The 56,066-nt window shown below is 73.2% G+C and carries 53 protein-coding genes and 1 riboswitch (1 of these 54 running past the window's edge); of the genes, 29 read left to right on the forward strand and 24 right to left on the reverse strand.

The window, feature by feature from the left end; all coding sequences use genetic code 11:
* The 3 genes from O4U47_RS18730 to O4U47_RS18740 all read right to left on the reverse strand — a co-directional run.
* Positions 1-191 (reverse strand): DUF397 domain-containing protein (locus O4U47_RS18730; RefSeq protein ID WP_270679191.1); only part of this gene is annotated, 191 nt, incomplete at its 3' end.
* A 30-nt stretch (positions 192-221) separates the two neighbouring features.
* Entirely contained in the window at positions 222-416 is a 195-nt protein-coding gene (locus tag O4U47_RS18735) for a DUF397 domain-containing protein (protein ID WP_270679192.1), read from the reverse strand.
* Complete coding sequence (locus O4U47_RS18740) at positions 413-1,222, reverse strand: helix-turn-helix domain-containing protein (protein WP_270679193.1); 810 nt, start codon at positions 1,220-1,222, stop codon at positions 413-415. The genes O4U47_RS18735 and O4U47_RS18740 overlap by 4 nt, the downstream gene beginning before the upstream one ends.
* A gap of 222 nt (positions 1,223-1,444) precedes the next feature.
* Between O4U47_RS18740 and O4U47_RS18745 the strand changes: the two genes are divergently transcribed.
* The 4 genes from O4U47_RS18745 (at position 1,445) to O4U47_RS18760 (ending at position 4,510) form a co-directional block, all read left to right on the forward strand.
* Positions 1,445-1,888, forward strand: coding sequence for an ATP-binding protein (locus O4U47_RS18745; protein WP_270679194.1), 444 nt, complete (start codon positions 1,445-1,447; stop codon positions 1,886-1,888).
* Positions 1,885-2,112: a hypothetical protein gene (locus tag O4U47_RS18750; protein WP_270679195.1), complete on the forward strand. Its 228-nt coding sequence runs from the start codon at positions 1,885-1,887 to the stop codon at positions 2,110-2,112. Before O4U47_RS18745 ends, O4U47_RS18750 begins: the two co-directional genes overlap by 4 nt.
* Positions 2,113-2,305: 193 nt before the next feature.
* Positions 2,306-3,577, forward strand: a complete 1,272-nt coding sequence (locus O4U47_RS18755) for a DUF418 domain-containing protein (RefSeq protein WP_270679196.1) — start codon at positions 2,306-2,308, stop codon at positions 3,575-3,577.
* A 45-nt stretch (positions 3,578-3,622) separates the two neighbouring features.
* Positions 3,623-4,510, forward strand: a complete 888-nt coding sequence (locus O4U47_RS18760) for an SDR family oxidoreductase (protein WP_270679197.1) — start codon at positions 3,623-3,625, stop codon at positions 4,508-4,510.
* A gap of 274 nt (positions 4,511-4,784) precedes the next feature.
* On the opposite strand, the gene O4U47_RS18765 is transcribed toward O4U47_RS18760, so the two are convergent.
* Positions 4,785-6,419 carry a long-chain fatty acid--CoA ligase gene (locus O4U47_RS18765; protein ID WP_270679198.1) on the reverse strand — a complete coding sequence of 545 codons (1,635 nt, stop codon included), beginning with the start codon at positions 6,417-6,419 and terminating at the stop codon, positions 4,785-4,787.
* Positions 6,420-6,762: 343 nt separating this feature from the next.
* Here O4U47_RS18765 and O4U47_RS18770 point away from each other — a divergent pair, with 343 nt between their 5' ends.
* Together O4U47_RS18770 and O4U47_RS18775 are read left to right on the forward strand one after the other, a co-directional pair.
* Entirely contained in the window at positions 6,763-7,569 is an 807-nt protein-coding gene (locus tag O4U47_RS18770) for a HEAT repeat domain-containing protein (protein WP_270679199.1), read from the forward strand.
* Complete coding sequence (locus O4U47_RS18775; protein WP_270679200.1) at positions 7,563-8,576, forward strand: MerR family transcriptional regulator; 1,014 nt, start codon at positions 7,563-7,565, stop codon at positions 8,574-8,576. The genes O4U47_RS18770 and O4U47_RS18775 overlap by 7 nt, the downstream gene beginning before the upstream one ends.
* Before the next feature lie 519 nt (positions 8,577-9,095).
* Here the strand turns inward: O4U47_RS18775 and thiE are convergent.
* Both thiE and O4U47_RS18785 read right to left on the reverse strand, forming a co-directional pair.
* Positions 9,096-9,752 carry a thiamine phosphate synthase gene (gene thiE, locus O4U47_RS18780; RefSeq protein WP_270679201.1) on the reverse strand — a complete coding sequence of 219 codons (657 nt, stop codon included), beginning with the start codon at positions 9,750-9,752 and terminating at the stop codon, positions 9,096-9,098.
* Positions 9,753-10,104: 352 nt separating this feature from the next.
* A complete protein-coding gene (locus tag O4U47_RS18785) occupies positions 10,105-10,467 on the reverse strand; it encodes an Rv2175c family DNA-binding protein (protein WP_270679202.1) in 363 nt (120 codons plus the stop codon).
* Between the two features lie 103 nt (positions 10,468-10,570).
* Positions 10,571-10,681, forward strand: a riboswitch (TPP riboswitch).
* Here O4U47_RS18785 and thiO point away from each other — a divergent pair.
* The 6 genes from thiO to O4U47_RS18815 all read left to right on the forward strand — a co-directional run bounded on the left by thiO (position 10,680) and on the right by O4U47_RS18815 (position 16,576).
* On the forward strand, positions 10,680-11,915 hold the full coding sequence (gene thiO / locus O4U47_RS18790) for a glycine oxidase ThiO (RefSeq protein ID WP_270679203.1): 1,236 nt from the start codon (positions 10,680-10,682) through the stop codon (positions 11,913-11,915). (Overlaps the previous riboswitch by 2 nt.)
* A 3-nt stretch (positions 11,916-11,918) precedes the next feature.
* Entirely contained in the window at positions 11,919-12,119 is a 201-nt protein-coding gene (gene thiS, locus O4U47_RS18795) for a sulfur carrier protein ThiS (protein ID WP_270679204.1), read from the forward strand.
* A 7-nt stretch (positions 12,120-12,126) separates the two neighbouring features.
* Positions 12,127-12,969: a thiazole synthase gene (locus O4U47_RS18800; RefSeq protein WP_270679205.1), complete on the forward strand. Its 843-nt coding sequence runs from the start codon at positions 12,127-12,129 to the stop codon at positions 12,967-12,969.
* Between the two features lie 11 nt (positions 12,970-12,980).
* Positions 12,981-14,993 (forward strand): Stk1 family PASTA domain-containing Ser/Thr kinase, encoded by a 2,013-nt coding sequence (pknB, locus tag O4U47_RS18805; protein ID WP_270679206.1) that lies wholly within the window; start codon positions 12,981-12,983, stop codon positions 14,991-14,993.
* Between the two features lie 207 nt (positions 14,994-15,200).
* A complete protein-coding gene (locus tag O4U47_RS18810) occupies positions 15,201-15,911 on the forward strand; it encodes a response regulator (RefSeq protein ID WP_408638993.1) in 711 nt (236 codons plus the stop codon).
* A 74-nt stretch (positions 15,912-15,985) separates the two neighbouring features.
* Positions 15,986-16,576 carry a Uma2 family endonuclease gene (locus O4U47_RS18815; protein WP_270679207.1) on the forward strand — a complete coding sequence of 197 codons (591 nt, stop codon included), beginning with the start codon at positions 15,986-15,988 and terminating at the stop codon, positions 16,574-16,576.
* A 54-nt stretch (positions 16,577-16,630) separates the two neighbouring features.
* Here O4U47_RS18815 and glpK read toward each other — a convergent pair whose 3' ends face one another.
* Positions 16,631-18,109 (reverse strand): glycerol kinase GlpK, encoded by a 1,479-nt coding sequence (gene glpK, locus O4U47_RS18820; RefSeq protein WP_270679208.1) that lies wholly within the window; start codon positions 18,107-18,109, stop codon positions 16,631-16,633.
* 211 nt (positions 18,110-18,320) lie between these two features.
* Between glpK and O4U47_RS18825 the strand changes: the two genes are divergently transcribed.
* Both O4U47_RS18825 and thiI read left to right on the forward strand, forming a co-directional pair.
* Positions 18,321-19,346: a 6-phosphofructokinase gene (locus O4U47_RS18825; RefSeq protein WP_270679209.1), complete on the forward strand. Its 1,026-nt coding sequence runs from the start codon at positions 18,321-18,323 to the stop codon at positions 19,344-19,346.
* Positions 19,347-19,705: 359 nt separating this feature from the next.
* Positions 19,706-20,983, forward strand: a complete 1,278-nt coding sequence (thiI, locus tag O4U47_RS18830) for a tRNA uracil 4-sulfurtransferase ThiI (RefSeq protein WP_270679210.1) — start codon at positions 19,706-19,708, stop codon at positions 20,981-20,983.
* 99 nt (positions 20,984-21,082) lie between these two features.
* Here the strand turns inward: thiI and aroF are convergent, their stop codons facing one another.
* Entirely contained in the window at positions 21,083-22,123 is a 1,041-nt protein-coding gene (gene aroF / locus O4U47_RS18835; RefSeq protein WP_270679211.1) for a 3-deoxy-7-phosphoheptulonate synthase, read from the reverse strand.
* Positions 22,124-22,427: 304 nt separating this feature from the next.
* On the opposite strand from aroF, the gene O4U47_RS18840 reads away from it, so the two are divergent.
* From O4U47_RS18840 to O4U47_RS18850, 3 genes are all read left to right on the forward strand, one after another.
* Positions 22,428-23,030, forward strand: coding sequence for a molybdopterin-dependent oxidoreductase (locus tag O4U47_RS18840; protein ID WP_270679212.1), 603 nt, complete (start codon positions 22,428-22,430; stop codon positions 23,028-23,030).
* A 244-nt stretch (positions 23,031-23,274) separates the two neighbouring features.
* Positions 23,275-23,658, forward strand: coding sequence for a hypothetical protein (locus O4U47_RS18845; RefSeq protein WP_270679213.1), 384 nt, complete (start codon positions 23,275-23,277; stop codon positions 23,656-23,658).
* Between the two features lie 62 nt (positions 23,659-23,720).
* Positions 23,721-24,449, forward strand: coding sequence for an endonuclease/exonuclease/phosphatase family protein (locus O4U47_RS18850; protein ID WP_270679214.1), 729 nt, complete (start codon positions 23,721-23,723; stop codon positions 24,447-24,449).
* Positions 24,450-24,495: 46 nt separating this feature from the next.
* Here the strand turns inward: O4U47_RS18850 and O4U47_RS18855 are convergent, their stop codons facing one another.
* The gene (locus O4U47_RS18855) at positions 24,496-25,338 is read right to left on the reverse strand and encodes a lysophospholipid acyltransferase family protein (RefSeq protein ID WP_270679215.1); all 843 of its coding nucleotides are present in this window, start codon (positions 25,336-25,338) and stop codon (positions 24,496-24,498) included.
* Between the two features lie 218 nt (positions 25,339-25,556).
* Here O4U47_RS18855 and O4U47_RS18860 point away from each other — a divergent pair, with 218 nt between their 5' ends.
* From O4U47_RS18860 to macS, 3 genes are read left to right on the forward strand one after another with little or no spacing between them, the layout of a single operon-like run.
* Positions 25,557-26,324, forward strand: coding sequence for an alpha/beta hydrolase (locus tag O4U47_RS18860; protein ID WP_270679216.1), 768 nt, complete (start codon positions 25,557-25,559; stop codon positions 26,322-26,324).
* The gene (locus tag O4U47_RS18865; protein ID WP_270679217.1) at positions 26,321-27,145 is read left to right on the forward strand and encodes a hypothetical protein; all 825 of its coding nucleotides are present in this window, start codon (positions 26,321-26,323) and stop codon (positions 27,143-27,145) included. The genes O4U47_RS18860 and O4U47_RS18865 overlap by 4 nt, the downstream gene beginning before the upstream one ends.
* A 20-nt stretch (positions 27,146-27,165) precedes the next feature.
* Entirely contained in the window at positions 27,166-28,395 is a 1,230-nt protein-coding gene (macS, locus tag O4U47_RS18870) for a MacS family sensor histidine kinase (protein ID WP_270679218.1), read from the forward strand.
* A 234-nt stretch (positions 28,396-28,629) separates the two neighbouring features.
* Here macS and O4U47_RS18875 read toward each other — a convergent pair whose 3' ends face one another.
* Positions 28,630-29,580, reverse strand: a complete 951-nt coding sequence (locus tag O4U47_RS18875) for an ROK family glucokinase (protein WP_270679219.1) — start codon at positions 29,578-29,580, stop codon at positions 28,630-28,632.
* Between the two features lie 163 nt (positions 29,581-29,743).
* Positions 29,744-30,322 (reverse strand): hypothetical protein, encoded by a 579-nt coding sequence (locus tag O4U47_RS18880; protein ID WP_270679220.1) that lies wholly within the window; start codon positions 30,320-30,322, stop codon positions 29,744-29,746.
* A 274-nt stretch (positions 30,323-30,596) separates the two neighbouring features.
* Here O4U47_RS18880 and O4U47_RS18885 point away from each other — a divergent pair, with 274 nt between their 5' ends.
* Positions 30,597-32,396 (forward strand): AMP-dependent synthetase/ligase, encoded by a 1,800-nt coding sequence (locus O4U47_RS18885; RefSeq protein WP_270679221.1) that lies wholly within the window; start codon positions 30,597-30,599, stop codon positions 32,394-32,396.
* Positions 32,397-32,833: 437 nt separating this feature from the next.
* Here O4U47_RS18885 and O4U47_RS18890 read toward each other — a convergent pair whose 3' ends face one another.
* From O4U47_RS18890 to O4U47_RS18905, 4 genes are all read right to left on the reverse strand, one after another.
* Positions 32,834-33,862 carry a C40 family peptidase gene (locus tag O4U47_RS18890; RefSeq protein ID WP_270679222.1) on the reverse strand — a complete coding sequence of 343 codons (1,029 nt, stop codon included), beginning with the start codon at positions 33,860-33,862 and terminating at the stop codon, positions 32,834-32,836.
* Positions 33,863-34,400: 538 nt separating this feature from the next.
* Positions 34,401-35,405 (reverse strand): C40 family peptidase, encoded by a 1,005-nt coding sequence (locus O4U47_RS18895; RefSeq protein ID WP_270679223.1) that lies wholly within the window; start codon positions 35,403-35,405, stop codon positions 34,401-34,403.
* Positions 35,406-36,259: 854 nt separating this feature from the next.
* On the reverse strand, positions 36,260-37,714 hold the full coding sequence (locus O4U47_RS18900; RefSeq protein WP_270679224.1) for an NYN domain-containing protein: 1,455 nt from the start codon (positions 37,712-37,714) through the stop codon (positions 36,260-36,262).
* Positions 37,714-37,974: a hypothetical protein gene (locus O4U47_RS18905; protein ID WP_270679225.1), complete on the reverse strand. Its 261-nt coding sequence runs from the start codon at positions 37,972-37,974 to the stop codon at positions 37,714-37,716. The genes O4U47_RS18900 and O4U47_RS18905 overlap by 1 nt, the downstream gene beginning before the upstream one ends.
* An 87-nt stretch (positions 37,975-38,061) precedes the next feature.
* Between O4U47_RS18905 and O4U47_RS18910 the strand changes: the two genes are divergently transcribed.
* From O4U47_RS18910 to O4U47_RS18920, 3 genes are read left to right on the forward strand one after another with little or no spacing between them, the layout of a single operon-like run.
* On the forward strand, positions 38,062-39,813 hold the full coding sequence (locus tag O4U47_RS18910; RefSeq protein WP_270679226.1) for a DEDD exonuclease domain-containing protein: 1,752 nt from the start codon (positions 38,062-38,064) through the stop codon (positions 39,811-39,813).
* A 32-nt stretch (positions 39,814-39,845) separates the two neighbouring features.
* The gene (locus tag O4U47_RS18915; protein ID WP_270679227.1) at positions 39,846-40,610 is read left to right on the forward strand and encodes a rhomboid family intramembrane serine protease; all 765 of its coding nucleotides are present in this window, start codon (positions 39,846-39,848) and stop codon (positions 40,608-40,610) included.
* Positions 40,611-40,637: 27 nt separating this feature from the next.
* Positions 40,638-40,913, forward strand: a complete 276-nt coding sequence (locus O4U47_RS18920) for an Lrp/AsnC family transcriptional regulator (protein WP_017557762.1) — start codon at positions 40,638-40,640, stop codon at positions 40,911-40,913.
* Positions 40,914-41,005: 92 nt separating this feature from the next.
* Here O4U47_RS18920 and trpD read toward each other — a convergent pair whose 3' ends face one another.
* The gene (gene trpD / locus O4U47_RS18925; RefSeq protein ID WP_270679228.1) at positions 41,006-42,115 is read right to left on the reverse strand and encodes an anthranilate phosphoribosyltransferase; all 1,110 of its coding nucleotides are present in this window, start codon (positions 42,113-42,115) and stop codon (positions 41,006-41,008) included.
* Between the two features lie 216 nt (positions 42,116-42,331).
* On the reverse strand, positions 42,332-42,754 hold the full coding sequence (locus O4U47_RS18930; RefSeq protein WP_270679229.1) for a hypothetical protein: 423 nt from the start codon (positions 42,752-42,754) through the stop codon (positions 42,332-42,334).
* A 349-nt stretch (positions 42,755-43,103) separates the two neighbouring features.
* On the opposite strand from O4U47_RS18930, the gene ctaE reads away from it, so the two are divergent.
* Genes ctaE through qcrB form a run of 4 tightly spaced genes read left to right on the forward strand, consistent with a single transcriptional unit; the run spans position 43,104 to position 47,474 of the window.
* A complete protein-coding gene (gene ctaE / locus O4U47_RS18935; protein WP_456299838.1) occupies positions 43,104-43,730 on the forward strand; it encodes an aa3-type cytochrome oxidase subunit III in 627 nt (208 codons plus the stop codon).
* Between the two features lie 17 nt (positions 43,731-43,747).
* Positions 43,748-44,677, forward strand: a complete 930-nt coding sequence (qcrC, locus tag O4U47_RS18940; protein ID WP_270679230.1) for a cytochrome bc1 complex diheme cytochrome c subunit — start codon at positions 43,748-43,750, stop codon at positions 44,675-44,677.
* Positions 44,670-45,800, forward strand: a complete 1,131-nt coding sequence (gene qcrA, locus O4U47_RS18945) for a cytochrome bc1 complex Rieske iron-sulfur subunit (RefSeq protein ID WP_270679231.1) — start codon at positions 44,670-44,672, stop codon at positions 45,798-45,800. The genes qcrC and qcrA overlap by 8 nt, the downstream gene beginning before the upstream one ends.
* A 3-nt stretch (positions 45,801-45,803) precedes the next feature.
* Positions 45,804-47,474, forward strand: coding sequence for a cytochrome bc1 complex cytochrome b subunit (gene qcrB, locus O4U47_RS18950; RefSeq protein ID WP_270679232.1), 1,671 nt, complete (start codon positions 45,804-45,806; stop codon positions 47,472-47,474).
* A 399-nt stretch (positions 47,475-47,873) separates the two neighbouring features.
* On the opposite strand, the gene O4U47_RS18955 is transcribed toward qcrB, so the two are convergent.
* From O4U47_RS18955 to ctaC, 5 genes are all read right to left on the reverse strand, one after another.
* Positions 47,874-49,124 (reverse strand): IS30 family transposase, encoded by a 1,251-nt coding sequence (locus O4U47_RS18955; protein ID WP_270679233.1) that lies wholly within the window; start codon positions 49,122-49,124, stop codon positions 47,874-47,876.
* Between the two features lie 109 nt (positions 49,125-49,233).
* Positions 49,234-50,565, reverse strand: coding sequence for a L,D-transpeptidase (locus O4U47_RS18960; RefSeq protein ID WP_270679234.1), 1,332 nt, complete (start codon positions 50,563-50,565; stop codon positions 49,234-49,236).
* Between the two features lie 235 nt (positions 50,566-50,800).
* The gene (locus tag O4U47_RS18965) at positions 50,801-51,226 is read right to left on the reverse strand and encodes a cytochrome c oxidase subunit 4 (protein WP_270679235.1); all 426 of its coding nucleotides are present in this window, start codon (positions 51,224-51,226) and stop codon (positions 50,801-50,803) included.
* A 12-nt stretch (positions 51,227-51,238) separates the two neighbouring features.
* Positions 51,239-52,918 carry an aa3-type cytochrome oxidase subunit I gene (ctaD, locus tag O4U47_RS18970; protein WP_270679236.1) on the reverse strand — a complete coding sequence of 560 codons (1,680 nt, stop codon included), beginning with the start codon at positions 52,916-52,918 and terminating at the stop codon, positions 51,239-51,241.
* Positions 52,918-53,967 (reverse strand): aa3-type cytochrome oxidase subunit II, encoded by a 1,050-nt coding sequence (gene ctaC, locus O4U47_RS18975; RefSeq protein ID WP_456299839.1) that lies wholly within the window; start codon positions 53,965-53,967, stop codon positions 52,918-52,920. Before ctaC ends, ctaD begins: the two co-directional genes overlap by 1 nt.
* A gap of 332 nt (positions 53,968-54,299) precedes the next feature.
* On the opposite strand from ctaC, the gene O4U47_RS18980 reads away from it, so the two are divergent.
* Positions 54,300-54,551 (forward strand): sulfurtransferase TusA family protein, encoded by a 252-nt coding sequence (locus tag O4U47_RS18980; RefSeq protein ID WP_270679238.1) that lies wholly within the window; start codon positions 54,300-54,302, stop codon positions 54,549-54,551.
* 167 nt (positions 54,552-54,718) lie between these two features.
* Here the strand turns inward: O4U47_RS18980 and rpsD are convergent, their stop codons facing one another.
* Both rpsD and O4U47_RS18990 read right to left on the reverse strand, forming a co-directional pair.
* On the reverse strand, positions 54,719-55,330 hold the full coding sequence (gene rpsD, locus O4U47_RS18985; RefSeq protein ID WP_270679239.1) for a 30S ribosomal protein S4: 612 nt from the start codon (positions 55,328-55,330) through the stop codon (positions 54,719-54,721).
* Positions 55,331-55,700: 370 nt separating this feature from the next.
* A protein-coding gene (locus tag O4U47_RS18990; RefSeq protein WP_270679240.1) for a carbohydrate kinase family protein crosses the window boundary here: on the reverse strand, positions 55,701-56,066 show its final stretch. 606 nt of this gene lie beyond the right edge of the window; only the last 366 of its 972 coding nucleotides appear in the window; its start codon lies off the right edge, out of view; it ends in the stop codon at positions 55,701-55,703.

A 56,066-nucleotide genomic window follows, 5' to 3' on the forward strand; every position in this document is an offset into this window, starting at 1 on the left:
CGGTCGGAGGCCACCTCACGCAGGAACGCCGCCCACTCCCCGGAGGGAAAGGACAAGTGGCCGAGGTGAGGGTGCTTGCTGTCTCGCACATAGGCGGCCTGCTGCGCCCCCGGTCTCGCCACTTCGACGCAGTTGGGGTTGTTCCCACCGCTGTAGCTGCTCTTGCACCAGGTCAGGGCGGAGTGCGTCATTCGAACTCTCCTCGAATAGCCACGGTCACCTCAGGAGCGGTCGGAGGCCACCTCACGCAGGAACGCCGCCCACTCCCCGGAGGGAAAGGACAGGTAGCCGATTCTGCGGTTCTGCGTGTCCCGGACGGCCGCCCCGCCCTCGGGGATCGGGGCGAACTCCACACACTCACCGCCTGTGTCGTTGCTGTAGCTGGACTTGCGCCAGGTCAGGACGGGGGGCGTCATTCGAACTCTCCTCGGATTTCCGTGATCAGCTTCAGCGATTCCGCCGCAGGAAGCGCCGCGCCCTGGAGGTCCCCGAACAGCCGCAGGTAGTCGTCGACCGCTTCGGCGTCTTGGGTGCCGGTTCCCGAGCGCCGTGTCTCCAACCAGAGCAGGTAGCCGCCGTCCACCCGATACAGGACGAACCCGTTCGAGAGCCCGGGGTGGTGCTCAGTGGCGAAGGGCACGACCTGCACCGAAACGTAGGGCCAGTCCGCCACCTCCATGAGGCGGTCGAGCTGGTTCCTCATGATCGCACGCCCGCCCACGGGCCGCCGCAGGACCGTCTCATCGAGGATCAGGAGGAGCCGGGGAGGCGCCTCTCCTTCCAGGAGCCGCTGCCGGGCCCTGCGCGCCTGCACCAGCTCTTCGAGCTTGGCCGCCGGGGCATTGGGGAGCCCGGAACGGAGCAGGGTCCGCATGTAGTCCTCGGTCTGTACCAGGCCCGGCACGACCGACAGCGAGTACTGCCGGATCTCGGTCGCGGCCCGCTCCCGCTGGGCGGCCTGCTGGAACCAGGGCGGGAGCAGGTCGCTTTCGGCCGAGCCGTCCCACGCCGTCTCCAAGATTTTTTTAGTGCCGAGAGCCGCGTCGATCTTCACGACGTGCGACCGTTTGATCCCGCGTTTTCCGCGTTCCATCGCGCTCAGCATCGCCGCCGATATACCGGTCGCCCCGGCGAGGTCCGTCAACGGGATTCCGACTTTCTCCCGCTCGGCACGTATCTGACGACCGATCCGCGCCCACCGCGCACTGTTCTTTCCCACCATGCTCTACACATCAGCACGGCACGAACACTGCCGTCCACCCCACTGGTACGGCCAGGGTCGAAGTTGGTCGAAGGTATAGCAGGTCAGAGCGCATTCCGGGCAGTGTAAGAGGACACAAGAAAGGCCCCATCCGGTAATCCCGTACCGGACAGGGCCGATCCCCACCAGTGACAGCGAAAAGGACGCCCGGTGAGGACCATGGAGAACATTACACCTGAGATAATGACGACAGAGCCGGTTCACGTACATCCCGGTGTATTCCGGTGCAGCCTTCCCGGTGAACTCACGGCCGCCGCGCAGGCCCGTGACTGGGCGGCCGCCACGCTCACCGCCCGCCTCGGGCTCCCCTCCGAGACCGCCGAAACCGCCAAACTCCTGGTGAGCGAGACCGTCACCAACGCCGTCCTGCACACCCTCAGCGGGCGCCCCGGCGGATCCGTCACCGTCGAGATCCACCCCGGCCCCGCATCCGTACGCTTCGAGGTCCACGACGCCGGAGGCGCCGCCACCGCGCCCTGCCCCGTGCTCGCCGCCCCCGACGCCGTCCACGGGCGCGGTCTGGCCCTTGTCGCGGCCCTCACCTCCGAATGGGGCCCCTTGGTCCACGGCCGGGTGCGCGGCGTCTACTTCACCCTCCCCACTCAAAACCCACGGGAGGACCGATGAGCCCGGTCCACCGCCCCGACCCGGCCACCGAGCGGGCCGACGCCCTCTACGACGCGGTCTCCGAGGCCCTCCGAGAACGCGGCCGCCACGTCGGCGAGCGCATCGCCGCCCAGCGGACCGCCGATGCCGCCTTCACCGCCCTCGACGAGCACCTTCGCTCGGGCGGGCTCCTGCCCACCCCCTGGCGCTCCGCCGCTCCCACAGCCCATCCGCACGGCCTGTGACGGGCGGCCCCCGGGCCCTTCTCCCCGGCCCTCCTCCTCGGCGGGGAGGGCCGTCGGCCGTGTGGCGGGGCGCGCCCTCCTCCCCCGTGGGGAGGGCGATATCGCCTTCGCGGGGGATACCTCCGCACCGGGATGCCGCGAGCATGTGGGAAACGCCGACGCCGTCACTCCCCACATCCTGAAGGACTCGGCCATGAACGAGAACCAGCCCCCGGTACCGCTCCGCGGACCGTCGCGGTCCGTCGAGCGCGCGCCCGCCCCCGACCTCGCGCGCGGGATGATGCTGCTGCTGATCGCGCTCGCGAACACCCCGATCTACCTGTGGGCCACCACCCACTCGTCGAGCAGCAACCACCCCATGGACGAGGGGACGCTGGACAGCGCGGTGAGCGCCGTGCTGATCGTCGTCGCCGACCTCCGGGTCTATCCGATGTTCGCGTTCCTCTTCGGCTACGGCATCGTCCAGCTCTACCTGCGCCAGCAGGCCGCAGGGGTCTCCGAGGCCGACGCCCGCGCGCTGCTGCGCAGACGCAACCTCCTGCTCATCGCCTTCGGCGCGGTGCACGCGCTGCTCCTGTGGTACGGCGACATCATCGGCGCCTACGGGCTCGTCGGCCTCGTCCTCGTCGCCCTCTTCCTGCGGCGCTCCGACCGCACCCTGCTCACCTGGGCCGGGATCGGCACGGGCCTGCTCGTGCTTCTGGCCGTCCTCTCCGTCGTGGGCGCTTCCTTCGCGGCCGGCCCGGAAGACGGGCAGGCGGCGACCTCGCCCGCCACGGACTCCGCCTTCATGATGGCGCCCATCGCCGAGGAGAACCCCCTGTGGGCGGCGGTGCTGCGCATCGCGTACTGGCCGCTGATCGTCATCGGCCAGGGCGTGGTCGGCGTGGCCGTCCCCGTCGCGATCGTCCTCGCCTTCTGGGCGGCGCGGCGCCGCATCCTCGAAGAGCCGTGGAACCACCTGCCGCTGCTGCGCCGCACCGCGGTGGTCGGCATCGCGGTCGGGTGGCTCGGACCGCTGCCGAGCGCCCTGCACCACCTCGGCCTGCTCGCGGTGCCTGAGGCCGCCGCGTGGGTCTTCTGGCCCGTCCAGCTGGCGACCGGCCTGGTCGGCGGTATCGGGTACGTCGCCCTGTTCGGCCTGATCGGCGCACGGCTGCGGGGCCGCCCCCTGGGGCGGGTCGGAACGGCCGTCTCCGCCGTCGGGAAGCGCTCCATGTCCTGCTACATCGGGCAGTCGGTGCTGTGCGCCCCGATCCTGTCCGCGTGGGGCCTGGGGCTGGGCGCCCATCTGGGCAGCGCGGCCATGGCGCTGTTCGCCGTGGGGGTCTGGCTGGCCACGCTGGCCTTCGCCGTGCTGCTGGAGCGGGCCGGGAAGCGCGGCCCGGCCGAGGTCGCGCTGCGCCGCCTGGCCTACCGCCGCACGACGGCCGACCCGGCCGATGCGGGTTCCACGACGCGCTGAGCTCCGGTTCGTGCGCCGGAGGGGGAAAGCGGTGAAAATGGCGCCATGGGTGACGATCAGGCAACAACGGAGTCCATCGCCGTCACCGGGGCGACCGGTTCGGTGGGCGGGCGGGTCGCCGCGCGGCTGGCCCGCCGGGGCGCGGCGCAGCGGCTCGTGGTGCGCGACCTGAACCGGGCCCCGGAGCTGCCCGGCGCCTCGGCGGCGATGGCGGCCTACGAGGACCGGACCGCGATGCGCAGGGCCCTGCAGGGCGCCACGACCCTGTTCCTGGTCTCGGCCACCGAGTCGGCCGACCGGGTGGACCGGCACATCGCCGCCGTGGACGCGGCGGTCGAGGCCGGGGTGGGGCGGATCGTCTACCTGTCGTTCCTCAACCCCGGCCCGGCGGCGGTGTTCACCTTCGCCCGGGACCACTTCTTCACCGAGGCGCACATCCGCTCCACCGGGGTGGCCCACACCTTCCTGCGCCCGTCCCTGTACCTGGACCTGCTGCCGGGGTGGGCGGACGAGCACGGGGTGGTGCGCGGTCCGGCCGGGAGCGGCCGCGTCGCCTGGGTGGCGCGCGACGACATCGCGGACGTGGCCGCCGAGGTGCTGTTGGAGCCGGGCGCCCACACAGGCCGCGCCTACGACCTGACGGGGCCGGAGGCGGTGACGCTGGGCGAGACGGCGGGGCGGCTGACGTCGCTGACCGGCAGGACCGTCCGGTACGTCCCGGAGACCTGGGAGGAGGCGCTGGAGTCCCGGCGCGCCACCGGGGCCCCGGAGTGGGCGGTCGAGGGCTGGGCGAGCTCGTACGCGGCCGTCGCGGCCGGGGAGCTGGACACGGTCTCCCCTGCGGTGCCCGACATCACCGGCCATCCGGCCCAGACGATCGAGGGCTACCTGCGCAAGCACCCGAGCGCCTTGAACCACGTCGAACCCGCTTAGGGCCCACGCGGACGGGCGGACGCGCCCTTGTCGGTCCCAGGGAAGCCGGGATTGCAACGGACATGCCGGGTTCCCCGAGATCGACGGGGGATCCGCGCCACGGCCCCATGCCGGGCGCACGGGGACACGACCGTACGTGGTCGGCCTGCCGCCTCCGCCAGGCGGCCCCGCGGGTCCCCGGTCCCCGTCCACGTGTCGCGCGCCCCGGCGTGCTGGCGAAGGGAGCGGCCGCGCCGCTCCCCTCTCCGCCCTCAAGGGTGCGCCCTTGCCGTGCTCACCCTCTCTCCTCGACCACCTTCAGGCCGCCCTCCTCGTGCTCCTTGCGCAGGGTCTTCTTGTCGAACTTGCCGACACTGGTCTTGGGGACCTCGGCGATGAAGGCCCACCGCTCCGGGAGCTGCCAGCGGGCGACCCGGTCCGCCAGGTGGGCGCGCAGCTCGGCGGCGTCGGCCGTGTGGCCGTCCCGGAGCACCACGGCCACCAGGGGGCGCTCGTCCCACTTGGGGTCGGGCACGGCGATGACGGCGGCCTCGGCGACCGCGGGGTGCTCCATGACCCGGTTCTCCAGCTCCACCGACGAGATCCACTCCCCGCCGGACTTGATCACGTCCTTGGCGCGGTCGGTCAGCGTCAGGAACCCGTCGGGACTGAGGGTGCCCACATCGCCGGTGCGGAGCCAGCCGTCCTCGAACTTCGCGGGGTCGGTGTCCTTGTAGTAGGAGCCCGCGATCCACGGGCCGCGCACCTGGAGCTCGCCGACGCTCTTCCCGTCGTTGGGCACGACCTCTCCGCCGTCGCCGACCAGGCGCCCCCGCACACTGGCCGGGAGCCGCCCCTGGGAGAGGCGGTAGGCCCACCGCTCCTCCCCCTCGGTCCCGGTCGGCGGGTTGGCGACGCTGCCCAGCGGCGAGGTCTCGGTCATGCCCCAGGCGTGCACGACGGGCACGCCGAAGCGCTCCTCGAAGACCCGCATCAGCGACGGCGGGCAGGCGGCACCGCCGACCACGACCCGGTTCAGCGACGACACGTCGCGCGGGCGCTCCTCCAGCTCGGCTGCCAGGCCCTGCCAGATGGTGGGCACCGCGGCGGCGATGGTGGGGCGCTCGACCTGGATCATGTCGGCGATGGCGGCCGGCTGGAGGAACCGGTCGGGCAGCAGCAGCGACGGGCCGACCATCATCGCCGCGTACGGCAGGCCCCACGACATGGCGTGGAACATCGGGACGATCGCCAGCGCCTTGTCCCCCTGGCTCAGCCCCTTGCCGTCGCTCATGCACACCTGCATGGAGTGCAGCCAGATGGAGCGGTGGCTGTAGACGACGCCCTTGGGGTCGCCGGTGGTGCCGGAGGTGTAGCACATGGCGGCGGCGTCCCGCTCGTCGACGACGGGCCAGTCGAACTCCTCCGGACGGCCCTCGATCAGGGCGTCGTAGTGGTGCACCCGCACCCCGTCGGCGTCCAGCGCCGACAGGTCGGCCCCGGCGTCCCCGGCGACGATGACGTGCCGGACGGTGCTGAGCTTCGGCAGCAGCGGGGCGAACAGCGGCACCAGGCTGGCGTCGACGATGACGACCTCGTCCTCGGCGTGGTCGGCGATGTAGGCGAGCTGGGACGGGTGGAGCCGGATGTTCAGCGTGTGCAGCACCGCGCCCATGGCCGGAACGGCCAGGTAGGCCTCCAGGTGCTCCTGGTTGTTCCACTGGAAGGTGGCGACCCGCTGGTCGCCGGTGATGCCGAGCTCGCGCAGGGCGTGGGCCAGCTGCGCGGCCCGGCGCCCCACCTCCCGGTAGGTGGCCGAGTACGGCTCGCCCCCGGTCCAGGTGACCACCTCGGCGTCGCCGTGGACGGTGGTCCCGTAGCGGACCAGGTCCCCGATCGACAGCGGTACGTCCTGCATCGTGCTGCGCATGGTGATTGTCCTCGCTCCCGGCTACGGCGGCCCGTGTGATGCGTGTCACCGAACCTAGGAGCGCTGTGGGCCCACGTACAGGCGTGCCCGGCAATCGTTACCTAACAGTGTTAGGAGAGGGTGGAGGCGGCTCTGCGGCCCATGGGGCCCGAGGGAGAGGAGGCCTTCCGAGGGGTCGGCCCCGCCCTGGCACGACGGTGCGCGCACGGCGCCCCACCTCCCCCGATGTCCCCCGAGGGCCCCGAAAAGCCCCCTTCGGCCTGCGGATCCGCCGACCCGCCGACCGCAGGCTTGACCTTGACACCGTGACAAGGTCTTCACTGGGGCGTCGGAGGTGGTCCCCATGGAAACGACCGGAACGACACCGCAGCACACCCGCATGGCCGAGGCCCTGTCCGCCGGGGACCGGTCGGTCCGGCTCCGCGCGGCCCTCGCGCTCGGGTCGAACCCCGACCCCGCGCTCCTGGACACGCTGGTCGAGCGGTGCGCGGCCGAGCCCGACTTCTTCGTGCGGGACATGCTGGCCTGGGCGCTGATCCGCCTCCCGGCGAAGACCGCCCTGCCCCGGATCCGCCGGGAGCTCGGGGCCGAGCGCCCGCAGGCCCGGAGCCAGGCGCTGCACCTGCTGTCGAAGTTCGGTGACGCGGACACCTGGCCCTGGATCACCCGCGACCTGCTGCACGACGCGAACGACCAGGTCGCGCGGACCGCGTGGCGCGTCGCGGCCGCCCTCGCCCCCGAGGACGGGGAGGAGAGGCGGCGCCTGGCCGGTGAACTGGTCCGCCAGCTCGGCCGGGGCGGCCGCGACGTCCGGCTGAGCCTGAGCCGGGCCCTGGTGGAGCTCGGCGAGGCGGCCGCGCCCCTCCTGGCGGAGGCCGCGGAGAGCCCCGACCCGGAGGCGGCCGCGCACGCCCGCGCCACCGAGCGGCTGCGTCAGGACCCGGACAGCGGTTTCGACGCGGCCCTCGCAGAGGCCGAGCGCGTCGTCCTGCTCGGCCCGGAACGGGCCGCCTCTGCCGCCGCAGCGGCCGCGTCGGTGGACGCCGGAGCGCCGGAGGCCGCAGGACCCGCGGCAGGGGCGGACACGGCGGACCCGGCAGAGGTGGACCCGGCAGGGGCCGCACCGGCGCCGGAGGCCCGGGAATGCTGATCGGCGAGGTCGCCCGCCGGTCCGGGGTGAGCACCCGGATGCTCCGGCACTACGACGCCCTGGGGCTGGTGCGGCCGACCGGCCGCACCGCCGGCGGCTACCGCGAGTACTCCGCCGAGGACGTCCGCAGGATCTTCCACGTGGAGAGCCTGCGGTCCCTCGGGTTGTCGCTCAAGCAGATCGGGCGCGCCCTGGAGGACCCGGCCTTCGCCCCGGCCGCGCTGGTCGCCGACCTCATCCGGGTGACGGAGGCGCGACTGGCCCGGGAGCAGGAGCTGCTCGACCGGCTCCGCGCGATCGGCACGTCGGCGCCGGGGGGCTGGCAGGACGTGCTGCGCGCCGTCGAGCTCATGCGCGGGCTCGACTCGGCGAGCCCCGCGCGCCGGAACCAGGCCGTCCTGTCCCGCTCGGAGGACGTGCCGGTCCCCGCCGAGCTGCTGGCCAAGGCGGTGTTGGAGGAGTCCGACCCGCACGTCGCCGGTGCCCTGCGCTGGGCGCTCGCGCGGTCGGGCGGCGACGCCGCGGAGGCACTGGCCGCCGGAGCGCGCTCGCAGGACGTCGGCGTCCGGCGGCGCGCGGTGCAGGCGATCGCCGCGATGCCCGGGGCTCCGGGCACGTCCGCGGTTCTGGAGGAGGCCCTTGGGGATCCGGACGCCGCGGTGCGCCGCCACTCCGCCCTGGCCCTGGGCAGGCAGGGCGCGGCCGCCGCCGTGCCCGAGCTCGTCGCCATGGTGGTCGAGGGCGCCAACGACGTGGAGGCCGCGGAGGTCCTGGGGGTGCTGTCCCGGGACGCCGGTTGCGCGGAGCGGATCACGGCCGCCATCACCGACGAACTCGCCACACCCGGAGCGGACACCGCCACACGGATCCGCCTCACCCAGGCGCTGGTCGAACTCCCGGGAGAAGCGGCCCGGGAGATCCTGCGCGGGTTGACCCACGATGACGACAGCGCCGTCGCCCTGGTCGCCTCCGCCCTTCGAGCGGGGTGCGCCCCTATCCGGCGATGATCTCGACAATGGTGCTGTCAAAACCGCCGGAATGACAGCACCATTGTCGAGATCATCGCCGAGGGGGCGGGCGAGGGGTGCAGGGGCGGATTGGGTGGTGGAATCGACACCTGCATCCACCAGAAAGCGCCGATTTCACGGCGCAGGATGCCCGAGCCCCGCTCCCGTGCCCGGTATGTGCCGCCCGTCGCCCGGCGGGCGCCGCGAACGCCGACAGCCCCGGCCCCCTGACCCCCGTGGCCTGCCGCCCGGCCGGGGACCGTTAGCGGGGTACCTGCCCAGCCGCTCACCCGGACCGCGAGCAGCCCGCCGCCCGGCAAGCAGGGCCGGGGAACCGCCCCGCTTCTGCCGTCGCCGCCATCGACGGCGACCACGCACACGCGACGCACTCGACAGCGCTGCGGGGTGGGGTGCTGGCCTGCGTCGTCGCCGCCCTCCACCCCACACCCCGCCGACCCTCCGCCCGGCCGGGGCCGTGGACGGGGCGCCGCCCCGGCTTCACGGGCGGGCGGGTCACGATCAGGACAGAGGGTACTCCTCCAGCCTCCGCTTCAGGTCCTCCGCGGCTGCCCGGGGGTCCTCCGCCTCCGTGATCGCGCGGACCACGACCACCCGGCGGCCACCGGCCTCCAGCACCTCGCCCAGGTTCTCCGCGTCGATGCCCCCGATGGCGAACCACGGGCGCCCCTCCGCGAGCTCCGCGGCCCGGCGCACCAGCTCCAGCCCGGCGGCCGGGCGTCCCGGCTTGGTGGGGGTGGCCCAGGTCGGGCCGACGCAGAAGTAGTCCGTTCCGGCCTCCTTGGCCGACGCGGCCGCCACATCGGCGTTGTTGTTCGACCGGCCGATGAGGGGCCCATCGCCGATGATCTCGCGCGCGTACGGCACCGGCAGGTCGTTCTGCCCCAGGTGCAGCACGTCCGCACCCGCCGCGCGCGCGATGTCGGCGCGGTCGTTGACGGCCAGCAGCGCCCCGTGCCGGGCGCACGCCTCGCGCATGACCTCCAGGGCCTCCAGCTCCTGGCGCGCTTCCAGGCCCTTGTCCCGGAGCTGGACGATGTCCACACCTCCGGCGAGGGCCTCGTCCAGGAACGCGGCCAGGTCGCCCCGCTCCCGGCGGGCGTCGGTGCACAGGTACAGGCGGGCGCCGTCCAGGCGTTCGCGCAAGCTGTCGCTCATCCGGCCAGGGTAGCGGTGCGCCGCCGCGCCGCGAGCGGAGCAGTGGAGCCGAAAGCGGTGCGGTCTCGGTCCACTCGGGCCGGCCTGGCCGCAGGGGCCTTCGGCGGACCCGGCGGAAGGCGCGGGCGGCGCCCCGCCGACGGCGGCCCCGGCCGACGGCGGCCCCGGCCGACGGCGGCCCCGGCCGACGGAGACGACGCCGCTCCGGCGGCCGCCTCTCGTCCATGCCCCTGCCGCCCCGGGAACCACGGCGGCCGCGCAGGACACAGGGCGCGAGGCCCGCCCGTGCGGACCACCGCGTCAGCGGGCCACCGGGGCGCGCGCCCGTGGGAAGGCGCACGCCCGCGCGGCCTCAGAAGGCGCCGAGCGCCTGCGCCCTGCGCCGCACCTCCGTCCCGCGGTTCTCCACCAGGGCCTGCACCGGCGTGCCCGGCAGGGTGTCGTCCGGGGTGAAGAGCCACTCCAGCGCCTCCTCCTCGGAGAAGCCGCTGTCCGCCAGCAGGGTCAGGGTCCCCGGCAGCCCCTTGACGACGTCCCCGCCCGAGATGAACGCGGCCGGGATCATCACCTCTCCCCCGCGCTTCACGCCGAGCAGCCGGTGGTCGCGCATGTACTGCTTGACGCGGTTCGGGCCGACGCCCAGCGCCGTGCCCGCCTCTTTCAGGGTCATCCAGTCACCGACCAGGTCGCCGGCGCCGTTGTCTTTCTCAGTCACGAACCCAATGTGCCACAGCCTCCGGACATCCAGGGCGCCTCGAGCACGCCGGGGCGCGCCGACTAGGATGGGGCACGTCATCCGCGGCGCACCGCCGGGATGGCGACGTCCCCGCGGGAGCCGGGTGGGACCCGGCTGAGAGGGGGGCTGCCGCCCCCGACCGCACGAACCTGATCCGGGTCATACCGGCGAAGGGAGCGGTGAGAGAACCCATGCCCGAACACCCGTCCGGCCCGTTCGACGCGGTGGTCGCCGGGGGCGGCCTGATCGGTCTGGCCACCGCCTGGCGCGCCGCCCGCCGCGGCCTGCGCACCGCCGTCGTCGCCCCCTCCGCCGAACCCGCCGCCGCCTCCGGGGTCGCCGCGGGCATGCTCACCCCCGCCACCGAGGCGGTCTTCGGCGAGGAGGGGCTGATGCGCCTGGGCGCCGCCTCGCGCGACCGCTACCCCTCCTTCGTCGCCGAGGTGGAGGCCGACGCGGGCGCCCCGGCCGGGTACCGCGCCCGCGGCACCCTGCAGATCGCCTTCGACACCGACGACCTGGCCCGCCTGGCCGACCTGGGCGAGCTGCAGTCCCGGCTGGGCCTGAAGGCCGAGCGCATCACCTCCCGCGAGTGCCGCCGCCTGGAACCGATGCTCGCCCCGCACGTGCGCGGCGGCGTGCACGCCCCCGACGACCACTCGGTGGACCCGCGCCGCCTGGCCGCCGCCCTGCGCCGGGCCGCCACCGCCCGCGGAACCGTGTTCGTCGCCGACCGCGCCGCCGAGGTGCTGTGCGCGGGCGGCGCGGTGCGCGGCCTGCGCACGGCCTCCGGCGCCGAGTTGGCCGCCGACCGTGTGGTCCTGGCCGCCGGGGCCTGGACCGCCGACATCGGCGGACTGCCGGAGGGCGTGCTGCCCCCGCTGCGCCCGGTCAAGGGCCAGCTGCTGCGGCTGCGCACCCCCGCGGGAGAGGAGCCGGTCGTCACCCGCACGGTGCGCGGCCTGGTCAAGGGCGCCCCCGTGTACCTGGTGCCGCGCGACGACGGCGAGATCGTGCTCGGCGCCACCCAGGAGGAGCGGGGCCGGGACACCCGCCTCACCGCGGGCGGCGTGTACGAGCTGCTGCGCGACGCCCACGAGCTGGTCCCCGGCGTCAGCGAGCTGGAGATCGCCGAGGCCTGCGTGGGCCTGCGCCCCGGCTCGCCCGACAACGGCCCGCTGCTGGGCCCGCTCGGCCCGCCCGCTCCCGCGGGCCTGCACCTGGCCGCCGGGCACCACCGGCACGGGGTGCTGCTCACCCCCGCCACCGCCGACGCCATGGCCGCCGCCCTGCTGGGCGAGGCCCTGCCGGAGGAGGCGCTCCCCTTCGCCGCGGCCCGCTTCGCCCCGGGGGCGCGGGCGGACGGCCCCGGGCGGGGCGCCGGAGCCCCCGGCGGACACGACGGACGCGACCGAGAGGAGTCCTGAAGCATGGAGGTGACCGTCAACGGGGAGCGGCGCACCGTCGGCCCCGGAACCACCGTCGGGGACGTGGTGCGCGGCCTGACCCGGGCCGAGGGCGGCGTGGCCGCCGCGCTCAACGACGAGGTGGTGCCGCGCGCCACCTGGGACGCGACCCCTGTCGCCGAGAACGACCGCGTGGACGTGCTCACCGCGGTCCAGGGAGGCTGACCGACCCATGACCACCGCCCGCACCGCCACCGCCCAGGGCGCGCCCGAGGCCGCCGCCCCCGACGCCCGCACCGCCGCGAACGGGTCCGCCGACCCGCTGGTCATCGCCGGCCGCCGGTTCGGCTCCCGGCTCATCACCGGTACCGGCGGCGCCCCGTCCATGCACGTGCTGGAGGAGGCGCTGGCCGCCTCGGGCACCGAGCTGACCACCGTCGCCATGCGCAGGGTCGCCCCCGGCTCCGACGGCTCGGTCTGGGACGTGCTGGACCGCAACGGCATCGCCCCGCTGCCCAACACCGCCGGGTGCTTCACCGCCGCCGACGCGGTGCGCACGGCCCGCCTGGGCCGCGAGGCCCTGGGCACCGACTGGGTGAAGCTGGAGGTCGTCGCCGACGAGCGCACCCTGCTGCCCGACCCGGTGGAGCTGCTCGACGCCGCCGAGCGCCTCGTGGACGAGGGCTTCACCGTGCTGCCCTACACCAACGACGACCCGGTGCTGGCGCGCCGCCTGGAGCAGGTGGGCTGCGCGGCGGTGATGCCGCTGGCCGCCCCGATCGGCTCCGGTTTGGGCATCCGCAACCCGCACAACCTGGAGCTGATCGTCGAGCAGGCGGGCGTGCCGGTGATCGTGGACGCCGGCATCGGCACCGCCAGCGAGGCCGCCCAGGCCATGGAGCTGGGCTGCGACGCGGTGCTGCTGGCCAGCGCGGTCACCCGCGCCCAGGACCCGGTGCTGATGGCGCGCGCGATGCGCGACGCCGTCGCCGCGGGCCGTGCCGCCCGCCTCGCCGGGCGCATCCCGGTCCGGCGCCACGCGCACGCTTCGTCCCCTCCGGCCGATCACCCGTAGACTCGCCTCCCGTGGACAGTACGACTCCCGACCCGCTGATCGGTGCGACGCTCGACCGTCGCTACGTCGTCGAGTCGCGTGTCGCGGGCGGCGGGATGGCCACGGTGTACCTCGCCCACGACCTGCGGCTCGACCGGCGCCTCGCGTTGAAGGTCATGCACCCGTCGCTCGCCCAGGACCCGGACTTCGTGCGGCGCTTCATCAACGAGGCGCACTCGGTGGCCAAGCTCTCCCACCCCAGCGTGGTGCAGGTCTTCGACCAGGGAGAGGACCAGGGCACGGTGTTCCTGGCCATGGAGTACGTGCCGGGGCGGACCCTGCGCGACGTGCTCACCGCGATGGGCCGCCTCGGCCCGGCCGAGGCGGCGCGGGTCATGGGCCCGGTGCTGTCGGCGCTGGGCGCGGCGCACCAGGCGGGCATGGTGCACCGGGACGTGAAGCCGGAGAACGTGCTGCTCACCGAGGACGGCGGGGTGAAGGTCGCCGACTTCGGGCTGGCCCGCGCGGTGGAGTCGGCCGGGCAGGGCATGACCAAGACCGGCACGCTCATGGGCACCGCCGCCTACCTGGCGCCGGAGCAGATCGAGCGGGGCGCCTCCGACGCGCGCTCCGACGTGTACGCGTCCGGGGTGATGTTCTACGAGCTGCTCACCGGTGAGCAGCCGCACACCGGCGACACCCCGATCGCGGTGGCCTACAAGCACGTCAACGAGGACGTGCCGCGGCCCTCGCGGATGGTCGCCGGGGTGCCGCAGGCGATCGACGACCTGGTGGCGCGCGCCACCGAGCGCGACCCGCGCTACCGCCCCGGGGACGCCGCGCAGTTCCACGCGCTGCTGCTGCAGGCGACCGGCGGGGGCGAGAGCGGCCCGCACGCCTCGTTCGCGGCCGCGGCGGCGGGCGCGGGGGCCGCGGCGGCAGCACCGCCTCCGCCGGAGGCCCCTCCCGCTGGCCCACCCGGGAACGGGGCGGGCGGCACCGCTCCGCAGGGTCCGCCTCCCGAGGCGGCCGTGTCGCACACCGCGGTCGTCGGCCCGCCGCCAGGGGGAGCAGGCGGCGGCAATGACACGCTCATCGTGCAGTCGGGCGGCGGCCAAGGCGGATTCGACGGCTACGACGCGTACGACGACGATCCGGGGGCCGCTCCGCTGTGGCGCCGCAAGAGCGTGCTGGCGGTGGTCGCCGGCGTGCTCGCGGTCGTGCTCCTGGGGTCGGGCTGGTGGTACTTCGCCGGGCGCTACACGGAGGTCCCCGACATCGTCGGCAAGGACCAGGAGGCCGCCCAGGCGCTCTTGGCCGACTCCGGGCTGAAGATGTCGCTCGCCGACGGCGAGGTCTACAGCGACGACGCCGACCCGGGGCAGGTCGGCAAGGCGTCCCCGGCCATCGGTGAGCAGATCCTGCCGGGCGAGACGGTCACGCTCCAGCTCTCCAAGGGGCCGCGCACCGTGGAGCTGCCCGACGTGACCGGCGAGCCGGTGGAGAACGCCCGCAAGACCCTGGAGGACGCCGGGTTCGCCACCGTCGAGGAGGAGGAGTCCGAGTCGCGGGACGCCGCCCCGGGCACGGTGCTGTCGACCGACCCCGAGCCCGAGGAGATGGCCGACCGCGAGGGCGCCGTGCACCTGACGGTCAGTGCCGGGTTCGACGTACCGGACGTGACCGGGAAGAAGCAGGACGCGGCCCGCAGCGAGCTGGAGCAGGCCGGCCTCACGGTCGCCGTGGAGTCCAAGCCCAGCGACGACGTCCCCAAGGGGGAGGTCATGTCGCAGAATCCCGGCGGGGGCACCACCGTGGGCACCGGGGACCGGGTCACCATCACCGTCTCCAGCGGGCCCAAGGAGATCGAGATCCCGGACGTGCGGGGCAAGAAGGTCGGCCAGGCGCGCAAGCAGCTCGAGGAGCTGGGCTTCAAGGTGAAGGTCACCAAGATCCTCGGCGGGGACCGGGTCGCCGACTACAACCCCAAGGGCAAGGCGAAGAAGGGCGACGAGATCGAGCTGATCGTCACCCCGTTCGGCTGAGCAGGTCCGTTCGGCTGACCGCGTCCGACCGGCCGGGTGCGCGTGGCCGCCCCCGGCCACAGCGGCTCCCGACCGCGCTCCCCGGCCCGGCACCGCCCATCGGTGCCGGGCCGCGCGCGTCACCTCCCCGGCCGCCGGGGGCGCCCCGGACACTCCGGGCGCGCCCGCGCTACCCCGCCGTTACGCTGCGCCGTTAAGGTGCCCGGCATGGAGAGCGACGACGCGGCGGGCACCGCGCCCGGGGACGGGCGGCAGGTCAGGGTGATGGTGGTCGACGACCACCCGATGTGGCGGGACGCGGTCGCCCGGGACCTGTCCGAGGCCGGGTTCGAGGTGGTGGCCACCGCCGGGGACGGCGCCAAGGCGCTGCGCGTGGCCCCGGCCGCGCGACCCACCGTGGTCCTGCTGGACCTCCAGCTCCCCGACCTGTCCGGGGTGGAGGTGACCGCCCGGCTGCTGGCCGGTGGGGACGGCGCCGACGGGCCCGCCCCCCGGGTGCTGATCCTGTCGGCGAGCGGGGAGCACCGCGACGTGCTGGACGCGGTCAAGGCCGGGGCCACCGGCTACCTGGTCAAGTCGGCCGGGCGCGAGGAGCTGCTGGAGGCGGTGCGCGGGGTGCACCGGGGCGAGGCCGTGTTCACGCCGGGCCTGGCCGGGCTGGTGCTGGGCGAGTACCGCCGCCTGGCCGCCGACCCCTCCCCCGCCGATGAGGAGGACCCCGCGCCGGAGCTGACCCGCCGCGAGACCGAGGTGCTGCGCCTGGTGGCCAAGGGACTGGAGTACAAGGCCATCGCGTCGCGGCTGGGCATCGCGCACCGGACGGTGCAGAACCACGTCCAGAACACCCTCACCAAGCTCCAGCTCCACAACCGCGCCCAGCTGGTGCGCTACGCGATCGAGAGGAACCTCGACGAGTAGTCTGAAAACCCTGCGGGACCGGTGAACGGTGCACGACAATCCTGGGGACGGTACTCATGGCACGGAGGCCGGAAGTGACAGTCACGACACCCGACAGCGCGGTCGACCTGTTCAAGACGCTGGACGAGCTCGACGTCCCCAGGGGTTATCGCGCGGAGATCTTGAGGGAAGCGGAGATCACCGTGTCGCCACCCCCCATCGGCAAGCACCAGCGCACGGTGATGGAGATGCTGTGGCAGTTCCAATCCCACCTTCCAGCGGGGTACGGAACCGAGGTGCACCTTGAGATCAGGATGCACCACATCCTCAAGAGCACCATCCCCGACCTTTTCGTGGCACCAGAGCCCGCCTTGGACGTCGAGGACCACTTCGTCTCCCCGGATGACGTGATCCTGGCGGCGGAGGTCGTCTCCCGTTCCAACGCGGACAACGACCGTGTGGCGAAGCTGGGCATCTATGCGGCCGCAGAGATACCGCTGTACCTGTTGGTCGACCCGATCAAGGCGTCCACGACCCTGTACTTCTCCCCGGAGCACGGGCACTACACGGAAAACGTGACCGCTCCGTTCGGCAAGGGCGTGAGGATTCCCGAGCCCTTCGGGTTCAAGCTGGACACATCGCGCTTCCGCACGTACGGACGCACCGACGCGGCCACGCACTCTTGACGGGGCGGGCGGAACGCCTCCCGGCACCCGCCCGCCCTCACCCGTCTTCCCGCCTCACCCCAGCTCGGCCCAGCCCTTCGAACGCTCCACGGCGGTCCTCCACCTGCGGTACTGCGCGTCGTCGCGCGCGCCCGGCTCGAACCTGCGGTCAAGGTTCCAGGTCCGCTCCAGCTCGTCCGTGGACGACCACACCCCGGTGGCCAGGCCCGCCAGGAACGCCGCCCCCAGCGCGGTCGTCTCCTGCACCTGCGGCCGCGCCACCGACACCCCGAGCTGGTCGGCCTGGATCTGGCAGAGCAGGTCATTGGCCGAGGCCCCGCCGTCCACGCGCAGCTCCGGCAGGCTGGTGCCGGACGCCCGCTCCATCGCCTCGGCGACGTCGCGCACCTCGAAGGCGATCGCGTCCAGGGTCGCCCGCGCCAGGTGGGCGCGTCCCGTGCCGCGGGTGATGCCGAAGATCGACCCGCGGGCGTGCGGGTCCCAGTCGGGCGCGCCCAGCCCGGTCAGCGCGGGCACGAAGACCACCCCGCCCGAGTCGGGCACGCTGGCGGCCAGCCCCTCCGACTGCGGCGCGGTGTCGATCAGCCCGAGCCCGTCGCGCAGCCACTGCACCGCCGCGCCGGTGACGAAGATGGAGCCCTCCAGCGCGTACTCCAGGCGGCCGTCGGGGTGCTGCCACAGCACCGTGCTGAGCAGCCCGTGCTCGGGGGCCACCGCCTCGGTACCGGTGTTGACCAGGATGAACGAGCCGGTCCCGTAGGTGCACTTGGACGAGCCCGGGTGGTAGCAGTTCTGCCCGAACATGGCGGCCTGCTGGTCCCCGGCGATGCCGGACACCGGCAGGCGCAGCCCCAGGAACTCCTCCGGCGAGGTCTCGCCCACCGTGCCGTAGGAGGGCACCACCTCCGGCAGCGCCGACATCGGCACCCCGAACAGCGCGCACATCTCCTCCGACCAGGCGCCCCGCCGCAGGTCGTACAGGAGCGTGCGGGAGGCGTTGCTGGCGTCGGTGACGTGCCGGGCACCGCCGGTCAGGCGGGAGATGATGTAGGAGTCGACGGTGCCGATCGCCGTGTCGCCGCTCTCCACCCCGCCCCAGGCCCGCTGGTCGTGGCGCTTCATCCAGGTGAGCTTGGTGCCGGTGAAGTAGGGGTCCAGCCGCAGGCCGGTGACCTCGGTGACCCGGTCCTCGTGCCCGGCGTCGCGCAGCTCGGTGCAGATGTCGGCGGTGCGGCGGTCCTGCCACACGATGGCCCGGCGGGGCGAGGAGCCGCGCTTGCGGTCCCACAGGACCGCGGTCTCGCGCTGGTTGGTGATGCCGACGCACGTGGGCGGCGTACCGGCCGCGTCCAGGGCGCTCTGGCACGCGGCCAGGGTGGCCTGCCAGATCTCCTCGGGGACGTGCTCGACCCAACCGGCCTCGGGGTAGTGCTGTGCGAACTCCTGGTATCCGCGGGCGAGGACGCGGCCGTCCTCTCCGACCATGAGGGCGGTGACGCCGGTCGTTCCGGCGTCGATGGTGAGCACGGTCATCTGCTGGCCTCCAGTGCTTTCGGCGACTATGGTCTAGACCATGTGGGCGGTGGAAGGCGGCCGCACCCCTCCGAGCCGCCGCAGCGGCCGGGGTGCAGGGCTTCCCGTGATGCCGGTCACATCGCTGCCGTTAGGCTGACGTCAGCGGACCGCGAGGTCAAGGGTCGAAACGCACGGCATTGCACACGGCAACACGACGAGGAGCAGGCGTATGCGAGTGGGGGTTCTGACCGGCGGCGGAGACTGCCCGGGCCTGAACGCCGTCATCCGCGCCGTTGTCCGCAAGGGCATCAAGGACTACGGATACGAGTTCGTCGGCTTCCGGGACGGCTGGCGCGGCCCCCTGGAGGGCGACACCATGGAGCTCGACCGCGCCGCCGTGCGCGGCATCCTGCCCCGGGGCGGCACCATCCTGGGCTCCTCCCGCACCAACCTGATGAAGATCGAGGGGGGTGTCGAGCGCGTCAAGGACAACATGGCGGGGCTGGGCATCGACGCCCTGGTCGCCATCGGCGGGGAGGACACCCTGGGCGTGGCCACGCAGCTCACCGAACAGGGCGTCAACGTGGTCGGGGTTCCCAAGACCATCGACAACGACCTCAACGCCACCGACTACACCTTCGGCTTCGACACGGCGGTCAACATCGCCACCGAGGCCATCGACCGGCTGCACACCACCGCCGAGTCGCACCACCGCGCCCTGGTCGTGGAGGTGATGGGGCGGCACGCCGGGTGGATCGCCCTGCACTCGGGCATGGCCGCGGGCGCCAACGCGATCCTCATCCCCGAGCGCCCCTTCGACATCGACGAGGTCGTGGGCTGGGTGGAGAGCCGGTTCCAGACCGAGTACGCGCCCATCATCGTGGTGGCCGAGGGCGCCCACCCCAAGGACGGGCAGATGGAGCTGTCCACGGGCGAGAAGGACAGCTTCGGCCACGTGCGCCTGGGCGGCATCGGGCAGCGCCTGGCCGAGGAGATCGAGAAGCGCACCGGCAAGGAGTCCCGGTCGGTGGTGCTGGGGCACGTGCAGCGCGGCGGCACGCCGTCGGCGTTCGACCGGGTGCTGGCCACCCGGCTGGGCGTCCAGGCGATCGACGCGGTGCGCGACCGCGACTGGGGCAAGATGGTCGCCCTCCAGGGCACCGACGTCGTGCGGGTGGAGCTGTCGGCCGCCACCGAGAAGCTCAAGACCGTCCCGCCGGAGCGCTACGCCGAGGCCGAGGTCTTCTTCGGCTGAGGGCGCCCCTCCCCCTCAGGACGCCCCGGAGGGCCTCCCTCCTCTGCGGGAGCGCCCCCTCGACACGACGGCGCCTCCCCGGGCCCCGCGCCGCGGCGCGGGGCCCTTCCGCGTCCCGGCCCCGTGCGGGAACGGCCGCGGCCCGAAAGGCGGAGGCGCCGCGCTCCCGGAGGGAAGACAATCGGCCCCGAAGGGGTTGTCCCCTTCCGGAGAGGGCTCCCCCGCTCCCGGCCGCCCCGGCCGCACCGCCCGTTCCGACCGGTCGCCCGCGTGGCGGATACTGGAGGGATCGGAGCGTGGACCCCCGCGCGAGGGCCCTCCGACCGACCGCTTTCCGACCCTCACCTGGAGATGCCGCCATGGCCGTCACGTCCGACCCCGCCCCCGAAACCGCGCCCGAGGGCACCACCGCCTCCGGCTCGGCGGGTGCCGGTTCCGGGCTGGGCGAACTGTGCGTGCTGATGAAGCTCGGCGAGATCGTGCTCAAGGGCAGCAACCGCAAGCTCTTCGAGCGCCGCCTGCACAACAACATCCGCAACGCCGCGCGCGGGCTGGGCGAGGTCAAGCTCACCCAGCGCGGCGCCGGCGTCATCATCCTGCGCATGCCCGGCGCCTCCGACCTGAAGGTCGCCGAGCTGGCCGAGCGCATGCGCTCGGTGATGGGCGTGGTCTGGGTGCACCAGGTGCGCCGGATCGCCAAGGACATCGACGCGGTCACCGACATCGCCCTGCGCTCGATGGCCGGGCGCACCGGCACCTTCGCCGTGCGGGCCCGCCGCCGCGACAAGCGCTTCCCGATGACCTCCTCCGAGATCGCGGGGACCGTCGGCGCCCGCATCAAGGAGGCCGTCGGCCTGCCGGTGAACCTCAAGCGCCCGGAGAACACCGTCTTCATCGAGGTCGACAAGGACGAGGTGTTCGTCTTCACCGACGGCATGCCCGGCCAGGGCGGCCTGCCGGTGGGCATGAGCGGGCGCGGCCTGGTGCTGATGTCGGGCGGCATCGACTCGCCCGTGGCCGCCCACCGGATGATGCGGCGCGGCCTCAAGGTCGACTTCCTGCACTTCTCCGGCATGCCCTTCACCGGCCCGGAGTCCATCTACAAGGCCTACAGCCTGGTCCGCCAGCTCGACCGGTTCCAGGTCGGCTCGCGGCTGTTCGTGGTGCCGTTCGGCAAGGCCCAGCAGCAGCTCAAGAGCTCGGGCGCGGAGAAGCTGCAGATCGTGGCCCAGCGGCGGCTCATGCTCAAGACCGCCGAGGCCCTCGCCGACGACCTGGGCGCCGAGGCGCTGGTCACCGGCGACGCGCTGGGCCAGGTGTCCAGCCAGACCATGACCAACCTGACCGCGCTCGACGACGCGGTGGACGTGCCGATCCTGCGGCCGCTCATCGGCATGGACAAGACCGAGATCATGGACCAGGCGCGGGCGATCGGCACGCTGTCCATCTCCGAGCTGCCCGACGAGGACTGCTGCACCCTGCTCACCCCGCGCCAGGTGGAGACCGCCGCCAAGATCACCGACCTGCGCCAGATCGAGAAGCGGTTGGACGTGGAGGAGCTGGCCGAGCACTTGGCCGCCAACACGCAGCTGCACCGGCCCAGCTTCCTCGGCGACGCCGCCCCGGCCAAGGTCTGAGCCGGAGCGGGGGCGGAGCCGGCGTCCCACCGCGCCGTCCCTCCGCCACGGAGGCGGCGACGGCGGGACGGCGGCCCGGCCCCGCGGCCCGGCCCGGCGTCAGACCGCGGCCGGGACCGGGGCCTCCGCCAGGGTGCGGCCCAGCAGGGCCGCGTGCGTCTGGGCGGCGTCGCGCAGCTCGGCCAGGTCGGACTCGACGAGGGCCTGCGGGCCGTCGCACAGCGCCGTCTCCGGCCGGGGGTGCACGTCGACGATGACCCCGTCGGCCCCCACGGCCAGGGCGGCGCGGGACAGCGGCAGCACCAGCGAGCGCTTGCCGCCCGAGTGCGACGGGTCGACGATGACCGGCAGGTGGGACAGGTCCTGGGCGACCGGGACCGCGCTGATGTCCAGGGTGTTGCGGGTGGCCTTCTCGAAGGTGCGGATGCCGCGCTCGCACAGCACGATGTCGAGGTTGCCGCGCTGGGCGATGTACTCGGCGGCCATCAGCCACTCCTCGATGGTGGCGTTCATGCCGCGCTTGAGCAGCACCGGCTTCCCGGCCTCGCCCGCGGCCTGCAGCAGGGCGAAGTTCTGCATGTTGCGGGTGCCGATCTGCAGCATGTCGGCGTAGGAGGCGACCAGCTCCACGTCGGCGGCGTCGACCACCTCGGTGACCACCGGCAGGCCGGTCTCGTCCCGCACGTCGGACAGGACCTTCAGCCCGGCCTCGCCCAGGCCCTGGAAGGCGTAGGGGGAGGTGCGGGGCTTGTAGGCGCCGCCGCGCAGCAGCGAGGCCCCGGCGTCGGCGGCCATGCGCGCCGCCTGCAGGGTCTGCTCGGGGGTCTCCACCGCGCAGGGCCCGGCGATGACGGTGGTGTACCCGGGGCCGATCGGCACCCCGCGCACGGTGACCAGGGAGCGCTCGGCGTTGTTCTCCCGGCTCACCAGCTTGTAGGGCGCCGAGATGCGCAGCACGTCGCTCACCCCCGGAAGCGCGCGCAGGTCCAGCGTCTCGAAGTGCCGGACGTCCCCCACCAGCCCGATGATGGTGCGGCTGACGCCGCGCGTCACGTAGGCCTCGCCGCCGGCGGTGGCGACGAGGTCGACGACGGCGTCGATATCGGCGGAGGAGGCGTCGGGCGCCATGACGATGACCATGTCCAGTTTCCTTCGGCGTCGGGGTCGGAGGCGGTTGCCGGGGCGGCGGACCCTGAGACGCGAAGAAGCCCCGGGCCGACCGGCCCGGGGCTTCTTTCGTAACGTCCGTCTCAGCGCAGCGCTAGGCGGGCGACCGTCCAAGCCAAGGGCCGGTAGCCATAAAAGCGCCAAAAGCTGTGCTGCATGTGAGCGACTATAGCGCACGGCGGGGGCGCCGCCGCACACCCGGGGCAGCCGCCCGGCGCGGCGCGGGGGCTGGCAGGATGGCGGAAAGGCCGCAGCGGCACCGCATGAGGGGGTTCGATTGGCGCAGGATCGACTGCCGCCGGGGCAGTACATACCGCGCGACCACTCCGCGGTCCATTACGGCCCGGTGCCCCGCTTCCGGCCGCACCGGTGGGACCTGCGCGTGTACGGCGCCACCGAGGATCCCGCAGGCCACCGGTGGACCTGGGAGGGGTTCTGCGGGCTGCCGCGCAGCGAGTGCGTGGCGGACTTCCACTGTGTGACGCGATTCACCATTCCCGCCGTGCGCTGGCAGGGGGTGTCGTCGGCGGACCTGGTCGAGGCGGCCCCACCGGCGGCGGAGGCCACGCACGTGATGCTGTGGGCCGAGTACGGCTACAGCGCCAACGTGCGGATGGACGACTTCCTGCGGGACGGGGTGCTGCTGGCCACCCACCGCGAGGGCGAGGAGCTGACGCCGGAGCACGGGTTCCCGATCCGGATGGTGGTGCCGCACCTCTACGGCTGGAAGAGCGTGAAGTGGCTGCGGGCGGTCGAGTACCTGACCTCGGACCGCCGCGGCTTCTGGGAGGAGCGCGGGTACCACAACATCGCCGATCCGTGGTCGGAGCAGCGTTACTCCTACCAGGAGGACCCCGGCGACGGACCGCCGCTGATCTGAGGCCGGCCCCCTGGCCGGTTCCGGCTCCGCTCCCGGAGACCGCCGGGGATGCGCGGTGGTGCCCGGCCCGGCGCCGCCCCCTGCCGGTCCCCCGCCCGGCGGCGCCTCAGGACGGCGTTCCCCCGAATTCAGGTCCGACGGCTCTGCCGTACCCGACGGCGCGGAGGTGATCCTGGTGCCGTCCGGCCCGGTAGGGGTCCGCCGGGACCGCGGACGGGCCGCCGGACGGTGAGGGAGGCCGCCGATGCTGCTCGTCCTCCGGATCGTGGTGGGGCTGCTGGTGATCGCACACGGCCTCGTCCACCTCCTCTACCTGGCCGCGGACACCCCCGAGTTCTCGTTCGACCGGTCGTGGCTGCCCCGGGCGGCACGGCGCCCCGTCGGCCTGGCCCTGATGGCCTTGACGGTGCTCGGCTTCGCGTTGCTCGGGCTGGCGGTCTGGGGCGTGCCGGGCCTCGCCCCCGCCTGGCCGCAGATCGCCGCGGCCGCCTCGCTGGTGTCCGCACTGCTGATCGTCCTGTTCTGGACCACCCGGCTGATCTTCGGGGTCGCGATCGACGCCGCGCTGCTCCTCGCGGCCGTGACGCGGCCGGAATGGGTGGACGCCCTCATCGGCACGGAAGGATGACCTTCCCGCGGCGACCACCGCCTCTGCGGCGCGGAGGCGGCGTTCCGGGGTAGACCACGGGTGTGGAAGCGACTCCGGCCGGAACCCGGTTCCGGCTCCTCACCTACAACATCCGCGCCATGCGGGACTCGCGTCCGGCCCTGTACCGGGTGATCCGCGCGTGCGGCCCCGACGTGGTCTGTCTCCAAGAGGCGCCGCGGCTGCTCCTCTGGTGGCTGCACCGGTGGGCCCTGCGGCGCGCGACGGGCCTGGTCCCCGCCGTGGACCGGCGCTCCTGCGGGCTCGCCGTGCTCGTGCGGCCCGGGGTCGCCGTCCTGGACGCCCGGCACACGCTCCTCACCCGGCGCCGCGGCCTGCACCGCCGCGCCGTCTCCGCCGCCCTGCTGGAGATCGGCGGGCACACCGTCGCCGTCGCCTCCACCCACCTGGATCTGGAGGAGTCGGCCCGGTGCGACCACGCCCGTGAGGCCCTGGAGCACCTGCGCCGGTTCGCGGGCGGGGCCCCGCGCGTCCTGGCGGGAGACGTCAACGGCACACCCGGGGGCGCGGCGTGGCGGATCATCACCGCGGAGCTGTCCGACGCCGGTGCCGCGGCCCCGATCGGGGAGGCAGGCACCTTCACCGCGCGTCGGCCCCGCCGCAGGATCGACGCCGTCTTCACCGGCCCGGGCCTCCGGGTCCTCGGCTCGGGGGTGCCCGTGGACGACCTCGCCCGCGCCGACGTACGGGCGGCCAGCGACCACCGGCCGGTCATCGCCGACCTGGCCCCGGACCCGCGCACGGAGCGCTGACCCCGGGGAGGGCGGGGCCCCTCCCGCCCGGCCGCGCCGACGGAGGTCAGCCGGCCTCGGTGGCCTCCTCGGACCGCTCGTCCTTCTCGGCCTGGCGGGCGGCCTTCCTCTCCTCCTTGAGGGCCTTCTTCTCGGCCTTGCGCTTGGCCCGCTCGACGCGCTTGCGCTCCTTGGCGTCGGCGTGCTGCTCCTTGCGCTCCTCCTTGGCCGCCTGCTCCAGCTCGCGCTTGACCGACTGGGCGTAGCGGTCCACGTACTCCTGGCCGGAGAGGGACAGCAGGGCGTACATGATCTCGTCGGTCACCGCGCGCAGAACGCGGGGGTCCTTCTCCATGCCGTAGTAGCGGGAGAAGTCCAGCGGCTCACCGAAGACGACCTTGGGCCGGATGCCGAGCTTGGGCACGGTGCGCCCGGGCGGCATGATCTTGTCGACGTTGATCATCGCCATCGGCACGACCGGGGCGCGCGACTCCAGGGCCAGGCGCGCCACACCGGTGCGGCCCCGGTACAGGCGGCCGTCGGGCGAGCGCGTGCCCTCCGGGTAGATGCCCAGCAGCTTGCCCTGCTTGAGCACCCGCAGCCCGGTGCGGAGCGCGCCCTCGCTCGCCTTGCCGCCCGACCGGTCGATGGGGATCTGCCCCACCCCGGTGAAGAACAGCCGACTGATCAGCCCCTTGGGGCCGGTCCCGGTGAAGTACTCGGCCTTCGCCAGGAACGTGATCTTGCGCGGCAGCGGCAGCGGGCCGAAGAAGTGGTCCGAGAACGACAGGTGGTTGCTCACCATGATCGCCGGACCGGTGCGCGGCACGTTCTCGACGCCCTCGGCGCGCGGTTGCCACAGCACCGCCAGCACCGGGCCCAGAATCGCCTTCACAACCCAGTAGAACACCGAGACTCACCCCCGCACCCGCGGGCGGTGTCCGGACACGCGTGCCACGATCGCCTTCCCGCTTCCACGAACAATCCTGGCCATCTTCGCATTGGTCGGGACCGACTACCAATGCAGGTCCCGCCGCCGTATGGACCCCGGGGTACCGGAAGGCCCGCGCGCGGGTTAACTTCGTAATCCGCGCCCGACGTCCCGACCGCCCGCCCGAGGAGCGTCCCATGCCGCTGCTGCCCGGCGCCGAACCCTACAGCGCACACGGGGGCCCCACGGGCGTCCTACTGTGCCACGGGTTCACCGGTTCCCCCCAGTCGATGCGCCCCTGGGCCGAGCACCTGGCGCAGGCGGGCCTCACGGTCGAGGTGCCCTTGCTGCCCGGCCACGGGACCACCTGGCAGGAGATGAACCTCACCACCTCCGACCAGTGGTTCGCGGAGGTCGAGCGGGCGCTGGAGGACCTGCGCGGGCGCTGCGACGAGGTCTTCGTCATGGGCATGTCCATGGGCGGGTGCCTGGCGCTGCGGCTGGCCCAGGAGCACCCCGGCGCGGTCGCGGGGGTGGTGCTGGTGAACCCCTCGCTGGCGCTGGAGAACCCGCTGCTGCTGGTGGCGCCGCTGATCAAGGGCCTGGTGCCGTCCACGGCCGGGCTGGCCGACGACATCAAGCGGCCCGGGGCGCACGAGGTGGGGTACGACCGGGTGCCCACCGCGGCGGCCGCGACACTCCCGAGGCTGTGGCGCGCGGTCCGCAGGGGCATGCCCGCGCTGCGTGCGCCGGTTCTGGCCTACCGAAGTCCGGAAGATCATGTCATCGGGCCGCAGAGTCTGCGTATCCTCACGAGTAAGGCGGTCAACACCACGGTGGCCGTCCGCTCGCTGGGCGACAGCTACCATGTCGCCACCCTGGACAACGATGCCGCCGCGATCTTCGAGGGCAGCCTCGGCTTCGTGCGCGAGCACAGCAGAAGCGGGGAAGGACGACAGCGATGACGCATCGCCGCGGCAACGGACTGCTCGCGGACGCCTATGTGCCGCTCATCCTCCTTCCTCCGGCCTCGGCCGACCTGATGCTGGAGGCGCTCGGGCGGGCGGGGATCGCCGCCTACGCGATCCGCCTGGACGCGGGGGTGCCCGACGCCTCCCCGGAGGCGGGGGCCACCGCCACCGACCACCTGTACGTGGACGAGCGCGAGCGGGAGGCGGCCGAGCAGGTGCTCCGCGCCGAACTCCCCGACCTGGAGGAGGACGCCGCCGACCGGGGCGCCGCCGGACCGGCCGCGGAGGCCGGGGACCGCGCCGGCGGAGCGGAGGCCGAGTCGGGGGGCGCCCGGGACGAGGACGACGTCTGGGCCGACCTGGTGGCGCGCTTCTACGAGTCCGGGACGGAGGGCGACGACGGGCCGCCGGCCTGGCCGGACGCCGAGAACGTCGCCCCGCGGCGCACCGGCCGGGCGGGGGCCACCGACCCGGCCGCCGAGGACACCGCCCCCTCCCCGATCGCCGACGACGAGGACGAGGACGAGGACGCCGCCGAGCGGCGCGGCGGCCGCGCCGCCGAGGACGACGGGGACCACTTCGTTCCGCCGCCCCCGCCCCCGCTGCCCCGCGGCGACATGCTCGGCCGCCTGGCCTGGGGCGGGCTGTTCGGCGGCCCGGCGGTGCTGCTGGTGTCGATGCTGATGGGCACGCGGCCCGGGTGGCTGGCGTTCTGCGCGGTGGCGGCCTTCATCGCCGGGTTCGTGGTGCTCGTGGTGCGGATGGGCGACCGCGCCTCCGGCGACAACGGCCCCGACGACGGCGCGGTCGTCTAGGCCGGCGCCCGGACGCGTTCATGGGTTTCGAAGTCCCCCTGTGGCGGACGATCGCGGTCTTCCGCGCCGCCTCCCTGGCCTACGCCGTCTACCAGGTCGTCGGCGCCCACCGGCTGCTCGCCCACCCGCTGGGCGCGGCGGCGGTGCTGGTGGTGATGGCGGGCTGGACGGTGTTCACCGTGTGGGCCTACGGCCGCGGGCGCGGGCGCATGGACGAGCGGGTGCTGGCGGCCGCGGACGCGGTGGTCGCCTTCGCCTGCCTGGCCTCGACCGCCCTGGTGGTGGAGCCGGTCTATCTGCGCCACGCCCCGCCGCTCACGTCGACCTGGTTCGCGGGGGCGGCCCTGGCGGCGGCGGTGGTGGGCGGCCGCCGGTGGGCGCTGTGCGTGGCGCTGGGGCACGGGGTGGTGGACATCGCGATGCGGGTGTCGCTGGGCCTGGAGATCACGGCGGCGGTGCCGCGCGGGGTGGTGCTGCTCCTGCTGGCCGGGTACTCGATGGGCTACCTGGCGCACTACGCGCTGCAGGCCGAGCGGCGCCTGGCCGAGGCGGTGGAGATCGAGGCGCGCACCGCCGAGCGGGAGCGGCTGGCGCGGTCGATCCACGACTCGGTGCTCCAGGTGCTGGCGATGGTGCGGCGCCGCGGCGAGGAACTCGGCGGCGAGGCGGGGGAGTTGGGGCGCCTGGCGGGCGAGCAGGAGGTGCGCCTGCGCACCCTGGTCGGCAGCGGCCCGTCGGCCGCGCGCGGCGAGGGGGCCGGGGGCGGCGGGCGTCCGCCCGTGACGTCGGGCTCCTCCCGCCCCACCCCCTCCTCCCCTTCCCCTTCCTCTTCTCCGCGGGGCGGCCCCTCCCCCGCCGCCGACCTGCACATGGCTCTGGCGGAGTTGGCGTCGTCCCGGGTGACGTTCGCGGGACCGGCCGACCCGGTGCGCATGCCCGCGCACGCGGTGTCCGAGATCCGCGCGGCCGTGGAGGCCGCGCTGGCCAACGTCGACCGGCACTGCCCGGAGGGGACCCGGGTGTGGCTGCTGCTGGAGGACGAGGGCGGCGAGGTCGCGGTGACCGTCCGCGACGACGGCCCGGGGATGCCCGCCGACCGCCCGGAGGAGGCCCGCGAACAGGGGAGGCTGGGGATGTCCCAGTCGATCCGCGGCCGCATCCGGGACCTGGGCGGAACGACGGAGGTGATCACCGCCCCGGGCGAGGGCACGGAGATCGAGATGAGGATCCCGGTCCGCGGGCAGGAGTGACCGCCGGATCGTCCCCGTCGCCGCCTCCGTCCCCACGGCCTCGAATGGGTCGGAGCGGCGGCGACGAAGGACAGCGTCGTCGGCGCCTTCTTCCTGGAACTCCGGCGGCGTGATGGACGGCCGGGGCCCATGAGCGGGGTGCCTGCCGGCCCGTGGCGGCGACGGCGTATACGCCCGGTGGTCGACAGCGCTCCTGGAACTGCCGTCGGCCTCGGTCGTCGCCGCCCCTTCGCCCTACCTCAGGGCCAGGTCGGCCGCGCCGATGATGCCCGCCGGTTCTCCGCCCAGTTCGGCCAGGCGGATCTCGGCCAGCCTGCGGGTCGCCCGGCCCGTGACGGCCCGTGCGTAGGCCGCGCGCGCCGGTTCCAGCAGGATCTCGCCCGCAGCCGACACTCCCCCGCCGACGACGAAGCACTCCGGGTCCAGGATGGCGGCCAGGTCCGCCAGCCCTTGGCCGACCCACTCCCCCACCGCGGCGAAGCACCGCAGGGCCGCCGGGTCGCCCTCCTGGGCCGCGCGGGTCACCTCCGGCCCCTCGACGGCCTCCGGGTCGCCGCCCGCCGCCTCCAGCAGGCGTGCGGCCTCCTTCGGCTCCGCCGCCGCCAGCGCACGCGCCTCGGCGACCAGCGCGCTCCCGCTGGCGTACTGCTCCCAGCACCCCTGGTTGCCGCAGGCGCACCGGCGGCCGAACGGCACCATCCGGTAGTGGCCGATCTCCCCGGCCGCGCCGAAGCGGCCGCGCCGAAGCTCCCCGTCGACGATCAGCGCGCCGCCGACCCCGGTGCCCAGGGTGACGACCACGGCGTCGCGGCAGCCCCGACCAGCGCCGAAGCGGAACTCGGCCCATGCGGCGGCGTTGGCGTCGTTCTCCACGACCACGGGAAGGTCGACGCGGCGGGCGATGCGGTCCCGTACGGGGTCGTCGGCCAGTCCCAGGTTGCCCGCGAGCACGATCCGCGAGCGCGTCTCGTCGACGAAGCCCGCCGTTCCCACGCCGACCGCCGCGGGCGCCGCGTCCTCGCCCTCGCGCAGCTCCCGCACGAGCCCGGCCACCGCCTCGGCCAGCTGCTCCCCGTCCCCGCGGGGCGTGGGCGCCTTGGCGCGGCGCAGGATGCGCCCCTCAGGGTCGACGGTGCCCGCGGCGATCTTCGTGCCGCCGATGTCGACGCCGATGGTCAACGCCATGGGGTGTGCTCCTCGCGTGTGCCGGGACGGACGGTGGGCCGAATGGAGTAAACCAAAGGTTTGGACCACTCGGTTCCACCAGCCCCCGGTAATCCGGGGCGGCCACCGGAACGGACCCCGTCGGGCGCCGGCCTTCTCCAGGGCCGCATCGCCCGGTGAGGGTCTACCCCTCCCCGCCCTCGGTGATCTCGCGGCCGCGCGCGGCCTGTGGCCCGCGCTCCTCGCGCGCCTCCCGCTCCCGGCGCTCCCGGGCCTCGCGCTCCTCGCGCTCGCGGCGCTGGCGCTCGAACTCGTCGCCCGCGATCCGCCAGCTCTCCTGCACCGCCCCGAACAGCGCGGCCCCGGCGCGGCCCAGGTGCCCCGCGACCTCGGGCGCCGCCGTGCGCACCACGCCCGCCAGCCGGTCCAGCGCGGGCTCCGGCGGGGCCTGCTCCTCGCGGATCGCCTGCTCCCACACGTCGCCGGTGCGCGGCGGCGGGGAGGCGACGGTGGACACGCCCTTGCGCACGCCGGCGATGATCAGCTTGCGCTGGAGGGAGTCCACCAGCCGGATCGCGTCGTCGATGAGGTCCGCCGAAGGTCCGGCCTCGCGGCCGTCGCCGCCCCGGGCGGGCTCGCGGTCCCGCGGGGCCGCCCCGGGCGCCGCGCCGCGCCCGGCGGCCGGGGCCCCGCCGTCTGTGCGCTCCTCGGCCGCGCCGTCCTCCCGGCCGTTCGCGCGCGCCTCGCCGTCGGACTGTGCCATGGTCGCCCACCCCTGCTCGTCTAGCCGGACTCACCGACCACGGTAGCCGCCCGCGCGCGGGTGCGGCCGCCGGGCGGCCGGGAACCGGGGGAAACCCCGAGCCGTTTCAGGGACGCCCGCCCCCGTCCAGGGGATAATGCCCGCCTGGGGAGCGGGATCGGCCCTGTTCGGTCACCATCCGATACCGAACCTGGAACCGGTTCTACCGACGAGTAGCCGAACTTGTTACCGTCGTCACGTCCCCTCGCCGACCCCGTCTGTCCAGGAGCCGCACGTGCGCGAATTCAGCCGACCCGTCAAGGCAGAGATCTCCTCGGACGCGCGCCTGCCCGATACCGTGTTCGCGCGCGCCGAACAGGAGCCCACCGCCGTCGCGCTCCGCCGCCAGGAGTCGGGCCAGTGGCGCGACGTCACCTGCAAGGCCTTCCGCGACGACGTCGTGGCCATCGCCAAGGCGCTGATCGCCGCAGGCATCGAGCACGGCGACCGCGTCGGACTGATGGCCCGCACGCGCTACGAGTGGACCGCCGCCGACTACGCGGCCTGGTCGGTCGGCGCCGTCACCGTCCCGATCTACGAGTCCTCCTCCGAGGAGCAGGTCCAGTGGATCCTCGGCGACTCGGGCAGCAAGGCCGTCCTCGTCGAGACCGCCGAGCACGCCGCCCGGGTGGAGGCCGTGCGCAAGGAGCTGCCGGAGCTGGCCCACGTGTGGGTGATCGAGGACGGCGGCATGGACCGCTTCCTCGCCACCGGCGCCGACGTCGAGGAGTCGGCCGTCGAGGAGCGCCGCACCGCGGGCGGCGTGGACGAGCTCGCCACCCTCATCTACACCTCGGGCACCACCGGTCGCCCGAAGGGCTGCGAGCTGACCCACCGCAACCTGCTCTTCACCATCCTCAACGTCATCCAGGGCCCGCTGGAGGAGGTCTTCACCCTGGAGGGCCGCTCCACGCTGCTCTTCCTGCCGCTGGCGCACTCCTTCGCCCGCATCATCCAGATCGGCTGCATCGAGTCCAAGACCATCCTGGGGCACTTCCCCAGTACCGGCCCCGAGCTGATCGACGCCCTCGGCGTGTACAAGCCGACCTTCCTGCTGGCCGTGCCGCGCGTGTTCGAGAAGGTCTTCAACAAGGCCGAGCAGAAGGCCACGGCCGAGGGCCGCGGCAAGATCTTCAACGCCGCCGCCGAGACCGCCGTCGCCTACAGCCGCGCGCTGAGCACCGGGCGCGTCCCGCTGGGGCTGCGCCTGCGGCACGCGCTGTTCGCCCGGCTCGTCTACGGCAAGATCCTGGCGGCGGTCGGCGGCCAGGCCAGCTACGCCGTCTCCGGCGGGTCGGCCCTGGGCGAGCGCCTGGGGCACTTCTTCCGGGGCGTGGGCCTGACCATCATCGAGGGCTACGGCCTGACCGAGACCTCCGCGCCCACCGCCGTGAACACCCCGAGCCTGAACAAGATCGGCACCGTCGGCGCGCCGTTCCCCGGGGTGTCCATCCGCATCGGCGAGGACGGCGAGGTGCTCTGCAAGGGCGACCACATCATGCGCGGCTACTGGAACAACGAGGCCGCCACCAAGGACGCCTTCGACGAGGAGGGCTGGTACCGCACCGGCGACCTGGGCTCCCTCGACTCGGACGGCTACCTGAGCATCACCGGCCGCAAGAAGGAGATCATCGTGACCGCCGGCGGCAAGAACGTCGCCCCCGCGGTGATCGAGGACCGCATCCGCGGCCACGCCATCGTCAGCCAGTGCATGGTGCTCGGGGACAACCGCAAGTTCGTCTCCGCCCTGATCACCATCGACCCCGAGGCCTTCGAGTTCTGGAAGAAGCAGAACGGCAAGAACGGCGGCGTCCCGGACCTGGTGGACGACCCGGACCTGGTCGCAGAGGTGCAGAACGCGGTGGACGACGCCAACAAGGCGGTCTCGCGCGCGGAGTCGGTGCGCAAGTTCACGATCCTGCCGATGGACTTCTCCGAGGAGGGCGGGCAGATGACCGCCTCGCTGAAGATCAAGCGGCACGTGATCACCCAGCAGTTCTCCGAGGAGATCGAGGCGCTCTACACCGAGGGGTGACCCCGGGAACGGCCGACGGCGGCCGGGAGGCCTGAGGGGAGGGGCCGGGCGCACAGCGCCCGGCCCCTCCCCTCGTTGATCGAGGCGACCGCCTCCCTCTCGCCGCCGGACGGCCGGGAGCGCCCAGGGCGGCCCACTCCGCGGGCACGGCCTCCGGAGGGCCCGCCTGGGGTTCCGGGCCGTCGTCGGGGCGCCGACGCCTCTACGGCGCTTTGAGGCGCTCTGAGGCGCTCCGCCCGCAATGCCGGGATGGCGTCCGCTCGGGTTCGGGACACCGGTCACCCCCGGAGTCGGGGCCGTCCTCGGTACCGCGCCGGCCGCGCCCACCGCCTCGGCCCGGCCGGTCGGGAATCACGCCCCGGAGGAACGCGACCGATGCCGGAGGGCCGCGGCGCCCCTCGGGGTGCCGCGGCCCTCCGTCCGCGCGTTCGCCGCGCCTAGCCCACGCGCACGGCGGAGTGGAAGTTCTGCTGGTAGTAGGAGTTCAGCTGAACCTCGGCCACCGGCTTGGACGGGTTGGAGGCGTGCACCATCTTGCCGCCGCCCACGTACATGCCCACGTGGTCCGGACCGTCGTAGAAGAAGATCAGGTCACCGGGCTGCATCTGGTCCCAGGACACGCTCGTGCCGGCGTTCACCTGGTCGTAGGTGGTGCGCGGCAGGTTGACCCCGGCCTCGCGCCAGGCGGCCTGCACCAGGCTGGAGCAGTCCCACACGTCCGGGCCGTTGGCGCCCAGGCTGTAGGAGTCGCCGATCTGGGCGTAGATGAAGTTGATCGCGGCCTGGGCGTTGCCGTTGCCCTGCGGTGCGGACGCGCCGCCGCCGGAGGAGTCCCCGCCGCCGTCGACGCCCTCGGTCGCCGCGGCGCGCTCCTCGGCGGTCAGCTCGTCGAGCAGGTCCTGCTGCTCCTGGATCTTCTCCTCGGCGTTGTCCTTGGCCTCCTCCGCGTCCTCCAAGCGCTCCTCGGCGTCGGACTCGGTCTCGTCGGCCTCGTTCTCGATCCGCTCGAGCTTGTTCTTCTTCTCGACGTAGTTGTCCAGCCGGTCCTGCTGGCTCTGCGAGAGGTAGCCCATGTCGGAGGCCTGGCGCAGGGCCTCCTCAGGGCCCGAGGAGGTCGCCAGGTAGGGCAGCGAGGAGAAGTCGTCGCCGCTGTAGGCCGCGGTGGCGAGGGAGCGGACGCCGGACTGCATGTCCTCCAGCTCCTTCTCGGCCTCCTTCTTGTCGGCCTTGATGTCCTCGAGCTTCTCCTGGGCGGCGTCGTGGTCCTGCTTGGCCTGGTTGTAGGCCTCCGCCTGCTCGGAGTACTCCTTCTCCAGCTCCTCGATGCGGTCGCGCACGTCGTCGGCGCTGGGGTCGGCCGACGCCGTCCCGGACAGGGCGGTCGAGGCGAGAAGGGCGCCCGCGGCGACGAAGCCCGCGGCCGCCAGACGGCGCCGGTTGGAGCCGCGCTCGCGTGGTTCGTGCACGGTGGTGGCCCACCTTTCTCCCGAGGTCCGCCTACCGGAGGGGCGCGCGCACGGTCGGGTCGGTGCCGCACTGCCCGGGGGTCGGGGGTTCTCATCCGCGCTGACGCCGGTGCGGCGGGGGGCCGCTTCGGGAGGTCGGTCGCCGTGCGCGGTGCTCCGGTCTCCGCTCCACCGGGCGCGGTGCGCCGCCGGCGGCGGAGTTCGGCGGCTCCGGACCGTCGCCGCCCGGATGGCGGCGAGAGGAACGATCCGGCTCGGCGTGGAACAGTAGTGCATCCCCGCCACGTTCTCAACCGTTTCGTTACCTTCGGGATGGAATTCCGGAGTGACCGAAATCGCCGAAACGGTCGCTTCCGCCCGCGCCGCTCGGGGGCGGCGCGGGCGGAGCACAGAGCTCGCTGTGTCGTCGGAGGGGTCCGAAACCCCACGTCAACGGAGGTAGCCGGGGCCGGAACGGGCAGAGCGCCGGACCCGGCGCCGGACCCGTCCCCGCGTCAGCGGCGGCGGCCGGGCCCCACACGGGCAGAACCTGGCCGGTTCAGACCCGGACGCCGTACATGAACTGCCCCTCCCAGTACCCCGCCAACGGGACGACCTCGATGTTCTTGCCGGTGCGCGGGGCGTGCACCATCTGGCCGTTGCCCAGGTACAGCCCGTCGTGCCCCAGGCCACTGAAGAACAGGATGTCCCCCGGCTGCAGCTGGTCGCGGCTGACCCGGGCACCCGCCTCGGCCTGGCCGTAGGTGGTGCGCGGCAGGCTCACGCCGGCCGCCCCCCAGGACCGCATGACCAGGCCGGAGCAGTCGTAGCCGTCAGGGCCGGCGGCGCCGTAGATGTAGGGCTTGCCGACCTGGGCGAGCGCGAAGTCCAGTGCGGCCCGGGCGTTGCCCGAACCGTTGTTGGCGGCGTCGGAGCCGGTGGCACCGCCACCGTCGGGGGCCGCGTCGGCCTCCGGGAACTCGGCGAGGAGGTCCTCCTGCTCGGAGATCTTCTCCTCGACCTCGTCCTTCTTGTCCTCGGCCTCGCCCTTCTTGTCCTTGGCCTCCTCAAGGGCGGAGTCCGCCTCGTCCTTGAGCTTGAAGAGGCGCTCATTGGAGTCGCTGAACTCGTCGAGCTTGGCCTTCTGGTTGTCGGAGAGCTTCCCGACGTCCGCGGCCTGGTCCATCAGGTCCTCGGGGTCCTCGACGGTCAGCGCGAACGATTTGGAGTCGAGGTCTCCACCCTGGTAGACGGCGCTGGCGATCTGCGACGCCTCCTCCTTGAGCTCCTCGTAGCGGTCCTTCTCCTCGCCGACCTGCTCATCGAGCTCGTCGGCCTTGGCCTTGGCCGCCTTGTATTCCTCGTTGGCCTCGTTGTACTCGTCGACGATCTTGCCGGCCTCTTCGTTGAGCTCGTCCAGCTTCTTCTGGACGTCCTCACGGCTCTGCTCCGGCTCGGCGCTGGCCACACCGGTCCCGGCGGACGCGATCAGACTGCCGGCCGCCACGACCCCGAGACCGGTCGCTACCCGGCGGGCCGTGCGCCGACCACCGTTGTTCGCCATGGCGGTCCACGCTCCTTGCTGGTCGGGCCCCTCGGGGGCCTGGGACGGGGGACGAGGGCCGGGCCCCGGCCTCGCGCGCGTGGCCGGGGAGCGGGGTACCGCGGTCACCGCCACGGCTCGGGGCCGGGCGACACGGCAGCACGACCGCTCGCTCCCATGGGGTTACGGGGAACCCCGGGCCCGGCGGGCGCCGCCCGGCGGGCGGCACCGGCGCCGAGGCGCACGGGGCGTTCAAGCTCCTGGGAAAAACTAGCGGACCGCTTTACCCGCCTCAACCACAACAACGAAACAGTAACGGCGCCCCACACCCGCCCCAGCGCCGTTCCTCCTGCCCAGTACGGCTTCGGCGCCCCGGCTCCGACTTGGTCACAGGTGCGTCACGCGCGGGTCGAGCACCCTTCAAGACCGCTAGGGTTCCGCCTCCCGGATGCGCCGCACACCACCCCCGATGGAAGGGCTGAGCGCGTCCCGTGCGGTGAAATCGCCGCATTTCCGCACCCAGGGTGGCGACACCGCCACCCAGAATGAGCACTCCCGCGGCCGCGTCCGCGGGAAGGGTGTCATCTCACCGGACCGGGCCGGTGCGGTCGACACGACGGCGCCGCCGTGAGAGGCGTTCACCCGTGTTGCCGCCGCGCTGCCCGCCCGGACCGAGAGCGACCTGACATCCGGCGGCAGGGCCGGGGAACCGCCCCGGGTCCGCCGTCGGTGCCGACGAGGATGACCGGCCGCACGCCCGCCGACCGACAACGCGCCGCGGCAAAGGCGGCTTTCCTTTGCCTTTGCCGCTCGCCGGCCCCGCACAGCCCGCGGCCCCCGACCCGGCGCCGCTCACCCCGGACGGGGACCGCTCGTTACCGGCCCGGGTCGAGGCGGCGCAGGAGCAGGGACGACGGCACGGGGCGCGCCCCCTCCCCGCGCACCGCGGCGATGATCTCCTTGTCCGCCGTGACCACCGACAGCGGCCGCCCCGGCGGCTCGGTCCGCACCAGGTGGACGATGAGCTCGTCCGCGGTCTCCCCCGGCTCGCTGAACAGCAGCCGCACCCGGCGCTGCCCCTGCTGCGCCGGGGCCTCCACGTCCGCGCCGTCGAACACGCAGGTGATCTCGGCCTTGGTGCGGCTGGCCAACCCCTCCAGCGCGGTCAGCAGCCGCGCCCGCTGGTCGGCCAGCGGCAGCTCCGGGTAACCGGTCTTGGTCACGTTGTAGCCGTCCACCAGCAGGTGCATCCGCGGCAGCTCCAGCAGCCGGTCGATCAGCGCCGGGTCGTCGGCGGCCGCCCCCACGTCCGGCACGGCGCGCCGCTGCTCCGCCCGGTCGTCGGCGACCAGGTCGGCCGGGGTGGCGATGGAGCTGGGCAGCGCCAGCTCGCGGCGGAGCCCGTGCGCGGCGTCCACGAGCACGTCCAGCAGCACCCGCAGCCGCGCGTCGTCGGCGCTGCGCCCCGCCCGGGCCGCCCGGCGCGCCGCCTCCACCTGCCCCTCGGCCGCCTCCAGCCGCGCCTTGAGCCGCCGGTTCTCCGCCTCGACCGCCCCCACCTGGGAGGAGGAGAGCCTGGTGCTGTCCTCGGCCTCGGCCACCGCCCGGGCGGCCCGCTCCTCGGCCTCCCGGGCCCGCTTGCGCTCGGTGTGCACCCGGCGGCGCAGGTCGGCGATGGTGCTGCGCTGCTCGCGCAGCTCCTTGCGGAACCGGTGCACCTCCTCGCGGTGCTCGGCGCGCGCCTCGTCGAGCTTCGCCCGCAGGTCGGCCAGGGCCTCGGCGGCCTCGTCGGCCTCCCGGGCGCTCTCCCGGCGCTCCAGCTCCCCGGCGACGCGGTCGACGATCCGCTCCCACCCCTCGGGGCGGACCAGGTAGGCCGCGGCCCCCACCGCCACCGGGTCGGCGGCCGGCGGGAGGACCCCCTGCCGCAGCCCCTCGGCCAGCTCGGGCCAGACCTGCTCCAGCCGGGCGGCGACCAGCGCCCGGAAGCCGGCATCGGTCTCGAGCTGGGCGGCGATCTGCGGACCGGCCAAGCGGGCGCGGCGGCGCGGCTCGAACTTGGCCACCCGGCGCAGCGCCGCGGGCAGCTCGGCCGCGCGCATGCCGCCGAGCACGTCCGAGCCGTACTCGACCACCCGGGCGCGCACGGCCTCCGGCAGCGGACGGTGCTCCCCCGAGCCGTCCGGACCATCCGAGCCGTCCGCACCGCCCGCGTCGTCCGCGCCGTCCGGCTCCCCGGGCCGCTCGTCGGACGCGCCGCCCGCCGCGCCGCCCTCCGCGCCGCCGGGGGCCGGGCCGGGCACGTCGTCAGGGGTGTCGGCGGGCTCCATCAGCCCTCCGCAGCGCTCTCGGCCGCGCCGGCGTCGGGACGGTCCACCGCCTGGACGGCGTCGTCCGCCCCGCACCAGCGGCAGCGCACCTGCTCGATGGTCTCCTCCAGCACCCGGCTCTCCTCGACCCGGGGCTCCCCGGCCAGGTCGAGGTGCACGTAGTCGCGGCTGCGCACGGTGCGCACCACGTCGAACCTGGTCAGGTTGCCGCACTGGGCGCACCGCCAGCGGCGGCCTTCGGCCGGGGCCTCGATGCTCACCTGTACCTACCTCCCTCTCACCACCACTATTCCCGCGGTCCGGGACATCTTTCCACGTCCGGGGCGCTTCACGGCTACCCTGTCGGCGTGCCCCAGCCAGCCGCCCGCGCCGCAGCCCCGGTCCAGGAGTCCCTGGACGACCTGGGCACTCCGCTGGCCGAGGGCACCTTCCTGGTGGTCGACCTGGAGACCACCGGCGGCCGCGCCGGGGGCTCGGCGATCACCGAGATCGGCGCGGTCAAGGTGCGCGGCGGGCAGGTGGTGGGCGAGTTCTCCTCCCTGGTCGATCCCGGTTCCCCGATTCCGGCGCACATCACCCTGCTGACCGGCATCACCCAGGCGATGGTGGCCACCGCCCCGCCGATCGGGTCGGTGCTCCCGGCGTTCCTGGAGTTCGCGAACCTGGACGGCGGGACGGTGCTGGTGGCCCACAACGCCCCCTTCGACGTGTCGTTCCTCAAGGCCGCCTGCGCCGAGCAGGACCGGCCCTGGCCCCGCCCCCGGGTGGTCGACACCCTCCCCCTGGCCCGCCGCCTGGTCACCCGGGAGGAGGTGCGCGACCACAAGCTCGGCACCCTGGCCCGGTTCTTCGCGGTGCCCGACCGGCCGGTGCACCGGGCCCTGGACGACGCCCGCGCCACCGCCGGGGTGCTGCACGGGCTGCTGGAGCGGCTCGGCCCGATGGGGGTGCACAGCGTCGAGGAGCTGTGCGCGTTCCGCACGGCCCCCACCCGCGCCCAGCGCGGCAAGCGGCACCTGGCCGAGGGGCTCCCGGACGGGCCCGGGGTGTACGTGTTCACCGACGCCCGCGGGGAGCCGCTGTACGTCGGCAAGAGCACGTCCCTGCGCAAGCGGGTGCGCTCCTACTTCACCGCCGCCGAGACGCGCGGCCGGGTGCGCGAGATGGTCGGCCTGGTCGAGGCGGTCACCCCGATCCCGTGCGCCACCGGGCTGGAGGCCGAGGTGCGCGAGATGCGGCTGATCGCCGAGCGCAAGCCGCCCTACAACCGCCGCTCCCGCAACCCCGAGCGGGCGAGCTGGCTCAAGCTCACCCCCGACGCCTTCCCCCGGCTGTCCAAGGTGCGCACGGTCCGCGACGACGGCGCCCCCTATCTGGGGCCCTTCACCTCGTCCCGGGAGGCCGAGCTGGCCCGGGAGGCGCTGCTGGACGCCTTCCCGCTGCGCCAGTGCACCCGCAGGATCGGCCCACACGGCGGCGCGGGTCCGGCGTGCGTCCTGGCGCAGATGGGCCGGTGCGGGGCGCCCTGCACCGGCGGGGAGACCCCCGAGGAGTACGCCGAACACGCCCGGGCCGCCCGCGAGGCCATGGTCGGCGACCCCGGGGAGGTGGTGCACGCGCTGCGCGGCGCCATCGCCGACCTGTCGGCCGGCCTGCGCTACGAGGAGGCCGCGGTGCGGCGGGACCGGCTGGCCGCGTTCCTGCGCGGCGCCGCCCGGTCCCAGCGGCTGGCCGCGCTCACCGGCATCGGCGAGCTGGTGGCCGCCCGCCCGCTGGCGGGCGCCCCCGGCCGCTGGGAGGTGCACGTGGTGCGCCGGGGACGGCTGGCCGCGGCCGCGGTGATGGCGCCCGGCGCCGACCCGAACGCGTTCGTCGCCGCGCTCACCGCCACCGCCGAGACCGTCCCGCCCGGACCCGGCCCGGCCCCGGCGGCCGCGCCCCAGGAGAGCGAGTGCGTGCTGCGGTGGCTGGAGTCGCCGGGGGTGCGGCTGGTCGACCTCGACGCGCCCTGGACATGCCCCGCCCGCGGCGCCGAACGCCACCGCGAGCTGACAGACTGGGCGCGGGAGGCCGCCGAGGCCGCCGCCGAGCCGAGCTGACACCGACCCGAGCCGAACGGACCAGCGCCCCTATGGCAGGCATACCGCTGAGCGACGACTACCCGGTGCGCCGGGTCCCGGCCGTGACCTACCTGCTCATCGCCGCCAACGTCGCGGTGTACCTGGCCTCCCCGATGTCGCTGATGGCGCTCTGGTACGGCGGCGGGCTCGGCGAGCGGATCTGCGCGGTGGACCACTACATCTTCCGCTGGGGCGCGGTCCCGGTGGAGCTGTTCACCGGGCGGCAGGCCGCCTCGCCCACCCCGTGCCCCGGCGAGCCCGCCGCCACCGCCCCCTGGCTGACCGTGTTCACCTCGATGTTCCTGCACGGGGACGCGCTGCACCTGCTGAGCAACATGGTCTACCTGTTCGTGTTCGGCCCGGTGGTGGAGGACCGGCTGGGGCGGGTCCGCTACACCGGCCTGTACCTGGTCTCGGGCGCGCTGGCGACGCTGGCCTTCGCGCTGACCGACCCGGCGGCGGAGGTGCCGCTGGTGGGCGCCTCCGGCGCGATCTCGGGGGTGCTCGGGGCCTACCTGGTGGTGCAGTTCCGCAGCCGCGTGATCACCCTGGTGTTCTTCGTGCTCCCGGTCCGGCTGCCGGGGTGGGCGCTCGTGGGCACCTACTTCGTGCTCCAGTATGTTCTGTACGTCAGCGTCTCGCTGTACCCCGGCGCCGGGGAGACGAGCGTGGCCTACGCCGCGCACGTCTACGGGTTCGTCGCGGGCGCGGCCATGGCGCTGCTCGTCCACCGCATCCGTTGGCGCGCCGGGACCCGGCTGTCCGACGTGTACTGACCACCTCGCACCCAGGAGGCTCCGACCGTGATCACCGCGATCGTCATGATCAAGGCCGACGTCGACCGCATCCCGGAGGTCGCCGAGGCGATCGCCGAGATCGACGGGGTCAGCGAGGTCTACTCGGTGACCGGCGGGATCGACCTGATCGCCGTGGTGCGGGTGCGCCGCCACGACGAGCTGGCCGAGGTGATCCCGGGCCGGGTGAACAAGATCGCGGGCGTGCGCTCCTCCGACACCCACATCGCGTTCAACGCCTACTCCAAGCACGACCTGGAGTCGGCGTTCTCCCTGGGCATCTGAGCACCGTCCCCGTTGCTCCCGGGGGGAACGCCCCTGAAACCGCGCCGGTAGCGCCGGTTCCCCCGAGATCAACGGGGATAGCGCCCGGGGCGTCAGTCCTGCTTGGCCCGCTCCTGGCTGACCGCGACCCACCGGTCGAGCACGTCGCGCGCCCGGCCGTCGTCGACGGCCGCGGCGGCCCGCTCCAGCCCCTGGGCGAGCATCTCCTCCAGGCTCCCGGGCAGCTCCTCGGCGGCCGCGATCGCCGCCGCCGCGTTCAGCAGCACCGCGTCGCGCACGGGCCCGCGCTCGCCCTCGACCAGGGCGCGCACCGCGCGGGCGTTCACCTCCACGTCGCCGCCGCGCAGGTCCTCGGGCACCGCGCGGCCGATCCCCAGCGCGCGCGGGTCGAGCACGTCCTCGCGCACCTCGCCGCCGCGCACCGTCCACACCCGCGAGGTGGTCGTGGTGGTGAGCTCGTCCAGCCCGTCGTCGCCGCGGAAGACCAGCGCCGAGGTACCGCGCCGGGCGAACACCCCGGCCACCGTCGGGCACATGGCGGCGTCGAACACGCCGACCGCCGCCGCCCCGGGCCGGGCCGGGTTGGTCAGCGGTCCCAGGAAGTTGAAGACGGTGGGCACCGCCAGCTCCCGGCGGGGCTTGGCGGTGTACCGGAACGAGGGGTGGAACAGCGGGGCGAAGCAGAAGGTGATCCCCGCCTCCTCGGCCACCTGGGCGGTCGAGGCGGGCCGCAGGTCGATCACGACGCCCAGGCGCTCCAGGACGTCGGCGGTGCCGCACGAGGAGGAGGCGGCCCGGTTGCCGTGCTTGACGACCTTGGCGCCGGCGGCGGCCGCGGTGATCGCCGCCATGGTCGAGACGTTGACGGTGTGCGCCTGGTCGCCGCCGGTGCCCACGATGTCCACGGTGCGCCCGGGCACGGCGATGCGCACGGCGTTGTCCAGCATCCCCTCGGCGAGGCCGACGACCTCGTCCACCGCGGCGCCCTTGGCGCGCAGCGCGATCGCGAACCCCGCGATCTGGGCGTCGGTGGCCGAGCCCGACATGATCTCCTCCATCGCCCAGGCGGTGGAGGACTCGGGCAGGTCCTGCCCGGCGAGGAGGGCGTTGATCAGCGAGGACCAGGTCGGTTCGGCGGGGGCGGGGCGGTCGGGGCTCACGGGGCTGCTCACGGTGCTACTTCCTCTGCTCTTCACGCCCATGGCGGGCGGGCTCTGCTGGTCAGGCTCGGGCGGACGGCGCGTGCCATCGCCATCGGGGCCATCGCGCGAGCTCGCAGTGGCGCAGAGGGGAACCGCCGGTGCACGGCCCGGCGGCGCGGTTTCGCAGCATCGGAGTCGGGTTCCGTTCGGTGATCCTGGGACCTGACAGGGACCGGGCCCAGATGGATCGGGCCCGGTCCGACACTACCGGGCGCCCTACCGGGCCGCCAGCCCGTCCGCGCGGCTGCGCATCAGCCCGGCCAGCGACTCGGCCAGCGCGACCGGGTCGATCGGGTGGCTCACCACCGCGTCCGCGCGCGACCAGGCGGCCAGCCAGCCGTCGTCGCGGCGGCCGATGAGCACCAGCACCGGAGGACACCGGTAGATCTCGTCCTTGGCCTGGCGGCACAGGCCCATGCCGCCGGTGGGGGCGGCCTCCCCGTCGAAGACGCACACGTCGGCGGCGCCGTCGTCGAGGCGCTTGAGCACCGCGGCGGAGGTGGCGCACTCGACCAGCTCCACCTTGGGCACGTCGGCGGCGGGGCGCCGCCCGATCGCCGCCCGCACCTGCTCGCGCACGTGCGCCTTGTCGCTGTAGACGAGCACCCGCATCCTGGGGGCGTCGGCGGCGTTCTCCATGGCTGAACCGTCCCTCACATCTCGCGCGGCGCGGGCGGGGCCCCGCCGCGTCCCGGTTGCGTCGAGCCCTACGCTCTGAGACCTTCGCCACGACAGCATGCCACCCGGGGTGCGACGCAGGCCACGCCTGAGCGCCCTGTACGGCCGCCGCCGAGACCGATATGAGACGTCCCGGGCGCCATGCGGCCCCGCGGCGGGCTTCCCGGACCCCTCCGGGGCCGGTTTCCATCACGGCCCGATCACGATCGCGGTGCCCCGGCGCGCCTCGCGGCACCGCAGATCAGAGGAGAAGCGCCCCCTTCCGGGGGGTCGTGCACCAACCTCCGCCAGATGCCGCAATAATGCAGGCGTGGCGACAGCAACCGCGAACCAAGAAACAGCACCGACACCAGTACATGGTGCGGCCAAGCGTCCTGACCTGGTGAGCGTTGGCACCATCGTGTGGTTGGCCAACGAGCTCATGTTCTTCGCTGCGCTGTTCGCGATGTACTACACGATCCGATCCGTGACCGTGGGCAACCCCGACCTCGGGGAGTGGCCGGCCGCGCACCTCAACGTGCCGTGGGCGCTGGGCATCACCGTCATCCTGGTGGCCTCCAGCTTCACCGCCCAGGCCGGTGTGTGGGCGGCCGAGCGCGGCGACGTCCGCAAGCTCCGCCTGTGGTTCTTCATCTCGTTCGCGATGGGCCTGATCTTCGTGTTGGGCCAGGCGTACGAGTACTACGAACTCATCGTGCACGAGGGACTGACCCTGCAGTCCAGCGCCTACGGCTCGATGTTCTACCTCACCACCGGCTTCCACGGCCTCCACGTGATCGGCGGTCTGATCGCGTTCCTCATCATGCTGGGACGCACGTACGCCGCGAAGCGCTTCACCCACCAGCAGGCCACCAGTGCGATCGTCGTGTCCTACTACTGGCACTTCGTCGACGTGGTCTGGGTCGCTCTGTTCGCAACCATCTACTTCATCCAGTAACCCGGAACGGGGAAACCGTGAAATGGATTACCGCGCGGCGACGGCATCCCCTAGCGGGGTACGTCGTCGTCCTACTCGCGTTGGCCGTGTTCGGCGTGGGCTACGCCCTGGTGGCGCCCAGTGCCGACCGTGCCGAGGCCCAGGTCATGGCGGCCGCCCAGACCGGTGCCGAGCCTGCCGGCGGTGAGACCGTCGACATTGCGCAGGGGCGCGACATCTGGGAGCGCAGCTGCGCGAGCTGCCACGGGCTCAACGGCGCCGGCAGTGACAACGCACCGGACATCACCGGTGCGGGCGGCGCCGCGGTCGACTTCCAGGTGAGCACCGGCCGCATGCCCTCCTCCAACCCGGACGCGCAGATGCCCCGCAAGGAGCCGGCGTGGGACCGGGAGGAGATCGACAACCTGATCGCCTACTACGAGCAGGAGATCGGGCAGGGCGCCGGCCCGGCCGTCCCCGAGGAGCCCCCGGGCGATGAGCCCGTCCGCTCGGACTACGAGGACGAGGACGCCTACGAGGAGGCCAAGGCCTCCTACGACGAGGCCTACGACGCCTACATCAACGGCGCCTCGGACACCCAGGCCGGGATGCAGCTCTACCTGGCCAACTGCGCGCACTGCCACAGCTGGTCGGGGGCCGGCGGCGGCCTGACCGGCGGCCACTGGGCCCCGCAGATCACCGACGCCACGCCGCGCCAGCTCTACGAGGCCATGTTGACCGGACCGGGCCAGATGCCCGTGTTCACCGAGGGCACGGTCACGCCCGACGACAAGCAGGAACTGATCTCCTACGTAAAGACCCTGCAGGCCGAGCCGAACGCCGGCGGCATCTTCGACCTGAACCGCGTCGGCCAGGTCGCCGAGGGCTTCATCGCCTGGACGGTCGGTCTCACCCTGATCATCGCGTGCGCGATCTGGATCACCGCGAAGCAGCGAGCCCATGACTGACAAGAGCAACGACAACGACAACGGCGCGTCCGACGGGTCCGCCGACCGCGTCATCGGCACGCCCTCCCCCGCGGAGGGCCGGGCGATCGTGGCCGGAGCCGACGACCCCGGCGCCGAGCACCCGGGGGCCTACCCGGCCGAGGAGACGCACGCGCACAGCGAGGAGGAGCAGCGCCGCGCCGAGAAGACGGCGTCGGTGTGGTTCCTCATCGCCTTCCTCGCCGGCATCGGCTTCTTCGTGGCCTACTTCGCCTTCCCGCCCAACAGCGCGGGCGAGCCGGCCATCGCCGACCCGCAGATCGGCCAGTACTCGAACATGGCGCTGGGCGGCACGCTCGCCCTGGCCCTGTTCGGCATCGGCGCCGGGATGACCGTGTGGGCGCGCAGGATCATGCCGCACTACGAGGTCTCCTCGCCCTACGACGAGCTGCCCTCGGCCCCTGAGGAGAAGGGCTCCTTCGGCGACTTCTTCATGCGGGGCGCCGACGAGAGCGGCTTCACCAAGCGGCCGCTGCTGCGCCGCACCCTGCTGCTGTCCATGGTGCCGCTGGGCCTGGCGCCCATCGTGCTGCTGCGCGACACCGGGCCGCTGCCCGGCGACAAGCTCAAGCACACGCTCTGGGAGGACGGCCTGCGGATGGTCGTCGAGGGCACCAACAAGCCGATCAAGGAGGCCGACCTCGCCGAGGACGGCGCCATGATCACCGCCTTCCCGCAGGTCGAGGAGGAGGGCGGCCACGGCGGCGAGGGCCAGCACCTGAGCCTGAACGACCAGGCCAAGACGGTGGTCCTGCTGATCAAGATCCCCGAGGGCGACTTCAAGCCCGGGATGACCGAGCAGCAGATGAACTGGACCCACAACGGGATCGTGGCCTACTCCAAGATCTGCACGCACGTGGGCTGCCCCGCGGCGCTGTACGAGCGGGGGAGCCACCGCATCCTGTGCCCGTGCCACCAGTCGACCTTCGACGCCGCCGACGGCGCCAAGGTCGTCTTCGGGCCCGCGCACCGTCCGCTGCCCCAGCTGCCGATCGGTGTGGACGACGAGGGGTACCTCATCGCCAAGGGCGACTTCTCCGAAGCGGTCGGCCCCACGTTCTGGGACGCGGAGAAGGGGGACTAGCCGATGAGCACCACGACGCAGGCGCCCAAGGCGCTGCGCGGCGTCGGCAACTGGATCGACGACCGCTTCCACCTCGCCAAGACCGGTGAGAAGAACCTGCGCAAGGTCTTCCCCAACCACTGGTCGTTCATGCTGGGCGAGATCGCGCTCTACTCGTTCATCATCCTGCTGGTCACGGGCGTCTTCCTGACCCTGTGGTTCAACCCCAGCATGGCCCACACCACCTATGAGGGCTCCTACCAGCGCCTCAACGGGGTGGAGATGAGCGAGGCCTACGCCTCCACGCTGCGCATCGACTTCGACGTGCGCGGGGGCTTCCTCGTGCGGCAGATCCACCACTGGGCGGCGCTGATCTTCGTCGCCTCGCTGGTGGTGCACATGCTGCGGGTGTTCTTCACCGGCGCGTTCCGCAAGCCGCGCGAGATCAACTGGCTGATCGGGGTGGGCATCTTCACCCTGGCCATGCTGGAGGGCCTGTTCGGGTACTCGCTCCCGGACGACCTGCCCTCCGGCATGGGCGTGCGCATCCTGCAGGGCGTCATGCTCTCGCTGCCGGTGATCGGGACCTACGTCTCGATGTTCCTGTTCGGCGGGGAGTTCCCCGGCGAGGACATCATCCCCCGGCTGTACATGCTGCACATCCTGCTGATCCCGGGGATCCTGCTGGCGCTGATCGTGGCGCACTTCATGATCCTGTGGCACCAGAAGCACACCCAGTACCCGGGGACCGGGCGCTCGGAGAAGAAGGTCGTCGGCACGCCGATGTTCCCGGGCTTCGCCATCAAGGCGGGCGGGTTCTTCTTCTTCGTGTTCGCCGTCATCGTCGCGCTGAGCGCGTTCGTGCAGATCAACCCGATCCACCTGTTCGGGCCCTTCACGCCCACGGCCATCACCTCGGGCCTGCAGCCCGACTGGTACATGGGCTTCATGGAGGGGTCTCTGCGCATCTTCCCGAACTGGCTGGACTTCCAGATCTTCGGGTACGCGGTGCCGATCGGCGTGCTGGTGCCGGGCCTGGTGATCCCGGGCCTGATCTTCGGCGGGCTGGCGGCCTGGCCGTTCCTCGAGCAGTGGATCACCGGGGACAAGCGGGCGCACAACGTCGCCGACCGCCCGCGCAACGCTCCGGTGCGCACCGCGGTGGGCGTGGCCGGGGTCGTCTTCTACGGCATCCTGTGGCTGGCGGGGGCGAACGACATCCTGTCGCACACGTTCTCCATCAGCCTGTACTGGACGACGTACTTCTTCCGCGTCGCCGCCATCGCCGGGCCGATCATCGGCTTCATCGTCGCCAAGCGCATCTGCCTGGGGCTGCAGCGCCGGGACCGGGAGACGCTGGAGCACGGCTACGAGAGCGGCACCATCCAGCAGCTCCCCAGCGGCGAGTTCATCGAGGTGCACAAGGAGTCCTCGCAGGAGACCGTGCACGTGCTGGAGAGCAAGGCCGCGGTGGACCGGATCGACGACGAGGCGATCGCGTCGGTGGAGGAGTCCGAGTCCGACGGTGTGGAGGCCCCGGCCGCGCGCGGCCTCAAGGGCAAGCTCCGCGCCAAGCTCGCGCACTGGTACACGAAGGACAACGTGTCCTTCGAGGGGGTGGAGGCCCACACCGGCCACCACCTGCACCACGGTGCGGGCCACGAGGAGCACGAGGAGATGGCCGGCAGCCACTAGGCCGCTTCCGTCACCCGGCTCCGATCCGGCAACGAGGCCCGGCCCCCGACGCGTTCGGGGGCCGGGCCTCGTTCATGTGCGGGGACGTCCTCCCCGGGCCCGCCCGGGGGCCGGGGCCCACCGGGAGGCGCGGGCCCACCGGGAGGCGCGGGCCCACCGGGAGGCGCGGCATCCTGCCGGGAGGCACGCCGTGGGGACCGCCGCCGGGGTCTCCCCCGCGTCTCTCCTCAGCGTCCCCCGGGCACCGGAGGCGGCGCCGCACGGGGTCTGGGCCTGATTCCGGACGGGCCTCAATCGCCTTCTGCGCACTTCGCTCCCCCGGGGCCGACTCAGGGCCGCCCGGGACACGCGAAAGGCCCCTCACGGAGGCGAATTCCAGGGGTCGTTGCAACACCGCTGCTAGTTGCTGTGCGCTGCTAGGAGCTTAGCGAGGCGCTCGGCTGGGGTATCCCAGCCGAGCGTCTTTCGCGGCCTTGAGTTGAGCTCGGCGGCCACGGCCTCCAGGTCCTCGCGGGAATGCCTCGACAGGTCCGTGCCCTTCGGGAAGTACTGGCGCAGCAGCCCGTTCGTGTTCTCGTTCGAGCCGCGCTGCCAGGGGCTGGCCGGATCGCAGAAGAACACCGGGATGTCGGTGGCCAGGGTGAACGCCTGGTGGGCGGCCATCTCCGAGCCCTGGTCCCAGGTCAGCGAGCGCTTCAGGTGGGGCGGCAGGGTCCGGGCCGTGTCCACCAGGGCGTTGCGCACGGCCGCCGCGCTGTGCCCGCCGGGCAGGTGGAGGAGCATCACGTACCGGGTGGCGCGCTCGACCAGGGTGCCGATGGCCGACCGGGAGTTGGCGCCCACGATCAGGTCGCCCTCCCAGTGGCCGGGGACGGCCCGGTCTGCGGCCTCGGCCGGCCGCTCGCTGATCATCACCATGTCGCGGATCGGGCCGGGCAGGCGCGAGTTGGCGTGGCGGCGGGGTTTGCGGCGGGCGCGGCCGGTGCGCAGGGCGCGGGCCAGCTCGCGGCGCAGCTCGCCGCGGCCCTGGACGTAGAGCGCCTGGTAGACGGTCTCGTGCACCACGTGCATCTCCGGGCGGTCGAGGAAGGTGCTGCGCAGAGCCTGGCAGATCTGCTCGGGGCTCCAGCGCCGCGAGAGCCGGTCCTGGATGAAGTCCCGCAGTTCGGGGTTGCTGCCGATCTTGCCGGTCTTGGGGCGGGGCCTGCGCGAGTCGGCGCGGCGCTGGGCGGCGTGGGGCCGGTAGTAGCGCGGGCCGCCGTGGGCGCTGGTGCGGTTGCGGCGGACCTCGCGACTGATGGTCGAGGGGCTGCGGCCCAGTTCGGCGGCGATGGTCCGCAGGGTGGCCTTCTCGCGGAGCCGGTCGGCGATGTGGATGCGCTCGTCCTCGTTCAGGTGGCGCGTGCGGCGGGCCGGAGCCGGTTCGCAGGGCGGCACCACCGTGTTGGCCGGTGGTGCCGCCCTGCTTCTACCCGAGGCGTTGCGGCCGTTGCGCCACCGCTTGCCGGTCCGGGTGTTGATGCCGACGATGCGGCATGCCTCGGCGTATCCGATTCCCTGGTCCACGAGGCGCAAGTATTCCCGGCGCTCGCGGGTCAGCTTCCTCGGGCCCTGGGGCCTGCGGCTGTCCCGGATCTCGAAGTCGTCCATCCCACCCCTTCAAGTGGGGTGTTGCAACGACCACTAGAACCCGGGGGAGCCGTGAGGGGCCTTCTCGGGGTCGAGCGCCGCGGAGGAGCCTCCGCGGAAGGGGGTCCCGCTACTCCTGCGGGTCGCCGTGGACCGAGCCCGGGGTCCCGGTGTCGTCGGTCTTGTCCGACTCGCCGGTCGCGCTCTTGGCCAGCCAGTCCTCCCAGGACAGCTCCCAGTACGACCAGCCGTTGTCCCACTCCACCTGGCGGTCGGTCCCGGTGACCTCCAGCGGGTCGCCCATGTAGGAGTTCTCGTAGAACCACTTGGCGTCCGAGGTCGCCATGTTCGGGCAGCCGTGGCTCAGGTTGGCCTCGCCGAGCGAGCCGTTCCAGGGCGCGGCGTGCGTGAACTCGCCGCTGTTGGAGAACCGGACGGCGTAGTCCACGTCCAGCTTGTAGCCCTCCGGACTGTCCACCGGCACGCCCACCGTGGAGGAGTCCATGACCAGGTTGGCGTACTTCTCCATGGTCAGGTGGCTGCCGCTGGTGGTGGTGTAGGCGCGGGTGTTCGCCTTGCCGACGCTGGTCGGGAAGTCCTTGATCTCCTCGCCGTCGCGCTCGACCACCATCCGGTGGGACCGGGCGTCGATCGTGGTCCGCTGGTCACGGCCGACCTCGAACTCCAGCCGGTGGTTCTCCACCCCGTAGGTGCCGCCCCCGGCGTCCACCCCGGCCAGCCGCATGTTCACCGCGACCTTCTGGTTCGGCTTCCAGTACTCCTTGGGGCGGAAGACCGCGCTCTGGTCGTCCAGCCACGTCCAGGAGCCCTCGTTGGGCTCCTCGGAGACGACCTCCAGGGAGTTCTCCACCCGGGACTTGTTCTCCACCGGGAGGTCGAAGTTGACGATGATGGGCATGCCCACGCCGACGGTGTCCCCGCTGGAGGGGAAGTTCGACTCCAGCTCCAGGGCGTTGCCCTGTTCGGCCTCGGCCGTGGAGAACTGGGCGGCGAACTCCTTCTCCTCGCCGTCGGCGTTCTCGGCCACCGCCTCGACCTTCACGTCGGTGCCGGGCGTGAGGTTCCAGTCGCTCGTCCAGGTGGCGCCGTCGTCGCTGAGGGTGCCGGTCACCTCGTCGGCCTCGGAGCCGCCGTCCCCGCCGTCCTCACCGCCGTCCTGCCCCGCCTGGGCGTCCTGGGACGCCCCGCCCTCGGGGAGCTCCTGGGTGACCGTGACGTCGGTGACCTTGCCGCCCTCGGCCTCCACGGTCAGCGGGACGTCGGGGCGCCCTCCGGTGGCCCCGTCCCCCGGGGTGATCACCACGTCCACGGGGTCGCCGCCCGACTCCGACCCGGACGGGTCGGCGGTGGAGCCGGTACAGGCCGACGCGAGGACCAGCGCCGCCCCCGCGGCCAGGCCCGCGCCGACGCAGCGCGCCGCCGGCTTCGCTGTGAGCTTCACTAGGTGCGCCCTCCTGACGTCCGCACGGCGGGGCCCGTCCCCACCGCACCCGGGGAGACGCCTCCAGGGGCGGAAAGGTTCCGCCCCGCGCCCTCCTGGGGTCGATCCGGACGGATACCGCCAACGGGTATGAACGTCCCGAAATAATACCCCGGCCGGCCCGCCGACCCCACACAGGTGGGGGGCGGACCGGCCGGGGCCGTGTCGCGCGGACCGGGCCGGTCCGCCGCCGGGGCTAGTGCTGGAACTCCTTGCGGTAGTACTCGAACACCCAGCCGATCGCGGTGAGGATGATGGCGAAGCCGCCGATGAACACCATCCACCAGCCGATCGCCACGCCGACGGCGGTGAAGGCCACCGCCAGGGCGACGAACAGCGGCCACCAGCTGTGCGGGCTGAAGAACCCGTACTCGCCGGCGTTCTCGGCGATGTCGCCGTCCAGCCGGTCCTCGGGGGCCAGCCCGTGGTGCGACTCACTGCGGCGCGCGGCCTGCCAGAGCCAGAACCCGACCATCCAGCCGAAGCCGACGGCCACGATCAGCGCCACGGTGCCGGTCCACTCGATGTGCCCCTCGGCCGCCCAGGCCCAGTAGGCGTACAGCGCCGCCGCCAGGCCGAAGAAGGTCGAGACGCCCATAAACAGATATGCCTGCATCTTCATGGTGTCGACGCCCTACTTCTCGGAGGTGGCGGCCGCCGGGACGGCACCGGGGGCGGCCGCGTGCGGGTGGTTCAGGTCGAAGGCGGGGCGCTCGGAGCGGATCCGCGGCAGCGACGTGAAGTTGTGCCGCGGCGGCGGGCAGGACGTCGCCCACTCCAGCGAGCAGCCGTAGCCCCACGGGTCGTCCACCTCGACCTTGGTGCCGTTCTTGTGGGTGATCCACACGTTCCAGAAGAAGATCAGCGTGGAGGCGCCCAGCACGAACGCGCCGATCGAGGAGATCTGGTTCAGCTCGGTGAACCCGTCGCTGGGCAGGTAGTCGGCGTAGCGCCGGGGGAACCCGGCCGCGCCCAGCCAGTGCTGCACCAGGAAGGTGGCGTGGAAGCCGAAGAACAGCAGCCAGAAGTGGGCCACGGCCAGCTTCTCGTTGAGCATCTTCCCGGTGAACTTGGGCCACCAGAAGTAGAACCCGGCGAACATCGCGAAGACCACGGTGCCGAAGACGACGTAGTGGAAGTGGGCCACCACGAAGTAGGAGTCGGTGACGTGGAAGTCGATGGGCGGGGAGGCCAGCAGCACACCGGTCAGGCCGCCGAACAGGAAGGTCACCATGAAGCCGATGGTGAACAGCATCGGGGAGGCCATGACCAGCTGGCCGCGCCACATCGTGCCGACCCAGTTGAAGAACTTCACCCCGGTCGGGACCGCGATGAGGAAGGTCATGAACGAGAAGAACGGCAGCAGCACGGCGCCGGTCGGGAACATGTGGTGCGCCCACACGGTGACCGACAGGCCGGCGATGGCGATGGTGGCGCCCACCAGGCTCTTGTAGCCGAAGATCGGCTTGCGGCTGAAGACCGGGAGGATCTCGGTGGCGATGCCGAAGAACGGCAGCGCGATGATGTACACCTCGGGGTGGCCGAAGAACCAGAACAGGTGCTGCCACAGGATGGCGCCGCCGTGCTCGGGGTTGAACACCTGGGTGCCGATCATGCGGTCGGTGCCCAGCGCGATCAGCGCCGCGGTCAGGACCGGGAACGCGATCAGCACCAGCACGCTGGTGAGCATGCCGTTCCAGGTGAAGATCGGCATGCGGAACATCGTCATGCCCGGCGCGCGCATGCACAGGCCGGTGGTGATGAAGTTGACCGCGCTGAGGATGGTGCCCAGACCGGACACGACCAGGCCCAGGATCCACAGGTCGCCGCCGAGGCCCGGGGAGCGGATCGCGTCGGACAGCGGCGTGTAGGCGAACCAGCCGAAGCTGGCCGCGCCGCCCGGGGTCAGGAAGCCGCCGACCGTGATCAGGCCGCCGAACAGGAACAGGTAGTACCCGAACAGGTTCATCCGGGGGAACGCCACGTCGGGCGCCCCGATCTGCAGCGGCATGATGATGTTCGTGAAGCCGACGAACAGCGGCGTCGCGAACAGCAGCAGCATGATGGTGCCGTGCATGGTGAACAGCTGGTTGAACTGCTCGGAGGACATCACCTGCAGTCCGGGGAAGAACAGCTCGGCGCGCATCAGCAGCGCCAGGATGCCTCCGAAGATGAAGAACCCGAACGAGGTGATCAGGTACATGTACCCGATGACCTTGTGGTCGGTGGAGGTCATCCAGCTGACGATGATCGACCCTTTGCGGGTCGGGGCGGGCCGGTTGGCGGTCCCCGCCGTGGATGTCGCCGTCGCCATCAGCGGCCAGCCTCCTCTTCCTCGGACTCCTCGTCGCGCGCGGCGGCGTCCTGCTCCCCGCCGTCCGAGGCGTCCTGGCCCTGGGCCTCTTCGTCGGCACCCTCGGTGCCGGCGCCCTCGGCCTGCCCGCCTTCGCCCTCGGTGGAGGCCTCGGCGTCGCCCTGCTGCTCGCCGCCCTCGGCACCGGCCTCGGCGGCGGCCTGCTCGGCCTGCTCCGCCTCGGCGGCCTCCTGCTGCTCGGCGTACCAGGCGTCGTACTCGTCGGGCTCCATGACCTCGACCTGGAAGAGCATCCGGGTGTGGTCGGCGCCGCAGAGCTCGGCGCAGCGGCCCATGTAGGTGCCGGCCGTGCCCTCGTTGACCTTGACCTGGAACTCGTTGTCGTGGCCCGGGACGACGTCCAGCTTGAAGGCGAACGCCGGGATCCAGAAGGAGTGGATCACGTCCGGGGAGTGCAGGTCGAAGTGGACGACGTCGCCCTCGCGCAGGACCAGGGTGGGCATCTGGTCCGGGGTGCCGACCTCGGAGAAGAGGATCTCGGGGTCGGCGTCCTCGTCTCCGCCGGCGGCCTCGGCGGCCTCGGCCTTGGACTGGTCCAGGTAGTTGAACTCCCAGCTCCACTGGAACGCGACGACCTCGATGTTGGCATCGGCCTTCTCGTCGGTCTCCAGCAGGTAGGTCTGGTCGCGCGCCGTGAAGTAGAACAGCACGGCGATGACCACGATCGGGAGGACGGTGTAGAGCGCCTCGATCGGCATGTTGTACCGCACCTGCGGCGGCAGCTGCTCGGAGCGCTTGCGGTGGAAGATGATCGACCAGACGATCAGCCCCCACACGAGGAGACCGACCGCGAACGCCGCCACCCACGAGCCCTGCCACAGCGCGAGCACGCGCTGCCCCTGCTCGGTGATCGGCTCCGGCACACCCAAACGAGTGAACTCGTTCGACGCGCACCCGGTCGCGGCCAGTCCCAACGCGGCGAGCACGGCGCCACGTGGTGCCCATCGGCGCACTGCCTCGCGCCGATTCCTATGGCGGGTCGGACTCACGGATTGCCTTCCCAGCGGTGATGCCCGCGTCTGCTGCGCGGGCGGTCGTCTATCCGAAGCTTGTCAGGGGGAACATTATCGCGAACCGCCCGCTGCGCCGTTCACGGGTGTGCCTGGTCAGCGTGTTGCTCGACACCCCTTTCACGGAGCGGGCGGCCCGGGTCCGGCCGGCGGGCCGGAGCGGTGTCCCCGTCCCGCTCGGGGCGCCCCCCTCGGGGGGCTCTCGGGCGGGCTAAGGCGAGAGTATCGCTGGATTTACAGCACCCTTAACCGGGTGCCCGTTAGCCGTGGGCGCGGGTAAAGATCAGGACACAGAGCAGGATGAACAGGCGATGGAGGAGCCGCCCGTGGGGGAGCAGCCGCTGGTGACCGTGGAGGCGGTCGGGCGCAAGTGCCCGATCCCGATCATCATGCTCGCGGAGCGCATCCGCGAGGTGCCGATCGGCTCCGTGATCGCCGTGACCGCCGACGATCCCGCCGCCTCGTCCGACATCCCCGCGTGGTGCCGGATGAAGCTGCAGGAGTTCGTGGCCGAGGTTCCGCTGGAGCGCGGGAGCGCCTTCCACATCCGGCGGAGGTACTGAGGCGGCCCCCGCGGGCGCGCGCGGCCGTGTCCCCGCCGTGACCATCGTGATGTTGGTCCGATCGGCGGAGCACGGCCCGGCGGGCGCCCGCGGGGGCCGGAAAGGCGCGAGGGCCGCGCCCCGGACGGACCGGGGCGCGGCCCTCGCCGCGCACGCTCCCCGAAGGGTCAGCGCGCGTAGTACTCGACGACGAGCTGCTCGTCGAAGGGCACCGGGACCTGGTCGCGCTTGGGGCGGTCGACGACCGCGCAGCGCAGGTCCTTGTGGCTGACCGCCAGGAAGCCGGCGATCTTCTCGTCGGCGTGCACGCCCTCGGCGGCCTCGACGAACGGCACCATGTTCCGGGACTTCTCCCGGACGCCGATCACCTGGCCCGGCTTGACCTGGAAGGACGGGATGTCGACCTTCTTGCCGTCCACGGTGATGTGGCCGTGGGTGACGTACTGGCGGGCCGCGTAGACGGACGGCGCGAAGCCGGCCCGCAGCACCAGGGTGACCAGGCGCAGCTCCAGCTCGGAGATCATCTCCTCACCGGTACGGCCCGGGCGCTTCTTGGCGTTGTCGTAGACCCGCGCGAGCTGCTTCTCGGACAGGTCGTAGTACCAGCGCAGCTTCTGCTTCTCGGCCTGGCGGACCGCGTAGTCGCTCGTGGAGCGGCGGACGCGGCGGCCGTGCTCACCCGGGGGGTAGGGCCGCTTCTCGAAGTAGCTGACCGCCTTACGGGTCAGCGGGGTACCCGCGCGCCGGGACAACCGCACCTTAGGTCCGGTGTAGCGCATGCTTTCCTCTTTCCGCTTCGTGAGTGGAGGGAATCCCAGGTAAGGCTCGCCTAGTTCTGGGAGGAGGCCCACAGGCCCCCCGGGTCGCGGCGGCATGGCCGCCCGCGCGCCGTTCCCGGCCGGTGCGGCCGACCCTGGCCGCGTGCCGACGGTGGCGCGTGCGGAGGTGGTCCCGTCCGCACGAACGCCGCCGCGCGTCTCAGCGCGGCGGCCGGATCACCCGCCCGGACGGTGCCGGGCGGACGGGGTCGGTGTCCTACTTTACGCGGTCGGGCGGGGTGCCCGGGCCACGAGCCCCAGCGCACGGCGGCCCACCCCGCCGTCGCGGCGCCCGCGCCCGGTCCCCGCCCGGGTCCGGCGCGTGCCGGTGCTAGGCCAGGTTCGGCTCGACCTCGTCGGCGACCTCCTTGCCGTAGCTGGCGGTGATGCGCGCCAGCAGCCCGGCCTTGGTCAGCTCGTACTCGGTCGGGCCGTTGACCTCGAGGCTGTGCACCGCGATGGAGTTGCCCACCTGCGCGGCGCGCTCCAGGGGCAGGCCCCAGGAGGTGGCGGCGAGGAACCCGGCGCGGAAGGCGTCGCCCACGCCGGTGGGGTCGACCTTCTCGGAGACCTCGGCGACGTCGACGCTGACCGGCGGCTCGCCCTTGCGGTCGATCCGCACGCCCTTGGCGCCCAGGGTGGTGACCCGGATGTCGACGCGGTCGAGGATCTCCTCGTCGCTCCAGCCGGTCTTCTG

It is taken from the genome of Nocardiopsis suaedae (assembly GCF_027706745.1).
GTDB classification, from domain to species: domain Bacteria; phylum Actinomycetota; class Actinomycetes; order Streptosporangiales; family Streptosporangiaceae; genus Nocardiopsis_A; species Nocardiopsis_A suaedae.

Coding starts and splice junctions, on each gene's coding strand:
- O4U47_RS18735 (WP_270679192.1), bottom strand. CDS start 416: ATGACGCCCCCCGTCCTGACCTGGCGCAAGTCCAGCTACAGCAACGAC.
- O4U47_RS18740 (WP_270679193.1), bottom strand. CDS start 1,222: ATGGTGGGAAAGAACAGTGCGCGGTGGGCGCGGATCGGTCGTCAGATA.
- O4U47_RS18745 (WP_270679194.1), top strand. CDS start 1,445: ATGACGACAGAGCCGGTTCACGTACATCCCGGTGTATTCCGGTGCAGC.
- O4U47_RS18750 (WP_270679195.1), top strand. CDS start 1,885: ATGAGCCCGGTCCACCGCCCCGACCCGGCCACCGAGCGGGCCGACGCC.
- O4U47_RS18755 (WP_270679196.1), top strand. CDS start 2,306: ATGAACGAGAACCAGCCCCCGGTACCGCTCCGCGGACCGTCGCGGTCC.
- O4U47_RS18760 (WP_270679197.1), top strand. CDS start 3,623: ATGGGTGACGATCAGGCAACAACGGAGTCCATCGCCGTCACCGGGGCG.
- O4U47_RS18765 (WP_270679198.1), bottom strand. CDS start 6,419: ATGCGCAGCACGATGCAGGACGTACCGCTGTCGATCGGGGACCTGGTC.
- O4U47_RS18770 (WP_270679199.1), top strand. CDS start 6,763: ATGGAAACGACCGGAACGACACCGCAGCACACCCGCATGGCCGAGGCC.
- O4U47_RS18775 (WP_270679200.1), top strand. CDS start 7,563: ATGCTGATCGGCGAGGTCGCCCGCCGGTCCGGGGTGAGCACCCGGATG.
- thiE (WP_270679201.1), bottom strand. CDS start 9,752: ATGAGCGACAGCTTGCGCGAACGCCTGGACGGCGCCCGCCTGTACCTG.
- thiO (WP_270679203.1), top strand. CDS start 10,680: ATGCCCGAACACCCGTCCGGCCCGTTCGACGCGGTGGTCGCCGGGGGC.
- thiS (WP_270679204.1), top strand. CDS start 11,919: ATGGAGGTGACCGTCAACGGGGAGCGGCGCACCGTCGGCCCCGGAACC.
- O4U47_RS18800 (WP_270679205.1), top strand. CDS start 12,127: ATGACCACCGCCCGCACCGCCACCGCCCAGGGCGCGCCCGAGGCCGCC.
- O4U47_RS18810 (WP_408638993.1), top strand. CDS start 15,201: ATGGAGAGCGACGACGCGGCGGGCACCGCGCCCGGGGACGGGCGGCAG.
- glpK (WP_270679208.1), bottom strand. CDS start 18,109: ATGACCGTGCTCACCATCGACGCCGGAACGACCGGCGTCACCGCCCTC.
- O4U47_RS18825 (WP_270679209.1), top strand. CDS start 18,321: ATGCGAGTGGGGGTTCTGACCGGCGGCGGAGACTGCCCGGGCCTGAAC.
- thiI (WP_270679210.1), top strand. CDS start 19,706: ATGGCCGTCACGTCCGACCCCGCCCCCGAAACCGCGCCCGAGGGCACC.
- aroF (WP_270679211.1), bottom strand. CDS start 22,123: ATGGTCATCGTCATGGCGCCCGACGCCTCCTCCGCCGATATCGACGCC.
- O4U47_RS18845 (WP_270679213.1), top strand. CDS start 23,275: ATGCTGCTCGTCCTCCGGATCGTGGTGGGGCTGCTGGTGATCGCACAC.
- O4U47_RS18860 (WP_270679216.1), top strand. CDS start 25,557: ATGCCGCTGCTGCCCGGCGCCGAACCCTACAGCGCACACGGGGGCCCC.
- O4U47_RS18865 (WP_270679217.1), top strand. CDS start 26,321: ATGACGCATCGCCGCGGCAACGGACTGCTCGCGGACGCCTATGTGCCG.
- macS (WP_270679218.1), top strand. CDS start 27,166: ATGGGTTTCGAAGTCCCCCTGTGGCGGACGATCGCGGTCTTCCGCGCC.
- O4U47_RS18875 (WP_270679219.1), bottom strand. CDS start 29,580: ATGGCGTTGACCATCGGCGTCGACATCGGCGGCACGAAGATCGCCGCG.
- O4U47_RS18880 (WP_270679220.1), bottom strand. CDS start 30,322: ATGGCACAGTCCGACGGCGAGGCGCGCGCGAACGGCCGGGAGGACGGC.
- O4U47_RS18895 (WP_270679223.1), bottom strand. CDS start 35,405: ATGGCGAACAACGGTGGTCGGCGCACGGCCCGCCGGGTAGCGACCGGT.
- O4U47_RS18900 (WP_270679224.1), bottom strand. CDS start 37,714: ATGGAGCCCGCCGACACCCCTGACGACGTGCCCGGCCCGGCCCCCGGC.
- O4U47_RS18915 (WP_270679227.1), top strand. CDS start 39,846: ATGGCAGGCATACCGCTGAGCGACGACTACCCGGTGCGCCGGGTCCCG.
- trpD (WP_270679228.1), bottom strand. CDS start 42,115: ATGGGCGTGAAGAGCAGAGGAAGTAGCACCGTGAGCAGCCCCGTGAGC.
- O4U47_RS18930 (WP_270679229.1), bottom strand. CDS start 42,754: ATGGAGAACGCCGCCGACGCCCCCAGGATGCGGGTGCTCGTCTACAGC.
- qcrA (WP_270679231.1), top strand. CDS start 44,670: ATGACTGACAAGAGCAACGACAACGACAACGGCGCGTCCGACGGGTCC.
- qcrB (WP_270679232.1), top strand. CDS start 45,804: ATGAGCACCACGACGCAGGCGCCCAAGGCGCTGCGCGGCGTCGGCAAC.
- O4U47_RS18955 (WP_270679233.1), bottom strand. CDS start 49,124: ATGGACGACTTCGAGATCCGGGACAGCCGCAGGCCCCAGGGCCCGAGG.
- O4U47_RS18965 (WP_270679235.1), bottom strand. CDS start 51,226: ATGAAGATGCAGGCATATCTGTTTATGGGCGTCTCGACCTTCTTCGGC.
- ctaD (WP_270679236.1), bottom strand. CDS start 52,918: ATGGCGACGGCGACATCCACGGCGGGGACCGCCAACCGGCCCGCCCCG.
- O4U47_RS18980 (WP_270679238.1), top strand. CDS start 54,300: ATGGAGGAGCCGCCCGTGGGGGAGCAGCCGCTGGTGACCGTGGAGGCG.
- rpsD (WP_270679239.1), bottom strand. CDS start 55,330: ATGCGCTACACCGGACCTAAGGTGCGGTTGTCCCGGCGCGCGGGTACC.